Genomic DNA, 56,003 nt, shown 5'->3' on the forward strand with positions numbered 1-56,003 from the left:
CGGGGAGAAGTACTCCGCCGTGGTTGGGTGAATGGCCGCCGTCGCCGACAACGAGGCGAAAGTCGTAGCCCTCGCGCGCGAGTGAGGCCGCGGTGTCCAGGCTCTCGGCGAACCAATTCCACTCAGGCTCGTTCCAGTGCAGATCGCGGTGACCGGCGTGGAGGAACAGACGTGTCTGCCTGCGCGGTTCGGTAGCAAAAAGGGCCGGGTACGGGTTGCCACCGGGCATCTGCGCGAAGCTCGGATTGAAGGCGATCGCTCGACCCAGGCCCTCGGGTCGACTCCACGCCGCGGTGACGGCAGCGTTCCCGCCACTACTGCCACCGCAGATACCGCGCATCATCGGATCGTCCGAGACAACGTAGCGCTCTCGCACGATGGGGAGCACCTCGTCGAGGAGGAAGCTGGCGTAGGCGTCGTTGAACGCGTCGTACTCGGCGTTGCGGTGCTTCGTTGGCGTTCCGTTGACATCGAGCACGCCTGGGTCCACAAAGACGCCGATCATCTGTGGCAAGTCACGGTTGGCAGCGAGGTTGTCGAGGACGATCCCACCGCGGACGTCGCCGTCGGGATCGAGGTACCACCAGCCGTCGTTGAAGAACATGACCGCGCACGGCTCGTCGGCCCGATGCCCTGCTGGGCGGTGCACCCACACACTTCGCGTGGTGCCCGGGAAACGCTGGCTCTCTTCGAGCTCGAACTGTTCGGTCGAGCCTGGCTCAACGCCGACGCGTGTCACAGAGTCAGGTCCGTACTCGTACGAGACGTTGTCCTGAGACAGAGGAAGAGCAGCGAATGGTTGCGGCGTCGACACGTTCGGATGCTACCGGGATCGCTTCGTCCCGCAGAGCGATCGCCCGGGCACCTATGGTGGCGGCATGCGCCGACGCTACGACCCATCCGTGGACCGATGGGCACCATTGTCTGTGGCGGGCGTGCGAGAGGTCATCGCTGGTAGCCCAGCGTGGCTCTCCGGTGGGTTCGGGCTCGATGCCCTCCTCGGGTACACCTCACGCGCGCATGGCGACATCGACGTGAGCATCGTCGATGAGGACTTCCCCGCCCTCGCCGCGGCACTGCCCGGTTGGATGCAGCTCTTCGCCGCGCAGTCAGGGCAGCTCGCGCCGATCGACGAAGCCGTCGACACGGAACCGCTGGACAACATCTGGTGTCTCGACGGACGATCAGGACTCTGGTGCTTGCAGATCAACCGAGAGGCCGGCGACAGCGACAGGTGGCTCTACCGCCGAGTTCCGGCGGTCCAGCGCCCGTGGTCCGCGGCCGTCCTCGACGTCGAGGGATTACGGGTCGTCGCGCCCGAGGTGCAACTGCTCTGGAAATCCGCCGACCCGTCCGCGAAAGACGAATCGGACCGAGCAGCAGTGACACCGTTGCTCGACGACGAGGCACGTCAGTGGCTCCACGAGGCGATCACACGGGCGCACCCTGGATCAGCATGGGCCAACGCGTTCCGTTGACGTCTCGATCGCCGATCGTCGATCCGAAAGAATCCGCAAAGTCTGATCTGTCGGCTGGCTGACCTCCATATGGCGGGGAGAACAGGCGGGAGGAGTCCGTGCGCTCGATGCTTCAACCGAGGTCGAAGTCGACGATCGCTGCGACGTGGGCGGTCGCGGTGACCATGCGAGCTCGCCATTCCCGAGGATCCTCGTCGCGACGGTCGATGGCGCCGAAGTCATCTCGAGCCAGGAACCGGATTCCGTCGCCTTCGACGTAGCCGACGCTCGCCCCGCGTGCACGGACCAGCATCGGCCAGGTCACATCGTTCGTGATCGACGTGTCGCGACTCTGATCGACGATCAACTGTGCGGTGTCCCGGGTCATCAAGCGCATGGCGATCATCAAGTCCCACCGATTCGCGAGGCCGTTTGCAAGCCCGTACACGTGGTTCACGATCTCCTCAGTTCGGCGAAGCCGATCCGAGGCAGCCTCCATCGCCACAGCGGAGCGTCCAACGACGAGGAAGTCGACGTCGCGTCGAGCGAGCGTGCGCTCCGCTTCCCCTCGAGCACCGCTCACCCATCGCAGGATGTGGTCCGGGTCCGAGTGGAACAGCTATCCGCAGTCGCTTTGCAACCCGCGGTCCAGCGCGTTCTTCCTCGCCGTTCCGATCCCGATCGTGCCCGCAGCGTGTTCGTCGAGGAGCAACGGCACAGCCAGCGCACGCAGTGCCGCGATCGTCGCCGGATGAGTTTCAGCGGTGGCGTTCACTGCCACAGCACCGAACACCTCCGCGAGGGCGGGTCCGGCGGCCCCGACACCCGCAGCGAATCCTCCGAGCGGGTCGTGACAGGTCGCAACCAGGCACACCGACTCCGGAGCCGCGTGATCACCGAACGTCCCGGCGGCCCGAGTTGCAACCACGTCGTCTTCGAAGCCAGGCATCACCCGACCATACGACGTTGCTCCAGGACACCCGACGAAGCGAGTGCTCGAAGGTTTGCCAGACTGCGCCATCCGTCCGGTGGCCGATCGCTCACCGGTCGGGCTGGAACCGCACCTGATCGTGCCGTTCGGCGGCATACCTGTGGGCGGGGTAGCGCAGGCTGTCGAAGAACATGTTCGTGTGCGCGACGATCTGCTCGCCGGTGATGAGGACGCGGTCGTGCTCGGCGTCCGTCGTCGTGTGCGCGTCGGACACCAGCGTGACGTCGAACCCACGCGCGGCCGCTGCTTGCGTGGTCGTTCGGATGCAGTAGTCGCTTTGGGCGCCGGCAACGACGAGGTGTTGAACACCCAAGGAGTGCAAGACGTCGGCGAGGTCGGTGTCTGCGAAGGAGTCGCGGTACTGCTTCCGGACGAGCGGCTCGTTCACCCTTCTTTCGAGCGGTGCCGCAAGTGCCCACTCGTTGGTGCCCTCTGCGAAGCTGCCGTGGTCCTGCACCCACACCACAGGCACGCCTGTCGATCGCGCGCGCTCAATGAGATGCGCGGTGCGATGGAGCACGCCGTCGGCGTCGAAGCAACCCTGGACGACGCCACGCTGAAGGTCGATGACGAGAAGCGCAGCTGTAGCGGGCATACCCAATCCTCTCAACCAACGCGTCGGGCGGCCGATCGGCTGACGAGACGCGACCACGACACGGAACGGTGCATGGTGATGACACCCACCGAAGCTGCTCAGAACGTCCCGCTCTGGAGCGTCGGCTATATCCCGAATCACTTGAAGAGGTTCAGGTGAACGGAAATTCAGGTGTTGCCAGGTGATTGCAAGGAATGGTTTTTGATCACCGACAGCGTCCTTCGCGGCAGCTCGGGGGAGAGGGGCTTCCTCCGCGCCTTCGGGAGGAAACATGCTGAACAAGAACAGATCCAAGCTTCGCCTGCTGGCAAGCGCCGGCGCACTCATCGCGGTCACCGCGGGGATCGTCGTGCCGGTCTCATCGGCGACCGCGGCGACCGCTGGCAGCGTCATCCTGAATTCGTGGGAGGACTACAAGGGCCGCAACGTCTTTGTCCGCGAGGGTGCGTACAGCGCTTCGACAGCGAAGGGCTTCGGGATGAAGAAGATCCGCACGAAGCACAACATCAAGCTGATCAACTCGCTGAAGTTCGCCACGAACAACCCCAACGGCGGAACGGCGAAGGGGCAGAAGCGGCAGTACGACGCTTGGGCAAACAAGATCGAGTGTGTCAACGGCAAGAACTGTAAGTACACCGACAGCCGTCCGTTCCACGTCGTTATGGACTACCGCAAGGTCGGCGTGTACTACGGCGTCGACCTGCACCAGACCACTCTCGGGATCGCCACGGCGTACTGCACGAACGAGGACAAGGCGCACGATTGCCCGAGCTGGGTGGACACAGCCTTCCAGACTCCGACGGACCGGATCGGCAGCAAGCGTGCCGCCGTGCAGTCCGACGCCGACGTAAGCGAGGATTCCGTCACGCTCAGCTACGAGCCGCTCGGCCCGGTCACTGAGCCGTCGACCGGTGAGTCCGGACTCGACGCCGACGACTGAGCGTGCTTGCATCATGACCATGGACTACGCGACCGCAGACGACCGGCGCGCATATACGGAAACGTTCATCGCCCAGCTTCAGCACCTTTTCCAGACCGACACGGACTGGAACACGGGCATGGAGTGGGTCGGCGCCCGCGCCCTCACTGATGATGTTGCCGTCGTGCTCTACCGGGATCGGCCGAACGGCCCGGTCCTTGGCCGCCGCTACGACCTAGCGCAAGAACGCGCACTGTTCACCGACAACAGCGCGAAATCGTTGGCAGCTGAGGCATGGACGGGGGACTTCGTAGACCCGTCGGGCCCCGGCGAACCCCGTGCTGTGGATTGGGCTGACGGTCTCTGCGACACCCCGGGCGACGTGCGTTGGGTCGGAGTGGCTTGATAGCCCTGGCTTGCTTGCAGGCGTGGACGCAACGCGAAGCTGCGTTCACGCCTGCTCTGCTTTGAGCGACGGCTGTTGCGATGCGCGAGCTTCGCCAGCTGTACTCCGAGCTGGCTCGCTGTGCCGTCCGGGTTGCAGGAAGAGATGCTCGCACGTCGCCCGTCCCGGTAGACGATCGATTATCGAGACGCCTCATCCGGCTCGGGCGGCAGGCAACCGCTACCGAACCCGTCTCGTCCGGCATGCTCTTGCAATGGACTTTTCGTGGTGGACGTGGTGGGTGCTCGTGGTCGTCATGCTGGTCGGGCTTGGGACGATCGGGCGTGCTGCTGTCATCGCCGTCCGCAGGGATGGGATCGGCCGGGCTAGAGCAGAGCGCGGGACCAGTGCTCGGTGGTTCTGGTCAGGGATCGGAGTGCTTGTCGTCGCTGGTGCGCTATTGGTTGTGTGGGTCATCGCGCTCGACAGCTGACCATGGCCGGTCGACTCTGCCTCGATGAAGGATCGTTCACCGGCGCAGGAACGACGCTCTGCTCGGGCTAGCCGTCGCTCATCGCGCCGTGCTCGCCACTCGCCACCCATGCTTCCGCGAGCTGCGACGAAGATGAGCACGACGACGACAATCAGAGCCACCGGCACGAGGAACTGCACAAACATCGCTACCCCCAACATCCGATCGCCCCCTCTCAGCATCGTGGAGCTGAGCCACCTTCGATGGCAAGACCACGGCCCGATCGCCGTCGAACTACCGACGCGCGAACACATCGGGATCTGATTCTCAATCGTCGTCGCGCTCGGCGCGAAGCGCGCGCCGGCCGGCGATTCGCTGGACAAGCTTCCTCAAGAACACAAGCTCGAGCGCCACCATGATTGCCAGGCCGAAGAGTGCGAATGCGATGCGTGCTGCGTCGAATCCTCCACTCAGCACGATGATGGGGAGACCGATCATCAATGCGGCACCCACCGTGACGTTCCACCACGACTCGATGAGTCCTGCAGGCATACGTTTCGTCAGTTCCGGGCGATCTGACGGGTCGGTGCGATCCCACCACGACGTCATGCTTCGACGCTACCCGGCGCCCGTCCACGGCACCAGAACTTGACTCCATCCTGCCGGGCATCGACCGTTTCGATACCCGATCGGTCAGCGGACGCCTTCTCCGCCGGAGCTCAACCATCGAGCATGAAGGCCCAGCCGATCGTAAGAAGGCCCGCGACGAACAGAGTCGCGACTCCTGCCCAGAACCAGGGAGCTCCTGGTCGACTGGTCAATCGACCTCGTCCGAACCCATACTCGCGGATCGTCAGCACAGTCGCACGTAGGAGCAGTCCCGCTCCAATCAGCCCGACGAGCACAAAGGCAGACCAGATCCACCAGGATAACGTCATGAGTCGAGCATGCCCCACTCCTAACTGATACCCGTCTGACCGATGACGGATCCCCTTCCGAACGCCCGCCGCCGCCGCAGGTGACCACTCGTGCCGTCGAAAGCGGTGCCAGGTACCGGCTCCCGTTCGTGTCGCGGAGGTCGGCGTCAGACAGTCTCAGCCGTCCTCGCGTTGAACGCCAGGGACGTGCGCGATTGCCTCACGCACTCGCTGCCACCGACGTCGTTCGATCCAGCTGACGACCGCGATGAAGACGCTGACGCCCAGGAAGCCGAGCAAGAGAACCCCCGAGGTGAGGTTCGCGCCAACGAGGGCGACTCCGAACCCGATGAGCGTTGGCCAAAGGTTCCTCGCTGATGCTTGCTGCCGACGCGTCAGGAGGTCGACGAGCTCCATCGAGTGCGGAGTGGGCGGTGTCTTCCCGCGCATCTGCAAGCGGACGGCACGCCGTTGATCACGCTCGAGGAGTGAGGCGGGGGTTCGCTCGCCGCTGCCGAGGAAGGGCTCCAAACCTTCGTGCCGGCGGGCCCAGAACCACCCGAGCAGAGCGATGGTGACCCCCGCGCCGCTGACAATTGCCTTCCAAGGCGATGGCTCGAGTATCGACAGGGTCGTACCGAGCGCGAAGAAGATGAGGGCTAGTCCGGTCAGGACGGCCTGCACTGATGGACCGACGACTATCGGCCCTCGGTTTACAAGCACCCTGGCTTGCTGCGCGGCAGCGACCCAACTCGCATCGACCTGCTCCTCACGGAATAGAGGTTCTCTCGGATCGCTCACGCGTCGAGCGTACGGCCCAGTGCGCGCATCGAACCGATCTCAACAAGTAGAGGCGGTCCCGCGCCGATGATGAATCGACTACCGCGCGGCGGCGGAGAGGGACACAGTCCGTCCGCGTCAGTCCGTTGGGAAAGGGCGCCGTGCAAGCCACGCAGTGAACCCGACGAGGAGTAGCGCATCGAGCGCCAGGAGGAAGAAGCCCCACCCGGCTCCGAACCCGGCTGCAAGCGATCCGACGCCGACAAGGACGAGCGCGATAGCTCCCAGCGCGAGGAACACGGGGAGGATCCCGCTCAGACGGGGTTGGGCGTTCAGCGTGAGCTGAACCTCGCGAACCCATCGTTCATCCCGGCCACGACGGTGGCGAAGAGCCGTCCCGATAGCCGGATCGGTGGACGCTGTCAGGATCGAGCGGGTTCGGGACATCTCTCAGGAGAAGCACCGATCCGATCGCTCGAAGGAGTCAGCACCATGCAGACCCACGTCCGTCCCCTCGTCGCCGCTGCGGCGGCCACCGCACTCGTCGCCGTCCTCACCGGCTGTGCCGCAGCATCGCAAGCCGGCCCGGCGACCTCCACGCCTGACCGCGTCGGAGCCAGCACGTCGACGAGCCCGACGCCGACCGAGACGACTGCGCCCTCCCCGACCGCGACTGCACCGTCCCCGTCCCCGTCCCCGACCGCGTCCGCGACGCCCACGGTCTCGGCGCTCGCCCAGCACATCTACGACGAGTGCAACAAGGGCGCCGACGACGCCGGGGTCGTCCTGGAGTTCACCGCGGAGCCGTCTGGGTACAGCAGCGACGGCAAGTACCTGCTCGTGTACCCGATCAAGCAGTTCACGGACGGCCACACCGACCCGTGGGCGATCTACAACTGCACCCTCACCGACGCCACGGTCGGCTCGACGTTCGTCGGCGGCGGCGTGAGCGACACGCATTGAGCGACCAGAGGCGGTGGACGTGACCGCAGCGGGAGGCGCGGTGCGCGTCGGACGCACGCCGCGCATCCCGGCCGGGTCGTGTACGCAGGGCGGTACCTCGTCGACGCGGTGCACCGCGCCGACCCCGCTCAGGAAGGCGCCCGCACCATGACCTCACCCTTCGACCTCACCGGCCGGACCGCCCTCGTCACCGGCGGCAACCAGGGACTCGGCCGGGCGTTCGCGTTCGGCCTCGCCGAGGCCGGCGCCCGCGTCGCGATCGTCGGGCGCTCCGCGGAGCGCAACGCCCGGGTCGCCGCCGAGGCCGCGGATGCCGGCCACGACTTCGTCACCATCACGGCGGACATCACCGACGGCGAGCAGGTGGCGCGCATGACCGAGGAGGCGATGGCGGCCCTCGGCCGCCTCGACGTGCTCGTCAACAACGCCGGCACGTGCCACCACCGGGACGCCTTCGACGTCCCCGACAGCGAGTGGGACGACGTGTTCGACCTCAACGTCCGCGCACTGTGGAAGACGTCGACGGCGGTCGGCGCGCACATGCGTGACGCCGGCTCGGGCTCGATCGTGAACATCGGCAGCATGTCTGGTCTCATCGTGAACCGGCCGCAGTGGCAGCCGGCGTACAACGCGTCGAAGGCCGCCGTGCACCACCTGACGAAGTCGCTCGCGGTCGAGTGGGCGAAGTACGGGATCCGCGTGAACGCCGTCGCCCCCGGGTACGTGAAGACCGAGATGGCGCCGGTGGACTCCCCGGAGTTCCGGCGGTACTGGATCGAGGACGCACCGCAGCAGCGCTTCGCCCTGCCCGAGGAGATCGCGCCGAGCGTCGTGTTCCTGGCGAGCGACGCGGCGTCGTTCATCACCGGATCCGTGCTCGTGGCGGACGGCGGCTACAGCGCCGTCTGAGCCGGTTCGGCCACCGGCGTGCCCGCGCGGGTACTCGCGCGGGTACTCGCGCGGGCCATGCCGACGGCGACGAGCACGGCGGCGACGACCGTCAGGACGACGCCCGCGACAGTGATCCCGTCCTCGAACGCGGCCAGCCAGTCCGCCGTCCACGACGTCGTCGCGATGCTGCCCGGCACGAGCAGCGCCAGGACCGTCCCGGTTACCGCGATGCCCACCGCGGTTGCGAGCTCGCTCGAGGTGTCGACGAGCGCCGCACCGACCGACGTCCGGTTCGACGGCAGCCCCTGGAGCACGTTGTTGCCGGCGACGACCCCGACGACCCGCATGCCCGCGGCGACCAGGACGAGTGACCCGGCGACCCAGCCGTACCCGGCACGCCCGCCGACGGTGAAGAGCGCGAGACCTGCGACGACGGCACCGGCGCTCAGCCAGGCCGCGCGGCCGAGGCCCACCCGCTGCACGAACGGGCCGACGAATCGCCCGGACGCCAGGAGCACCACCACCTGCGGCAGGGTCCCGATCGCGGCCAGCGCCGGCGACCACCCCCAGGCGAACTGCAGCTGCAGTGTCACCAAGTAGGACAGGCCGGAGACGGCCAGTCCGGAGGCCGCCTTGTACGCCAGACCGCTCGCGACGAGCGGACGGGCGAGCAGGCGCAGGTCGAGCAGCGGCTGCGCCGCGGTGCGCTCCCGCTGCACGAAGGCCGCCACCGCCGCGACCGTCACGACGACCCCGGTCCACCCCGGCCAGGAGGCGCTGCCCGCCTCGGCGAAGAGGGTGGGCGTCCCGAGTGCACCGACCAGGGCCGTGGTCCCGAACAGCGCGCCGGTCACGTCGATCCGGTCGGGGTGCAGGTCCTCCGGTCGGTCAGCGGGCACGCCGGCTCGGATGCCGATGAACGCGAGCGCCGCGATCGGGACGTTCACCAGGAGCAGGGCCTGCCACGGCGCCACCGCGAGGGCGAAGCCGCCGGCCGTCGGACCGACCGCGAGCCCGACCAGGCCCGCGGTGGAGATGACGGTCAGCGCCCGGACCCGCAGGGCGTCGGTGTCGAAGAGCCGGAAGGCCAGGGCCATCGACCCGGGTGTCGTCATGGCCGCCGCGAGCCCCATGAGCGCGCGGACCGCGATGAGTTCGCCGGTCGTGGTGACGAGGGTGGTCGCCAGCGCGGAGAACGCGAGCAGCACCAGGCCGACGAGCATCACCCGGCGTCGGCCGAACCGGTCGGCGACCGCACCGAACAGGAGCATGAGGGCGCCGAAGACGACCGAGTAGGCGCCGGTGACCCACTGCAGGCCGGTCGTCGACGCGTGGAGCTCACGGCCGATGGTGGGCAGCGCGACGTTCAGCACCGAATTGTCGAGCATCTCGAACAGGAAGACGGCGGACAGGCCGGCGAGGGCGATCCCGGCGTCACGGAGCCGGGCGGGGGAACGGGTGGACACGTGCACTCCTTCGATGAAGAAGTGGCGACTCGTCCGAGACCGCGTGTGGGTGCCTGGCCGCCGGAGCGACGAGGCGTTTTGCCCTCTGGCAGGAGCGTACGTCCAGTGGGGCGTCTGCTGCAAGCGGGCCGTCCGCTGCAAGTGGGCCGGAACGCGCGTCGGTGTCGTGCGAGCCGCTGCCCACGCGAGCAGGCTGTCAGGAGTGCGCTGCGCCCTCGGCGTGGGCCCGCCCTCGAAGGAGATCCGATGAGCACCACCACCCCTCGCCTGCCCGGCGGCACCTGGACCCTCGGCGACCGGCCGGTCGCACGCTTCGGCTACGGCGCGATGCAGCTCACCGGTCCCCGGGTCGTCGGGCCGCCGAAGGACCACGACGAGGCCGTCTCCGTGCTCCGGGACGCCGTCGCGGGCGGCATCACGCACATCGACACCGCCGAGACGTACGGCCCCCGCATCGTCAACGAGCTGCTGCACGAGGCGCTGCACCCGTACGCCGACGACCTCGTCATCGCGACGAAGGTCGGTGCGCGGCGGGACGCCCGAGGCGGGTGGCCGACAGCTCGGGAACCCGACCAACTGCGTGCGCAGGTCGACGACAACCTCGAGACGCTCGGCGTCGACGTGCTGGACCTCGTCAACCTGCGGCTGGGCGACGCGAACGGTCCGGTCGCGGGGCCGATCGCCCCGGCGTTCGAGACGCTGGTCGACCTGCAGCGACAGGGGGTCATCCGGCACCTCGGCGTGAGCAACGCCACGACGGAACAGGTGGCGGAAGCGCAGGGCATCGCGCCGATCGTGTCGGTGCAGAACATGTACAACCTGGCCAACCGGCAGGACGACCCGCTCATCGACCGACTCGCCGACGAAGGGGTCGCCTACGTGCCGTTCTTCCCGCTCGGTGGCTTCTCTCCGTTGCAGTCCGAGGTGCTCTCGACCGTGGCGACACGGCTCGGGTCGACGCCGATGTCCGTCGCCCTGGCGTGGCTGCTGCGCCGTTCCCCGAACATCCTGCTGATCCCGGGCACGTCGTCGCGGGCACACCTGCGCGAGAACGTCGAGGGGGCCGCCGTCGTGCTGAGCGACGACGACCTGCTCGACCTGGAGGGCATCGGCGGCTGAGCCCGGCCCCGGACGCTCCCGTGTCCGTTACGGTGCTCGTGGGGCGGCACCGGCGCTGCTCGAGAGGCAGGACCGATGACGGACCACGCGGCCACCGCGGCGCAGGAGTTCCTCCGCACGCACGACGAACGGCTCCGTTCCCTGGTCGACCAGGTGGTACCGGCGGACGAGTACCCGTCGGCGTCCGAGGCCGGCGCGCTCGACTTCCTGGCCGGGATCCTGGTCGACCGGCCGGACTGGCTGAACCGTCTCCGTGGCGTCGTCGACGCGTCCGCGGACGTTGCAGGAGACGAACAGGATCCGGACTGGACCTGGTTCGCCGAACTCGTGGCCGCGGGCTACTACGCCGACGCGGGGAACGGCGGGAACGCGGGGGAGCGGTCCTGGGAGATGGTGGGGTGGCAGCCCGGTCCGCCGGACGGCTGGAGCGTGCCGGTACCGGTCCCGACCGCAGCGCCCTCGGTCGTGCACCCGTCGCAGCTGGCCGACCGGTACGACGCGGTCGTCGTCGGGTCGGGCGCCGGCGGGGGTGTCGCGGCGTGCGGGCTCGCCGAGTCCGGTCGGCGCGTGCTCGTGGTCGAGGCCGGTGGGTGGCCCGGCACCGCGGAACTCAGCCGTGACCACATCCGGAACCCGCGGTCGAGCTGGGGCGTGGCGCCGCGGTCGGGGCCGTCCGACGTCGGCAACCCGCGGACGGTGGCGGACGGTCACGAGCTCCTGGTGCTCCGGCCCTCGTCGCCGGGGTGGCACAACAACGCCGTCACGGCCGGCGGCGGCACACGGGTCTACGGCGCACAGGCCTGGCGGTTCGGGCCGCGGGACTTCGCGATGGCGTCGACGTACGGCGTGCCGGACGGCAGCGCCCTGGCCGACTGGCCGTTCGGGTACGACGAGCTCGAGCCCTGGTACGAGCGCGCCGAGTGGGAGATCGGGGTCAGCGGCGGTGACGTCGACGGTCCGTGGTCCGGGGAACGCTCGCGCGCGCGACCGATGCCACCGCTGCCGTCTGGGGCGGCGCGGGACCGGCTCGCCGGCGCCGCGGGCGCCCTGGGCATCTCGACGGTGCACGTCCCGCTCCTGATCAACTCGACGCCGTACCTGGGTCGCCGCGCGTGCGAACAGTGCGGCATGTGCGTCGGCTTCGCGTGCCCGGTCGACGCCAAGAACGGCAGCCAGAACACCATGCTGACCCGCGCGTTCGCCACCGGGAACGCGTCGATCGTGGTCGAGTCACGGGTCGCTCGGCTGCGCACGGACGGCGCCGGCCGCGTGGTCGGCGTCACGATCGTCGGCACCGTGGACGGCGACGACTGGCGGGCCGAGGTCGACGCCGCCGAGGTCGTCGTCGCGGCCGGGGCGGTGGAGTCGGCACGGCTCCTGCTGAACAGTCGGAGCGACCAGGAGCCCGACGGCATCGGCAACGGCGCGGACCAGGTCGGTCGGCACCTGCAGGGCCACGTCTACGGCGGTGCGATGGGGGTCTTCGACGACGTGGTGGACGACGGTCTCGGACCGGGGCCGTCGATCGCCACGACCGACTACCGGCACGGCGTGCCCGGGCAGATCGGTGGCGGGATCCTGGCGAACGAGTTCATCGCGACGCCGTCGAACACGTACCAGTACCTCGTCGGCACGGGGCTCGCGCCGCGCTCCGGGCTCGACGGCAAGCACGCGATGCGGGACCTGGCGCGGCGCAGCATGCGGATCATGGGGCCGATCCAGGAGGTCACCACGGCCGACGCACGCGTCCGGGTGGATCCGGCGGTGACGGACCGGTACGGCATCCCGGTGGCGTCGTTCAGCGGTGGGGTCCACCCGGAGGACGTCCGTGCTCGCGACCACACCAGCGCCCGGAGCGGCGACTGGTTGCGCGCGGCCGGCGCCACGCGCGTGGCGGAGCTGCACGGTCCGGTCCGGGGCACGAGCGGTGGCCAGCACCAGGCCGGCACGCTCCGGATGGGGACGGACCCCGCGACGTCGGTCGTCGACCCGTTCGGCCGGGTGTGGGGACACGACAACCTGCGCGTGACCGACGGCTCGGTGCACGTCACGAACGGCGGGGTGAACCCGGTGCTCACCATCCTGGCGACCGCGATGCGGAGCGTCGACGCGATGGTCGCGCAGCACGGTTGACCACGTCACCGGTCCGCCACCGATACGGTGGCGTCCGTGACCGACGACCCTGAAGCCGCCATCGCCCAGCACGTCCACGACGCGTGGGACGGTTCCCTGCGGCTCGTGCACATCACGATCTCGGACGAGGACGGCGACGCCTACCCCGGCCAGGACGTCGACCGGTGGGTGATCGACGTCCGGGTGCCCATCACCGACGACGAGGCCGAAGCGGTGTCGGTCGCCGAGGTCGCCGCGTACACGAGCCGATCGCCGGAGTCGGTCGAGGCGCTGGTGCTCGGGTACCAGGTGTCCGACGTCGACGGTGACTTCGCCGCGGCGATCGTCGTGCCGGACGCGACCGGCGAGACCTTCCTGTCGCTGCAGACGCACGCCGCCGAGATGCTCGGGAAGCCGGACCTGCTGGCGCTGGACCGGCTCACCGTGCGCCCGGCGTACCGCGGGCTGCCCGGGCTCGTCCCCGCCGTGGTCGACGCCGTGCGTCGTGGCCCCGCCGGTCGTTCGGCGTCGTGGGTACTCGCGGACCCCTCGGTCTGGAACGTGCCGTTCGAGGACCAGGACCGTGCCGCCGGCGAGTTCGTCCAGTGGGCGGACACCCCCGTGTTCGCGTCGATGAACGCGGACCACGAGGACCTCGAGCGGTTGGCCGCCGTGCCCCCGACCGGCGGCATCGTCATGGGGTCCCGCTCGGACGAGGTGCACCTCGGCGACGCGCTCGACGAGGCGTTGGCGCGTCCGGCGATCGCGGTGGCGTTCGCCCTGCCGCCGAAGCTCCCGGCGAGCATCTGGGCCGCGGCCCCCGAGGACGTCCACGGCGTGCACCCCGACGAGGCCACCGGGTCCATCACCGTCGAGACGCACGACGAGCAGCTCGAGGTCGTCGGATCGCCGGGCACGGCACCGCAGCTGGTCGGGACCTCGGCCTCGGCCGACGCCGCGACGCAGGACTGGCTCCGGGCGGTGCACCAGCGCTGGTGGCAGTACGAGCCCGGACTGCACGACCGGATCCACGAGGTCGTCGACGAGTACCTGACGTCGGGGGAGATCGAGTCCGTCACCGACGAACGCGCCCCGCACCTGCACGCGCCGGACCTGCCCGTGTTCCGCACCGAGTGGCCCGGGATCGGCGAGGTGCACCTGGAGCCCCTCGGCGAGGACACCGAACCCGTCGTGTACGACGCCGTGCTCGAGGTCGGCGATGCCCACGACCACATCGGGGTCGTCGTCGTGCACGAGTCCGGGCACGTCCGCGCGTCCCTCCACGACGAGTGGAACCCCGGGCTGGTCGACGTGGGCGGTGTGCTCACGCACCTGGTCAGCCTCGGTGCGGGGGAGTTCTTCGCGGACGCGCTGCACGACGAGCTGTCGGCCGGCGCCGAGCACGCGATCCTGACGGGCGACGTCCGGGGCCACTGACCCGGACGGGCACCCGGCCCGCCGCCGAGCACGGTCCAGACCGGGCGGGAGCAGGCCTGCGCTCAGCCGAGCCGAGCCGTCAGGCTGCGCAGGTGCGCCCGGGTCAGGGCTGCAGCCGCGGCCGCGTCCCCGGCGTCGATCGCGTCGACGATGTCGTCGTGCACGTCGCGGTCGGCCTCGCTGCCGTACACCCCGTCGATGCGCAGCAGTTCGATCATCGCCTGGCGGCTGCGTGGGGTGAACCCGTCGAAGAGCTCGGTGAGCAGCGGGTTGTGGGCGGCGACGACGATCGCGCGGTGCAGCGCCGTGTCCGCGTCGACGTGCTGCTCGATCGAGGCGCGTCGTTCCTGCCGGTGCTCGACCGCGCGCCGCATCGTGCGGAGTTCGGCCGGGGTCCGGCGATCCGCGGCGAGGGACGACGCCTCGACCTCTATGGCGATGCGGGCCTCGACCACGGCGGCGATGTCGGCGCGGCGGACCACGTCGTCGAGGCCGTCCTGCACGTCGAGCGCGGTGACGAAGACCCCGGCGCCCTGCCGCGAGGCCAGCACGCCCCGACCGGCGAGGTGCCGGATCGCCTCGCGCACCGTCGAGCGACCGACGCCGAGCTGTGGTGCCAGCGTCGTCTCGCCGGGGAGCTTGTCGCCGAGCACCCACTCACCGTCGCGGATGCGGGCGAGCAGGGCGGCGGCGGCCTGTTCGGCGAGGGGTTCGCGGCGGACCGGTGTCATGTGCCCATCCTGCCGCATCGCGTGCAACACCTCTACTTGTCTGAGGAGCGGTGCTACGGTCGTCGCGACAGCTGCAGAGGAGCCTCATGACCACCACCACCCCCGACGTCGCGACCCCGTCGTGGAACCGACAGCGTTCGTCCCCGATGCCGTCGTACCGGTACCAGGACGTCTCCGACCGCGTCGCCGTCCCGCTCACCGACCGCACCTGGCCGACGCGGTCGCTCACCGCGGCGCCGCTGTGGGTCCCCGTCGACCTGCGCGACGGCAACCAGGCGCTCGCGGAGCCGATGGACCCCGAACGCAAACGGCGGTTCTTCGAGCTCATGGTGCGGATGGGCTACAAGGAGATCGAGGTCGGCTACCCGTCGGCGTCGGAGACGGACCACGCGTTCGTCCGGCTGCTCGCCGACACGGACCTGGCGCCGGACGACGTCACGATCGTCGTGTTCACCCCCGCCCGGCGTGACCTGATCGAACGGACGGTCGAGTCGATCCGCGGGATCACCAACGACGTCGTCATCCACATGTACACCGCGACCGCCCCGACGTGGCGCGACGTCGTGCTCGGGAAGGACCGGGACGAGCTGCGCGAGATGATCCTCGCCGGGGGCCGCGACGTCCTCGAGCTCGCGGGGCACCTGCCGAACGTCCGGTTCGAGTTCTCCCCGGAGGTCTTCAACCTGACCGAGCCGGAGTTCGTCCTCGAGGTCTGCGACGCGATGACCGAGCTCTGGGACGCCACACCGGAGCGTCCGGTGGTCATCAACCTGCCGGCGACCGTCGAGATCGCGACGCCGAACGTCTACGCCGACCAGATCGAGTGGATGCACCGCAACCTGGCCCGGCGCGACGGCGTGATCCTGTCGGTGCACCCCCACAACGACCGGGGGACCGGCATCGCGTGCGCCGAACTCGCCGTGCTCGCGGGGGCGCAACGCGTCGAGGGCTGCATCTTCGGCAACGGCGAACGGACCGGCAACGTCGACATCGCCACGCTCGCCCTCAACCTGCACGCGCAGGGCATCGACCCGATGATCGACTTCTCCGACATCGACGACGTCCGGCGGACGGTCGAGCACGCCACCCGCATCGAGCTGCACCCGCGGCACCCCTACGTCGGCGACCTGGTGCACACCGCGTTCAGCGGCACCCACCAGGACGCCATCCGCAAGGGCTTCGCCGAGCACCGAGCACGCGCGGCCGCCGAGGGGCGTCCGGAGTCGGAGACCGCGTGGCGCGTCCCGTACCTGCCGATCGACCCGGCCGACCTCGGCAGGGACTACGACGCGGTCATCCGGGTGAACTCGCAGTCCGGCAAGGGCGGTGTCGCACACCTGCTCGAGACGGCGTCCGGCATCGAGCTCCCGCGACGGCTGCAGATCGACTTCGCTCGTCGTGTCCAGCAGCACGTCGACGGTTCGGGCACCGAGGTCGACGGACCCGAACTCCTCGCGCTGTTCGAGCGGAGCTACGAGCGGGCGGCCGGAGCCCCGGCGGACGTCGAGCTGGTGGCGATCGAGACGACGCACGGCGACGGCGCGCACACCGAACTCACCCTGCGGATCGACGGGGTCGAGCACCGCGGAGCCTTCGTCGACGTCGGTCCGGTCGAGGCGGTCGTCGAACTGCTCGCCGAGTGGGGTACGGCAGTCGACATCGTCTCGCTGCACCAGACGTCGCGGACGACGGGCAGCGCCAGCGCGGCACTGACCCTGCTCGAGTACCGCGACGAGACCGGAGTGCACTGGGCCGCCGGACGTCACCGCTCGGTGCTCACCGCGAGCGTGGAGGCCGTCCTGCAGGCGGCACGGGCGATCCGCTCGGCTCAGACCGGGCGGTAGATCGCGATCGGGGGTGCCTGGTCGTCACCGTCGTCGTGCGCGTCGCCGGTGGCGAGCCAGGTCCGCCCCTCGTGCTCGATCGTGGTCGGCAGGTCGCCGTGCACAAGGATGCGGATGGCGGGGGCGTCGCCGTCGATCAGGTCGACGCCGTGGGCCTCGGTCCCGCCCGGGTTGTCGTGCACGTAGCTCATGCTCCGATCGAACTCCTCGGTGCCTGATGACCGTGCCTGATGACCGCGCCTGACGACCGCGTCGGGCCGCGTCGGGCCGCGCCTCGCGACGCCGGACACGCCCGGATCTGCCGCAGAACACGTCCGTGGGCCCGGGATCGGGTACAGTCGACTCCGCACGGCCCACACGGCGTGCGAATGCGGATGTGGCGCAGTGGTAGCGCATCACCTTGCCAAGGTGAGGGTCGCGAGTTCGAATCTCGTCATCCGCTCGGACGGAACAGGACCCCCGGGGTTGCTCACAGAGCAGCACCGGGGGTTCTGTCGTTCCCGGGCGCCGTGAGCGGGCGCATCCGGGGGCGCAGGCTTCGGGTACCCGCGCCCGCCGGACGCAGAGGCCGCACTGCCCCGAGTGGAGACGCCGGGTGGGTGGCCCAGCGATGTCCCGAAGAGTCATCCGGAGCATCGTCTCGGTCGGATTGGACCCCAGTTCGGGGCATGCGGAAAACCGCAAGAACTCCGCACGAGATGCGGTCGGTGATTGCGCTAGCCGCGATCCTCGGGTAATGGGATCAGCGTGGCACGGGTACCGGGGAGGCTGATCCAGCGCGCGGAGCCGGCCTCGACCACCGTGACGAGCACGGTGTCGCACGTCCGGCACCGGGCGACGGAGCCCATCGCCGAGCAGTACACGGCGGTGCGTGCGACCGATCCGCGGGACCCACACCCCGCACAACACAGCACCGTCACGGTCGGCTCCGGTCCGAGCACCTCGGACAGGACCCCCGCGAGCGCGTTGCCGTCGACGACGGTCATCAGCTGCCCCCGAACCGTTCGGCACGGACGTCGGTGGTGTCGTGTCCGAGGTCGGCGAGCCAGCGGAGCACCTGCTCGACGAAGGGCGTCGAGCCGCACACGTAGACGAGCGCCCCGGCGTCGGGTGGGAAGACCGCGGCGGCGAGCGCATCGCGGGTCAGCCGTCCCGCGGGCACGGCGGACCCGGGTGGAGCGGTCCGGCTGTACACGGTGGTCACCTCGAGCGGAGCGTCGGAAGCGACGGCCCGGTCGAGTTCGGCGCGGAAGAAGACGTCGTCGGGGGTCCGGACGGCGACGAGCAACCGGAACGGTGCGGGGTCCCCGGCCTCGGCGTGCGCGGTGACCATGGCGACGAGCGGCACGATCCCCGAGCCGCCGGCGATCAGCTGCACCGGACGGGCGGACGCGCCGGGGCGCCACACGAACCAGCCGCCGAGCGGCCCGTGCACCTCGAGCGCGTCGCCGACCTCGACCGCGTCGACCAGGAACGGGGACACCTCGCCACCCTCGACGCGGTCGACGGCGAGCACGACGTCGGGCCGGTCACCCGCCGAGGCGATCGAGTACGAGCGGGATGCCTGGTAGCCGTCCTCGGCCGTGAGCCGCAGGTCCAGGTGCTGGCCCGGGTCGTTCCCCGGCCACGTCGGGACGTCCAGGACGACCCGACGGGCGTTCGGGGTCTCGCGCTCCACCGAGGCGACCGTCGCGGGGTGCCAGGCCGGCCGCCTGCGGGGCGCGGGCCGACCGGCGGGCGCGATCCGGGCCTCCAGGTCGGTGGACGGTGACGTCCTCGACGCCGAGCGCGTGCACCTCGTCCCACGTCCAGGTGTGCAGACCGTTCTCGGCGCGGATCGAGAAGACCCACGACGCCGGATCGACGTCGGGCGTGGCACCGGCCGACAGGACGGGCCAGTCGCGCACCAGGGTCTGGCCGGGCGGGATGCGGGTGTCGTCGCGGTCGGCTCGACGGCCACCGAACCCCCTGGTGAACGTCGCCATGATCCTCCTCGGACGGGATGGTCCGATCATGCTCCGTGCCGGCGGCGCCCGTGTAACGAGTTCGTAAACACTCCGGAGGACGAGGAGCAGGAGTTGGGGGATCGCCTGGTTCCCTCTATCGTTCACCGGAACGATTACAGGAGGGGCCACCCCGAATGCAGCCCATCGTCCCCGAACCCCGGAACGCCCGCGGCCCGAGCCGTCGAGCGCTCCTCACCGGCGCCGCCGGCCTGGCCGGCCTCGGCCTGCTCACCCTGACGGGGTGCAGCTCCGGCGCGAACGCCGGCACGCCCACCATCCCCGAAGCGGCAGCCACCGGCGTCGCCCGACGCGGCGGTCGCCTGCGCATCGCGCGCCCGGCCGCCTCGGCCGCCGAGACCCTCGACTCCGCCAGCTCCCTGTCGGCGTACGAGTACCTCGGCGCGCTCTACAACCGGCTCGTCAAGCTCGACGAGCAGGGCACCACCGTGCCCGACCTCGCCGAGGAGTGGTCCGCGAACGCCGACGGCACCGAGTGGACGTTCTCGCTCCGCCGTGGCGTCACCTTCCACGACGGCAGCCGCTTCACCGCGGACGACGCCATCGCGAGCATCCGGCACATCCTCGACGAGAAGACCGGCAGCCCGCAGGCCGGGGTCCTCGGCGAGGTGATGGACGCCGACTCCATGCGTGCGACCGACCCGTACACGCTGCGGTTCTCGCTGACCAAGCCGAACGCCGAGTTCCCGTCGCTGCTCACCGCGTACCAGTGCTACATCGTGCCGGCGGCCGCGATCGCCGACATCGGCCGCACCGGGATCGGGACGGGTCCGTTCCGGCTCTCCGCGTTCACCCCCGCCGGTGCCGGCAGTGTCGAGGCGTTCGACGACCACTTCGCCGGGCGTCCCGCGCTGGACGGCATCGACTTCTACTCGATCCAGGACACCACCGCCCGGGTGAACGCGCTCCTCGCCGGCCAGATCGACCTGATCTCGCAGACGAACCTGGACTTCGCGACCGCTCGGGTGGTGTCCGCGTCCGACCGCGCCACCGTCGCCCGGTCCAAGAACGCCCAGTGGTACACGATCCCGATGCTCGCCACGAGCGACGAGTTCAGCGACCCGCGGGTCCGCCAGGCGATGAAGCTCGCCTACGACCCGCAGCAGATCGTCGACACCGCCCTGCAGGGCACCGGCTCGCCCGGGTGGGACAACCCCGTCCCGCCACAGCTCGCCGCGTTCGTCGACGACCACCGCGAGTACGACCCGGACAAGGCGAAGGCACTGCTCAAGCAGGCCGGTCACGAGGGGTTCCGGACCTCGATCTACACGTCGAGCTACGAGTCGGTCTTCACGCCGATGGCGGTCGCCTACCGCGACGCCGTCGCCGACGCGGGCATCCGCCTGACGGTCCGCAACGCGAGCGCGGACTCGTACTACACGCAGATCTGGATGCAGAAGCCGCTCATGGTGAGCTACTGGTTCACCGGCCGGCCGATCGACCAGCTCCTCAACCAGATCTTCCGCACGGGCTCGTCCTACAACGAGAGCGCGTGGTCGAACGAGACCTTCGACGGGCTGCTCGACGATGCCCGCGCCGAGATGGACGACGCCAAGCGGCTGACGCTCTACCAGGACGCCCAGCGGCTCGTGGTCGAGGACGGGGCCGACATGACCCCGATGTTCGGCGACCGGCTCGTGGGGCTGTCCCGCGACGTCGTGAACTACTCGGAGTACGGCTTCGAGTTCGACTACCTCCGGATCGGACTGCGCCGATGACGACCAAGAACACCCCGTCGGACGTCCTCGTCCCCGTCCTCCGCCGGGTCGGCATCGCCGTGCTCACGGTCGTGCTCGCCTCGCTCTTCGTGTTCCTGGCGGTGCAGGCACTGCCCGGCGACGTCGCGCAGCAGCTCCTCGGCCAGAACGCCACCCCCGACGCCGTGAAGCAGCTGCGCGAGACCCTCGGCCTCGACCAGAACGTGTGGCTCCGCTACCTGCAGTGGCTCGGTGGCGCGGTGCACGGCGACTTCGGCACCTCGCTCGTCAGCGGCGAGGCCGTCGCGCCGACGCTGTTCACCGCTTTCCGGAACAGCATGCTCATCGCCGTGCCCGCCATGCTCGTCGGCGTCACGGTCTCCCTGACGCTCGGCGTCCTCGCCGGGGTCCGTCGGGGTCGCCCGTCCGACAAGGTGATCTCGATCGTCAGCCTCGTCGTGATGAGCGTGCCCGAGTTCATGGTCGCGACCGTGCTCGTGCTGCTCTTCGCGATCGGCCTGCCGGTCTTCCCCGCCGTCGTGCTGCGGGGGAGCGACGCCACGGTCGGCGAACTCCTGCCGACGATCTGGCTGCCGATCATCGTGCTCACCCTGGCGATGGCCGCCTACATCGTGCGCACCGCCCGCTCCTCGACCATCGACGTGATGGCGTCCGAGTTCGTCACCACGGCGGAGCTCAAGGGCCTGACGATGCGTCGCGTGGTCTGGAAGCACGCGGTGCCGAGCGCGCTGCTGCCGACGCTCAACGTCGTCGCGCTCAACGTCGCCTGGCTGCTCGGCGGTGTCGTCGTCGTCGAGAACGTCTTCAACTACCCGGGCATGGGCAAGCTCATGCTCGAGTCGGTCTTCAACCGCGACCTGCCGACGATCGAGGCGATCGCGCTCCTGAGCGCCGTCATCTACGTCGTCTGCAACCTCGCCGCCGACCTCGTGGCGCTCGCCCTCGACCCGAAGCTGCGGACCCGCCAGCGGCGACCGCGCACGCGCACCCGCACGACGCGCAGCACCAGGAAGGCCGCCGCATGACCGCCACCGCCACCCGCCGCCCCGGACGCGTCGTCCTCGCCGGGGCCCTCGCGCCCCTGCGCGGCTCGACGGCGCTGAGCATCGGCCTCGGCCTCATCGCCCTGCACGTCGTGCTCGCCCTGCTCGCACCGGTCATCGCCGGGTACGACCCGGTGGCCACGAACGCCGGCGACGTCCTCGCCGGCCCGACCTGGACGCACTGGCTCGGCACCGACCAGTACGGCCGTGACGTGCTGTCGCGGACGCTCAACGGCGGCCGGTACGCCCTGCTCGTGACCTTCCTGGCCACGACGATCGCCGTCGCGGTCGGCACGGTGCTCGGTTGCATCACGGCGTACGCGGACAACTGGTTCGACGAGGCCGTCATGCGCGTCGTCGACGCCCTGCTCAGCGTGCCGTCGATCCTCGCCCTGCTCGTCGTCGTCACGGTCTTCGACGCCGGGCTCTGGGTGATCGTCCTCGCCGTCACCGTCGTCTACGCGCCCGCCGTGACCCGCGTCGTCCGTGGTGCCGCCCGCACCGTCATCACGCAGGACTACGTGACGGCCGCCCGGGCCCGGGGTGAACGTGCGCTGTCGATCGTGTTCCGCGAGATCCTGCCGAACGTCCTCGACGTGGTGCTCGTCGAGTACGCCATGCGGGCCTCGTGGATCGTGCTGCTCGTCGCGTCGCTGTCCTTCCTCGGCTTCGGCGCCAACCCGCCGACGCCGGACTGGGGGCTGATGGTGCAGGAGAACCGCACCGCGCTGACCGTGGTGCCGCTCGGCACGCTCGCACCGATCGTCGCCCTGGCGACCCTGGTGATCGGGCTCAACCTCGCCGCCGACGGCCTGAGCAAGTCGCTCGGCGTCGACCGCGCCACGAAGGGAGTGAGCGCATGACGCACACCGACACCGCACCGGCCGCACCGGCGACCGCGACGGACCCCATCGTCCGCGTCGACGACCTCGCGATCTCCTACGCGGCCGGCAAGCGCCTGGTCCCCGTGGTGCGCGGCGTCTCCTTCGCGATCCCCGCCGGGCGCACCCTCGGCCTCGTCGGGGAGTCCGGCAGCGGCAAGTCCACCGTCGCCCGGACCCTGCTCGCGCACCTCCGGGCGGGCTCGACGATCGTCGGCGGCTCGGTCCGCGTCGGCGGCGACGACGTCTTCGCGCTGTCACCGTCCGGCCGCCGCGAGCTCCGCGGCGGCGTCGCCTCCGTCGTCGCGCAGAACGCCGGCCAGGCGCTCACCCCGTCGATGCGCGTCGGCGAGCAGATCCGCGAGGCCCTGCGCGCCCACCGCGAACCCGACGGCCCCGAGCGCGTCGCCGAGCTGGTCCGGTTGGTCCGGCTGCCAGACCCCGACGCGATCGTCCGCCGCTACCCGCACCAGCTCTCCGGTGGGCAGCAGCAGCGCATCGCCATCGCGATGGCCGTCGCCGCCCGCCCGCGCGTCCTGGTGCTCGACGAGCCCACGACGGCGCTCGACGTCGTCACCCAGGCCGCCGTCCTCGACCTGATCGCTGACCTCGGCCGGCAGCTCGGCATGGCCGTCCTGCTCGTCAGCCACGACCTCGGGGTCGTCTCGGCGATGGCGGACGAGATCGCCGTCATGCGCGACGGCGAGATCGTCGAGCACGCCGCCACGGCGGCGCTCTTCGCCGCCCCGCAGCACGAGTACACGCGTGCCCTGCTGGCCGCGGTGCCGGACGGGCGACGGCCGGGAGGGACGGATCGCGTGCCCGAGACGGCGACCGTCTCGTCGACGGTCGCCTCCACGGCCGGCCGAACCGTTCCCCCCGAACCGCTCGTCCGTCCCGTGGTGACCGCCGAGGACCTGGTGATCCGCTACGGACGCGGCCTGCCGGCCGCCGTCGACGGCGTGTCCTTCACGATCGCGCCGCGCGAGACGCTCGCGGTCGTGGGGGAGTCCGGAAGTGGCAAGTCGACGCTCGCGACCGCCCTCGCCGGCCTGGTTCCGGCCGAGTCGGGCACGTTCTCGTTCGACGACGGGACGGTGAGCGGCGACCTGCGCGAGCCGATCGCCGGACGGTCCCCGGACCTTCGTCGTGCGGTGCAGCTCGTGTTCCAGAACGCCGACACGTCGCTCAACCCGCGGCGCACCGTGGGCGCGGCGATCGGGCGACCGCTCAAGCTGTTCACGGGCACGTCCTCGCGGCAGCGCGTCGGCGAGCTGCTCACCCAGGTCGGCCTCGGCCCGGAGTTCGCCGAGCGGCTGCCGGCGCAGCTCTCCGGTGGGCAGCGGCAGCGCGTCGGCATCGCCCGGGCCCTCGCCGCCGAGCCGCGCCTGGTCATCGCCGACGAGATCACCACCGCGCTCGACGTGCAGGTGCAGGCGGGGATCCTCGCGCTCCTCGCCGACCTGCAGCGCTCGCGCGGGCTCAGTTGCCTGTTCATCAGCCACGACCTGGCCGTCGTCCGGGGCGTGGCCGACCGGGTCGCCGTGATGACCGGCGGCCGGATCGTCGAGATCGGACCGACCGAGCGGGTCTTCACCGGCCCGAACCACCCGTACACGTCGACGCTGCTGGCCGCGACGCTCGAGCCGGGCAGCACCGAGCTGCCCGACGTCGGCGACGGTGTGCCGCGCTGGCGGCACACCGAGGGCTGGACCGACCACGGCGACGGACACCTGACCCGGAACTGGGAGGACGCATGAGCCGCGATCGCTCGGTGTACGCCGACGCTTCGACCTTCACCGCCATCGGCGCGCCGGACTCGCTGCCGGACGGCGTGACCGTCCGCGACGAGTGGATCCCGATGCCCGACGGCGTCCGGCTGCACACCCGGATCTGGTCGCCGGCGTCGCCCGACGGTCCGGTGCCGGTGCTGCTCGAGTACCTGCCGTACCGGCTCGACGACTGGACCGCGCCCCGCGACTCGGAACGGCACCCCTGGTACGCCCAGCACGGGTACGCCTCGGTCCGGGTCGACATCCGGGGCAGCGGCTCGTCGGACGGGTTCTTCGACGACGAGTACAGCGAGCAGGAGCTCCGCGACGGAGAGGTCGTGATCGCCTGGCTCGCCGAGCAGGAGTGGTCGACGGGCGCCGTCGGCATGTTCGGCATCTCGTGGGGTGGGTTCAACGCCCTGCAACTGGCAGCGCGTGCGCCCGCCGCGCTCAAGGCCATCGTCACGGTGTGTTCGACCGACGACCGGTACGACAACGACGTGCACTACGTCGGCGGAGCGGTGCTCGGCATCGACATGGCGGCGTGGGGCGCGACGATGTTCGCGTTCAACTCGCGGCCGCCCCGGCCCGAGGTCGTCGGCACGGACTGGGTCGACCGGTGGCGCGAGCGGCTGGAGTCGAACCGCCCGATGACGCCGGTGTGGCTCGCGCACCAGGAACGCGACGACTACTGGCGGCACGGCAGCGCCGCCGAGGACTACGGCAACATCGGTGCAGCGGTCCTCGCCGTCGGCGGCTGGGCGGACCCGTACCGCGACGCCGTGCTCCGACTGGTGTCGAACGTGCAGTCCCCGGTCAAGGGCATCGTCGGACCGTGGTCGCACCAGTACCCGGACCGCGGTCTCGCACCCGGACCGTCGATCGGGTTCCTGCAGGAGACGCTGCGCTGGTGGGACCGCTGGCTCCGCGGGATCGACACCGGCGTCGAGGCGGACCCCGCGCTCCGCGCCTGGATCAACGAGGGCGAAGCACCGGCGACGTACTACGCGTCGCGACGGGGTCGGTGGGTCGGCGCCGAGGCGTGGCCGTCGGCGGCGACGCACCGGCGCGCGCTGCCGCTCGCGACGCTGCGCGGCGGCGAGGACGGGCCGGTCGTCGTCCGGTCGCCGCAGCACACCGGCGCCGACGCCGGACGGTTCTTCCCGTTCGGCAACGCGACCGACCTGCCACCGGACCAGCGTGCCGAGGACGGCCGCTCCGTCTGCTTCGACCTGCCCGTCGGCCGGGCGTTCGACCTGCTCGGCAACGCGCTCGTCACCCTGTCGGTCACGAGCGACCAGCCGCGCGCCACCCTGACGGTGCGGTTGTGCGACGTCGCGCCGGACGGCTCGTCGACCCTCGTGACGCGCGGGGTGCTCAACGCGGCGAAGCGGGACGGCATGGACCGGAACGACCCGCTGGTCCCCGGTGAGCCGGCGTCGCTGCCGGTGCGGCTCGTCGCGACCGGTCACCGGTTTGCCGCCGGGCACCGCCTGCGGATCGCGGTGTCGTCTTCCTACTGGCCCTGGGTCTGGCCGCACGGCACCGAGGCCACCGTCACGATCGACCCGACGGCGTCCGAGGTGTGCCTGCCGGTCTGGACGCGCGACACCGACGACGACGTGCGCTTCGACGAGTCCGAGCGGTCGACGCCGCTCGCGATCGAGCGCGTGGCACCGACCGAGCAGCTGCCCCAGCGCACCGTCACGCACGACGTCGAGACGGGGGAGTGGACCCTCGACGTCGACCCCGGGTACGGCGGCGGACGGGTCTACCCCGACGGGCTCGTGTTCAGCGAGGACGCCCGCGAGACGTACCGCATCCGGTCGGACGATCCGAACTCGGCCGTGGCGTCGTCGCATTGGGCGATCGGCCTGGAGAAGCCGGACTGGTCGGCACGGCTCGAGACGTCCTCCGAGGTCACCGCCGACGCCGAGGCCTTCCACGTCGTGAACACCGTGCGGGCCTGGGCCCGCGACGGCGGCCCCGACGCCCCCGAGGTGCTGGTCACCGAGCAGACCTTCGCCGACGACGTCCCGAGGACCTCGGCGTGACCGGGGCAGCGGGGGCTGCACCGGGCGCCGCAGCGGACGCCGCAGCGGGTGCGGCGCCGCGCGTCCGGCAGCGTCCCGCGGTCCGGCGCGCGATGATCGTCGCGGCCGCCCGTGCCGTCATCGTCCGGAACGGCGTCGGGGCGACGGGCCTGCGGGACATCGCCGCCGAGGCCGGAGTGTCCGTCGGCACCGTGACGTACCACTTCGGCAGCGTGGCGGAGATCCTCAACGAGGTCGTCGTGCTCGAGACGGAGCGCTTCTACGGGGCGATCGTCATCGCCGTCGACGCCGAGTCCGACCCCGTCGAGGCGCTGCGGATGCTCGTCGCGCCCCTGTTCGACGACACCGAACAGGTCCGGCAGCACTGGCGGATCTGGTCCGACTACTGGACCGCGGTCGCCCGCCGGCCCGAGGTGGCCGCCGAGTACGCCGAGCGGATCCGCGTCTGGGAGGCCTGTCTGGTCCGGGTGATCCGCCGCGGTGCCGACGCCGGCACGTTCCCGGGCGGCGCCGGACCGATCGAGCCGGACACCGTGGCGCTGAAGCTCGCGGCCTACAGCGACGGTGTCGCGACGCAGATCGCCCAGGGCGTCCCCGGGCTCACGCACACCGTCGCGCTGTCGTGGATGTGGACGTTCCTGGCGCACGAACTCGGTGTGCCGGCTGTGGAGATCGCCGGAACCGGCCAGCAGCCCTTGTGATGAGGTAAGGCTTGCCTTACCGTTGCAGCATGGCACGGACCCGGCGACAGCCCAGCGAACGCATCCTCATCGCCGGCGGCGTCGAGGACCTGCCGGAGATCCGCCGTCAGCTCGAAGACCTGCCGGAGAACGCGTACGGACAGGTCTTCGTCGAGGTCGCCCTCGACGAGCAGATCCGCATCCTGCCCGCGCCGCCCCGCGTGACCGTGACGTGGCTGGTCCGCAGCGCCCGCACCTCGGCGGTGTCGCCGCTCGTCTTCGCCGACCACGGCGAGGCCCTCGCGCACGCCCTGACCGGCTGGGCGGCCGAGTGGTGCGTCGCCGACTGCGAGCCGCGCACGAGCGTCTGGATCGGGTGCACCGACAGCCCCTGGGTCGAGCGGGCGCGTTCCGCCGTCCAGATCGAGCTGAGCGACGCCGGCTTCGACACGCTCGTCGGCTGACCGCTGCCGGCTGGCGGCTGCTCGCCGCCGGTAAGGGCAGCCTCCGCTTCCTTGCGGCATACAAGAGAAGCGGGCATGGTTGTGTCCATCGGCAGCACCGAACTGGTCAGGACTGGCCCAGCGATCCGGTGTAACCACGACGCAGGAGGTTCAGACATGACCACGACCACCACCAGCACCAGCACCACGACCACCACGTCCCCGTTCTCGACGACGCCGGAGCTCGCCGCCGGAGTGGCACAGTTCCTCGCCCCCGTCGTGATCGACCTCGAGGCACTCGTCGTCAACGGCAAGCAGGCGCACTGGCACGTCCGCGGCCGCAACTTCGTCGGTGTGCACGAGCTCCTCGACGACATCGTCGAGCACGCCCAGGCCTACGCCGACACCGCCGCGGAGCGCATCGTCGCCCTCGGCCTGCCGGTCGACTCGCGCATCGCGACCGTCGCCGCCAACACGACGCTGCCGCCGCTGTCGCAGGGCTTCCAGAACTCCGACGTCACCATCACCGAGGTCATCGCCCAGATCGACGCGGCCCTGCTGCAGGTCCGTCGCGCCGTCGAGGGTCTCGACGAGGTCGACCTCAACAGCCAGGACGTCGTCATCGAGATCGAGCGCGGTCTCACGAAGGACCGCTGGTTCCTGCAGGCGCACCTCGCCGCCTGAGTCGCGACCAACCCCTGACGGGAGGCCCGGTGCCAGCTGGCACCGGGCCTCCCGTCTGTCTGTCGTCGGGTCTGCCCACCGCGACCCGCTTCGACCCGGTGCGACACTCTCGATGTCGTTCGACAACGACCCTGTCGCCGCTCCGCGGGTGCAACCGTTGCGGGCGCGCAGTTGCGACGAACTCGATGTCGTACGACATCGGCGACGTCGCTGGTTGCGCGCGCAAGTACCCGCGCGTTACCTGTACCCGTGCCGGCCCTGCGACACCGACGAGATCGCGCGACACGCCGCTGGCGCGACGCCGAGGTTCCACGGACCGACGTTTCGGCGCGCGAGATGTGCAGATTTCGGAACCTCGGGGGACGTGAGCGGCGCGGCGGACGGGGGCGGCACGGCGGACGGGGGCCCGGCGGACGGCGGCGGCGCGTCAGGCGGACGGGCGGACCAGGCCGGCCTCGTACGCCAGCACCACGGCGTGCACCCGGTCGCGCAACTGCAACTTCGCCAGCACCCGGCCCACGTGGGTCTTGACGGTCTGCTCCGCGATGAACAGGTCGCCCGCGATCTCGCCGTTCGACCGCCCGCGCGCCATGAGCAGGAACACGTCGCGCTCCCGATCGGTCAGGACGTCGAGCACCTCGGTGCGCGGAGCGGCGGTGACCGGTCCGGCGACGAACGCCTCGACCAGGTGCCGGGTCACGCGCGGCGCGAGCAGTGCCTCGCCCGCGGCCACTGTACGCACCGCCGCGACGAGCTCGTCGGCGCTCGCGTCCTTGAGCAGGAAGCCGCTCGCCCCGGCCCGCAGGGCGTCGAACACGTAGTCGTCGATGTCGAACGTCGTCAGCATGACCACGCGGACGGGTCGGTCCGTCGGCGCCGCGGTGATCCGTCGGGTCGCCTCGATCCCGTCGAGTTCCGGCATCCGGACGTCCATCAGGATCACGTCCGGCTGCAGCCGGATCGCCGCGACCACCGCCTCGGCACCGTTCGCAGCCTCGCCCACGACCTCGACGTCGTCCTGGGCCTGGAGGATCGCCCGCAGTCCCATGCGGAACATCTGCTGGTCGTCCACCACCATCACCCGCGTCATCGGCTTCCCCCGTCGGCCGCCGGTACGCGGACGGGCAGGGTCACCACGACCGTGAAGCCGCCGTCCGCCACGGGGCCGTGGTCGATCGTGCCGTCGAGCGCGGTCACCCGCTCGCGCATCCCGGCCAGGCCGAAGCCACCGTCGTCGGGTGGTGCGGCCGGCACGGTGCCAGCGGGTGGAGCGGTGTTGGCGACCTCGACCCGGAGACGCGTGTCGAGCCTCCTGACCGTCACGACGGTGGACGCGCCGGGCGCGTGCCGGGCGACGTTGCCGAGCGCCTCCTGCACGACCCGGTAGACGGTGAGCTGTGCGAGCCGGTCGACGTCGTCGGCGACGTCGACGTCGAGCTCCACCGGGATGCCGGCGGCGCGCGTGGCCTGCACGAGCGCGGGCAGGTCGGCGAGGTCCGGCTGCGGCGCGCGCTCGGCGGCGGTGTCCCCGCGCAGGGTACCGAGCAGCTGGCGCATCTCGCGCAGCGCGGTGCGGGAGGTCTCGGCGATCGCGGCGAACTCGGCGCGGGCCTCCTGCGGCAGGTCGGCCACCCGGTACGGGGCCGACTCCGCCTGCATGTGCACGACGGACATGCTGTGCGCGACGACGTCGTGCAGCTCGCGGGCGATGCGGGAGCGTTCCTCGACCGTTCGGCGCCGGGCCTGCTCGAGCTCGGCGTCGCGGCGGGCGGCGACGAGCTCCTGGCGGATGCTGCGGCGCTGCCCGATGACGACGGCGGCCGCGGCGACCAGGAGCGTGTCGCCGGCGGACACGACGAAGCTCGTCGCCCACACGGCGGGCTGGTCCCAGCGGCCCGGCGTCACGGCGACGAGCAGCAGGGGGAGCACGGCGGCGACGGCCCACACGATCGCGGTCAGCCGCCAGGTCGAGCGGACCCCGAGCACGACGAGCAGGACGCTCAGGCCGATGATGCCGGTGACCGGGATCGGCCACGGGCTCGTCTCGACCGGGGCGGTGAGCAGGCCGAGCGCGACGAGTCCGACGAGGTGGGCGGCGGCGGCGGTGCGGGGGACGAACGGGGCGATGCCGATGCTGACCGCGAGCACCGCCGACACGAGCAGGGAGAGCGGGACCGCGACGGCGTAGTAGACCGAGGTCACCGGGGCGGCGACGCTGAACAGGGACACCACGGCGACCACGAGAGCGATCCGGGTCGCCAGCGGCAGCCAGGTCGGTCGCGGGCGGAGCAGGGCGGTGGTCACGGTCGGACGATCTCTCCGGTGGGGACGATTCGGGGTGTGGCGGACGGGGCGTGCGTGACGGGTGTGGTGCTCGCGGTGGGCAGGTCGGTCGCGGGCTCGTCGGTCTTGGGGACGTCGGTCGTGGGGACGATCGCGGCGGCCGCTCGGGCGGCACGGGCATCGCGCCTGCGGCTGATGCTACCGATCACCCGGTCGACCGCGATGCCGAGGCCGCCCGCGACCACCATCGACACCAGGGCGGCGACGAGCGGCTCGTGCAGCACCTGCGACGCGGCCAGGGCGATCCCGACCGAGGTCGCGGACCACGCCGTCCCGGCGATCGCGCTGATGGCGAGGAAGCGACGGTAGGGCAGCCGGGTCGCGCCGGCGGTCATGTTCACCGCGACCCGGCCGACGGGGATGTACCGGCCGACCAGGATCAGGCTCGCGGACCGGCGCTGCATCTGCCGTTCGGCGAACGCGAAGGCCGCGGCGATCCGCGGTCGCCGGGACTGCGCCAGGCGGGCGAGTCCGATCCGGCGACCGATCCAGTACGCCACCGAGTCACCCGCGATCGCACCCAGCGCGGCGGCCACCAGGACCCCGGCCAGGACGGGCTGTCCGGACGTCGCGGCGATGGCGGCGACGGCGACCAGGGCCGACTCGCTCGGGACCGGCGGGAAGAAGCCGTCGACGAAGCACAGGGCGACGAGCACGACGTAGACGAGCGGACTCGCGGCCAACTCGACGACGAACGGGGTGATCTGGTCGAACACGGCGACGCTCCCTCCGCCGACGGACCTCGTCGACGGGTTCGACGCTACGGAGCGCCGGGAGCGCTGCCATCCCGCCGGGGTCTCGACGACCCCCTACTGCGGTATGACCTTTCCGTGCGTGGTCCCCTCGGGGTCGGTCGCGGCTGCGGTCGCGGTGGTCGCTGCGGCTGGCACCGCGGACCCGGCCGACGCGGCCGCGGCCTCGCGGATGCGCCGGACCACGGCCGTCGTGGAGTGCTCGGGGACGTAGTCGACCATGACCACCTCACCGCCGTACCCGCGCACGACCGCCGTCTCGCGGAGCATCTCGGGCGAGTAGTCGCCGCCCTTGACGTAGACCTCGGGGCGCAGCCGTTCGATGAGCGGGATCGGGGTGTCGGTCGCGAACACCGTCACCAGGTCGACGCAGGCCAGGGCGGCGATCACCCCGGCGCGGTCCTCGGCCGGGTTGATCGGGCGTTCCGGGCCCTTCAGCCGCCGCACCGAGTCGTCGTCGTTCAACGCGACGACGAGCAGGTCGCCGAGGTCCCGGGCCTGGCGCAGGTACGTCGTGTGCCCACGGTGCACGACGTCGAAGCAGCCGTTCGTGAACACCACGCGCCGACCGGCCTGACGGGCCCGTTCGACGGCGGCCGCGAGTTCGTCGTGGTCGACGACGGTGGCTGCCGGTGCCGTCACAGAGTCGAGCAGGGCGGCGGCGCTGCACACCGACGTGCCGGCCTCGCGGACGACGACGTCGGCGGCGGCCTGTGCCACGGACACGGCGTCGCGGACGGACGCGTCGACCGCGAGCGCCACCGTCGCGGCGGCGCAGAACGTGTCCCCGGCGCCGGACGCCTGCTGCTCGGAGGCTGGCACCGCACGGGTGCGGAAACCCTCGTCCGTGCTGCGCTCGAGCAGCACGGTGCCGTCGCGGTCGAGCGTGACGACGGCCGCGCGGGCATCGGTCCGGGCGAGGACGTCGGCCCGTGCGCCCAGGACGGCGGCCACCCGGTCGGCGCCGGTCCCGAGGTCGCGTCCGAGCAGTGCTGCTGCCTCGCCGGCGTTCGGTGTGACGAGGTCGGGTCGCAACGACGCCCAGCGGGGCAGGTCGTGCGCGTCGACGACGATGGACCCGGGGCGGTCGCGGTCGAGCACCGGGACGACGTCCTCGGCTCGGACGCCGAGTCCGTAGTCGCAGACGACCGCGGCGTCGGCGCAGCGGACGGCTCGGGCGACGGCACGTGCCAGCCGTTCGTAGTGGTCAGCGGTCGGCGTACCGGCCAGGTCGTCGACCCGGACCACGACCCGGTCGCCACCGACCACGCGGGACTTCGTGGTGGTGCGTGCTCCGGCGATCCCGACCAGGAACGCGGTGTCGACGCCCGCGGTCTCGAGCCGTTCGCGCAGGACGTCACCGGCCTCGTCGTCGCCGATGAGCCCGACGAGCCGGACCCTGGCACCGAGCGCGCGGGCGTTCACCGCGGTGTTCGCCGCCCCGCCGGGCACCGCGATGGTCTCGGTGACCCGGACGACGGGTGCCGGTGCCTCGCGCGAGACCCGCTCGGCCTCGCCCACGGTCCACCGGTCGAGGATGCAGTCGCCGATCACGACGACGAGCGGTTCGCGGTCGTCGATCGTGGCGACCAGGTCGCGGACGAGCCGGACGTCGACGCTCACCGTGTGCCGCCGGCGGTACGTGCGGGGGCGGGCTCGAGGTGCACGACCGTGGTGGTGGTCATCTCGTCGAGCAGGTGCGGGCCGTACCCAAAACCCGCTCCGGAGGCACGGCGTGGCTGGGCACTGCCGCCCGGTGCGCCTCCGAACACCGCGTTGACCTTGACGGTGCCGACCGGCAGCTCCGCGGCGGCGCGCAGGGCGTGACCGGTGTCGTTCGTCAGGACGGTGGCGGCCAGGCCGTACCGGTCGGCGGCGGCGAGCCGGAGGCCCTCGTCGAAGTCGTCGACGACGCGGACCGGCGCGATCGGGCCGAAGGTCTCCTCGGTCATCACGAGCATGTCGTCGGTGCAGCCGGTGAGCACGGTCGCCGGGTAGAAGGATCCGACGCCGTCCGGGGTGACCCCACCGGCCCGCGCCGAGGCACCGCGCTGCAGGGCGTCGTCGACGTGGGACTGCACGGTGCTGCGCAGCCGGTCGTCGACCAACGGGCCGTAGGTCGTCGCGGGTGCGGCGGTGCGGCGCTCCGCCTCGGCCACGAGGGCGGCGACGAAGGGCTCGGCGACGTGGCGGTGCACGTAGACGCGTTCGACGCTGGTGCAGATCTGCCCGGTGTTCGCGAACGCACCGAGGGCCACCTGGGCGGCGGCCCACGCCGGGTCGACGTCGGCGTCGACGACGACCGCGTCGTTCCCGCCGTTCTCACGGACCACGTGGGCTCGGGTCGCGACGGCGACCTCGGACAGCCGGTCACCGGTCGCGGTGGAGCCGACGTGGGCGTAGACGTCGATGCCGTCCTGGGCGAGCAACAACTCGCCGGTGGACCCGTCCCCGTCGACTCCGACGAGCACGCCGTCGGGCAGGACCTCGGCGAGCAGGGCGTTCAGGCGCGCGATGGTCGCGGGGGACCGCTCGCTGCCCTTGTGCACCACGGTGTTGCCGGTGACGATCGCGGCACCGAGGATGCCGCAGGCCACGGCGACCGGGTCGTTCCACGGCGTCAGGGCGAGCACGACGCCGCGGGGGTGCGGGACGGCCCAGTCGGCGGCCCCGAACTGCCCGCGCAGCGCCTCGCCGCGGTGCACCGGTCCGAGCTCGGCGTACTGCACGAGCGTTCCGACGCCGGCCTCGACCCCACCGAGTGCGTCACCCGGCACCTTGCCGGTCTCGCGGGTGTTCAGGTCGGCGAGCTCCTGGGCGTGCGCGCGCACGTGCTCGGCCGCCGCGTGTAGAAGCGCCCCGCGCTCGGCCGGGGCGGTGCGCGCCCAGGCGCTGGCAGCTGCCCGGGCACGGGCGACGGCATCACGGACCTCGGCTTCGGAGGCACGGGGCACGGTCGACGCGACCGTCCCGTCGACGGGGTCGGTCACCACCAGGTCCGTGGCGGCGTCGGCAGCAGCGGGTGCGATCGTCATGGTGTCCTTCCGGAGGGCGGGCGGGGGTCAGACGGTGCTCGGACACCGCTGTGTGCCGACTCGACTCCGCGCTTCGTGTCCATCGGTGGCCGTCCGCCGCCCGGTGCTGGACGTCCCACCGGGATCCGACCGGTAGACGAGAGGCGTGCAGCAGATCGGTGTGGGCGGAGAGCGGTTCGACGGCGTGACCGAGATCGCGGTGCTCCGCGGCGGGGGGCTCGGCGACCTGATGTTCGCCGTGCCCGCCCTCGAAGCCCTCGCCGCGGCCTACCCGGACGCGCGCATCACCCTCCTCGGCACGCCCGCCGCGGCAGCGGTCCTGGGCGGCCGGACCGACGCCGTGCACGCCTTCGAGGAGCTCCCGGTCGCACCGGGTGTCCGCGACGTCGGCGCCGACGCTCCTGATGCCGAGGACTTCTTCGCGCGGCTGTCCGGCCGGTTCGACCTCGCGGTGCAGCTGCACGGTGGGGGTCGCAACTCGAACCCGTTCCTGCTCCGCCTCGGCGCCCGGCACACCGTCGGCACCGCGACCGAGGACGCCGAGGTCCTCGAGCGCTGGGTGCGCTACGTGTACTACCAGCACGAGGTCCTGCGTGCCCTCGAGGTCGTGTCGCTCGCGGGGGCCGCCCCCGTCACGCTCGACCCACGGGTGCGCGTGTCCGACGACGAGCGGGCAGCGGTCCGCGAGCGGCTCGGCGTCGCCGGGGACGGCACCCGGCTCCTGGCGATCCACCCCGGAGCGACCGACCCGCGCCGGCGCTGGAGCCCCTCGCGCTTCGCCGAGGTCGCCCGTGTCCGGCTCGCCGCCGGGGACGACGTGGTGCTCGTCGGCGACGCGTCCGACGTGCCGGCGTCGACCGCCATCGTCGACGCGCTGCCCGCCGACCTCGCCGGACGCGTGCACGACCTGACCGGTGCCGTGCCGCTCCGCGAGCTCCCCGCCGTGCTCGCCGCCGCCGACGTCATGGTCGGCGACGACTCCGGCCCGCGGCACCTGGCGGTCGCTGTCGGGACGCCCACCGTCGGCGTGTTCTGGTTCGGCAACGTCGTCAACGCCGGGCCGTTCGACCGCGGGCGCCACCGCGTGCACCTGTCCTACGTCACGCGCTGCCCGGTCTGCGGGGTCGACGTCACGCAGGTGGGGTGGACGGCCGAGCGCTGCGCGCACGACCCGTCCTACGTCGACGAGGTCGACCCGCAGCAGGTCCTCGACGACGTCGCCGACCTGCTCCGTACCGTCTGACCGCGGCGCTCTGGTCCCGCCCGGTTCCGGAAAGCGACAGTCTCCCGCGAACGTTCCGCGCGGAACTGTCGCGTTCGCGGCAGGGACGGACCGGCGCCGCGGAGATCTGTCGCTTCGGCGGGGTGGTCCGGTCCACCGCCGGACGGGAGGCACGGTGCCAAGCCGGCACCGCGCCTCCCGTCCGCCCCGTGGCGACGACCAACGCGCGGTGCGAGGTTGACCACTCCGTGCGGGTTTCCGTCCCAGCACGGAGTGATCAACCTCGCACCAGGCAGCGAGCGTCTACGGCCAGCTCGGCTCCGTCGCGGGCATGATCGACAGCTCCCGGATCTCGCAGCCGGCCGGCTGCGACAACGCGAAGAGGATCGCGTTCGCGACGTACTCGGGCTCGATGAGCTGCGCGTCCGGACCCGGCTTGTACTGCTCGGTGCGGTCGGCGAAGAAGTTCGTGCGCATGCCGGCCGGGATCACGTTGGTGACACCGATGCGGCCGGCGGTCTCGGCGGCCAGGGCTTGCGAGAAGCCGCGGACGCCGAACTTCGAGGCCGAGTAGGCGGTGCCGTCGCCGACGCCGCGCAGGGCGAGCGAGGACGAGATCGTGACCACACGCCCGTGCGCCGCCTCGAGGGCGGGCAGTGCGGCGCGGACAACCGAGGCGGTGCCGATGAGGTTGACCGCGACGATCTTCTCCCAGTTGCCGGAGGAGATCGCGTCGATCGGTGCCGGGGTGTCGATCCCCGCGGCGGTCACGACCGCGTCGAGCCCGTCGTGACGCTCGGCCGCCTGGCGGACCGCCTGCTCGACCGCGTCGGTGTCCGACACGTCGACGGCCACGGCGTCGATGCCCTCGGACACCGCGTCGACGCGCAGGTCGAGGACGATCGGGGTGCCGCCGGCCTCGACGACCGCGGCGACGACCGCTGCGCCGAGTCCGGAGGCGCCGCCGGTGACGAGGACGCGACCGATGGGGGTGGTGGGGACGGGCATGGACTTCCTTCCGTAGGGGCGTGGGTCCGTCGGGTTCAGCCGACGTGTTCGAGGGCTGCGGCCAGGCGGGTCGTCGAGCGGCCGGGGTGGAACGGGACGGTGACGACGTGTCCGCCCCACTCGGCGAGGGTCGCGGCCTCGGGCAGCTCGCTCGCGGTGTAGTCGCCGCCCTTCGCCCAGACGTCCGGGCGGAACCGGCGGAGCGCCTCGTCGGGGGTGTGCTCGTCGAACACCACGACGGCGTCGACGCAGTCCAGGGCGAGCAGCAGTTCGACGCGGTCGTCCTGGGTCATGATCGGCCGGTCTGGACCCTTGAGCGCGCGGACCGAGGTGTCCGAGTTGAGGCACACGACCAGGCAGTCGCCGAGTGCCCGCGCGGCCGACAGGGTGCGTGCGTGCCCGGCGTGCAGCAGGTCGAAGCAGCCGCCGGTCGCGACGACGGTGCCGCCGGCGCTCCGGACCTCGTGCACGGTGCGCAGCGCGTCGCGGTCGGCGCCCGGCACCCGCAGCGGCGCGGGGCCGGCGTCGGCGAAGAGCGCGGTGACGCCGCCGGCGGCCAGGTACTCGGAGGCCGCGACCACGCCGGCGGCGACGGCTTCGGGGACGTCCGCTCCACCGGCCAGCGCCACGGCGACACCGGCCGCCAACCGGTCGCCGGCGCCGCACGGGTCGCCGGCGGTGACGGAGGGTGCCGGCACGAAGCGGCTGTCCGAACGGTCGTCGGCGAGGAGTGCCCCGCGGTCGCCGAGCGTCACCGCGACGGCGCCGACGCCCCACTGCTCGACGAGGGCCGCCGCGGCCACGGTCGCGAAGGGCACGGTCGCGACGGGCACGCCGTGGCCGTCGACGTCGGTGAACCGGCGGGCCTCGGCGGCGTTCGGGGTGGCCACGGTGATGCCGGGAACGGGTGCGGCGCCCTTCGGGTGCGGGTCCCAGACCACGGGGGTGTGCTCGGCGACGCGTGCGAGGGCCTCCCGCAGCGCCGGGGAGGCGGCGACCCCGCGGCCGTAGTCGGCGACGACGATCGCGTCGGCGTCGTCGAGGGCGGCCGTCATGGCGTCGGTGGCCTCGGGCACGGGCGGGGTCGCACAGCCCTCGTCGATGCGGACGAGCGCGTGGTCGACGACGCGCACGCGGGTCTTCACCGGCGTCGGGGCACCGGAGGGACCGGCGACCACGGTGACGTCGGGGAGCAGGTCGCGGAGCTCCTGCGCGCGGCCGTCGTCGCCCAGGACGGTGACCAGGGTGACGTCGTGTCCGTCACGCACCAGCATCGTGGCGACGAGACCGGCACCCCCGGCGCGGCGGTCGTCGGTCGTGACGTCGACGACGGGCACGGGTGCGTCCGGGCTGAGCCGATCGCTGGTGCCGGCCACGTCGACGTCGAGCAAGGTGTCGCCGACGACGACGATCCGCAGGCGACGACCCGCAGCGCGGTGCGGCCAGGCCGGTCGCTGCGCGGCCGGCTGCTGGGGCGTCATCGCCGGACCCCGCGGCGCAGTGCGGGCTCCATCGCCCGGCACAGGGCGTGCACGAGCACGAGCTGTGCCTCCTGCACGTTGGCGGACGGCCCCGCGATGCAGATCGCGTCGTCCACGGCCTCGGCCAGGGGGTTCGGCCGGGGCCCGGTCATGGCGATCGTCCGGGCACCGACGGCGCGGGCGGCCTCGGCGGCGCGGAGCAGGTTCGGGCTCCTGCCGCTCGTCGACAGCAGCACGACGACGTCACCCGCCCGGGCGTGGGCCGACACCTGTCGGGCGAAGACCTGGTCGAAGCCGTAGTCGTTGCCGATCGCCGTGACGGCCGAGGTCTCCGCGTGCAGCGAGATCGCGGAGTAGGCGGGGCGGTCGCCGTCGAACCGTCCGGTGAGCTCCGAGGTCAGGTGCTGCGCCTCGGCGGCCGACCCGCCGTTCCCCGCCGCGAGCAGGCGGCGGCCCGCGACGAGTCGGGCCGCGATGTCGTCGGCCCAGGCGGCGATGTGGTCGTGGTGGTCGACGAGCGAGGCGATCACGGGGACCGAGGCGGCGACGTGGTCGAGCACGATGCGAGCACTCGCGGTGGTGTGCTCGTCGATTCCGGGCTGCTGGTCGATGGTCATCGGGCGGTCCTCTCCGTCGGCTGTGCGGCACGCGGGACCCGTCCGGCGTGGGTGGTGGTGCGCTGCGGTGCGCCCGCCGTGGTGGTGCGCTGCGGTGCGCCCGCCGTGGTGGTCGGTGCGGCCACGGCGGCGGCACCGGCCAGCAGCCGCTCGTAGACGCGTTCGCTGTCCGCGGCCACCTTCTGCCACGTGTACCGCGACTCCGCGCGTGCACGGCCGGCCCGTCCGAGGGATCCGCGGCGGTCCGGGTCGTCGAGCAGGGCGCCGACGGCAGCGGCGACCTCGGCCTCGTCGCGCGGCGGGACGTGCAGGCCCGTGCCGTCCTCGACGACGGTGTCGATGAGCCCACCGACACTCGACGCGACGACGGGTCGACCGCAGGCCATCGCCTCGAGCGGGACGATGCCGAACGGCTCGTACCAGGGTGCGCAGACCACGACGTCGGCGCTCCGGTACACGGCGGGCATCTCGTGCTGTCCCAGCTGTCCGCGGAAGGTCACGTGGTCACGGACCCCGAGCGACCGGGCGAGGGCGTCGAGCCGCTGGTACTCGGGGTCGTCCACCAGGTCGGCCCCGGCGACGCCGGCACCGCCGACGACCACGAGTTCGACGTCGCGCCCCTCGGCGACCAGGGCGGCGAGTGCGGCGATGGTCGTGCCGACGCCCTTGCGCCGGACCAGCCGCGACACGGTGAGCACCCGCTGCGGACGGCCGCGCTCCTCGACGGGCCCGTCGGGGCGGAACAGCGCGACGTCGACACCGCACGGCACGACGGAGATGCGCTGCAGGGGGACGCCGAGGGCCTTCAGCTCGAAGGCCTCGTCGGAGCACGTCGCGACGACCTGGTCGGCGCTCCGTCCGACGGCCGGTTCGAGCCACTCGCGCTCGGCGGGACTCGTGTCGGCCGAGCCCTGGTGTCGACGCTTCACGACGCCGAGCGCGTGGAAGGTCTGCGCGACGGCGATGCGGGTGCCGCCGGTCCGGGCCTGCACCTGCGCGACGGCGTCGAGTGCCGCGTGCCCGGACATCCAGAAGTGGGCGTGCACGACGTCGGGTCGGTCCACGAACCACTCCGCGGCGAGCACCGACGCGAACGTCCCCATGAAGGGGAACAGCTCGTCCTTCGGCACGTGCCGCGCCGGACCGGCGTCGACGTGCACGACGTCGACCCCGGGTCGCAGCGGCACCCGGACCGGCGCGGATGCGTCGTCACGCCGGGTGTAGACGGTCACCTGGTGCCCGCGGTCCGCGAGCGCTCCGGACAGTTCGGCCACGTGGACGTTCTGTCCACCGGCGTCGACGCTGCCGAGCACGGCGAGCGGGCTCGCGTGCTCGGACACCATCGCGATCTTCATCGGAGGCTCCGCTCGAACGTGGCCGAAGTCGGGGCCGAAGTCGGGGCCGAGACCGCCCGGTCGCGCCGGGCGCCGCGGGTCAGGGCGTCGTCGAGCAGGTCGTCCCAGTCGGCGGTGAAGCGGCCGAGCGCGTGCCGTGCGAGCACGGCCTCCCGCGCCACGGCACCCCGTCGGCGCGCCTCGTCGGGGTCCTCGATGAGGATCCGGGAGGCCCGCACCAGCTCCTCGACGTCCGTCGCGATCGCGCCGGCCTCGCCCGGCACCGTGCGGGCCGCGTCCGTCGTCGCGAGCACCAGGACCGGCATCGCCAGGTGCATCGCCTCGAGGAGGGACAGGCCCAGCGAGGTCCACCGGTTCGGGTGGACGTACGCGCGGCGCTCGGCGAGGGCCGTGTGCATCGGGTCCGAGGGCACGTCACCGCGGGCGACCACGGCGTCGCCGAAGCCGAGCTCCGGCAGCCGTTCGGTGCCCATGCCCCAGACGTCGACGGGTGCCACGGCCGCGAAGCGGGGGAGCAGGTCGGTGCCGACGACGCGGTCCCGGCGGACGGGCTCGTTGATGACGACGCCGAGGCGGTCGAGCGAGCCGGTGTAGCGCGGGCCGGGGTCGACGACGCCGTGTTCGACGACCGTGGTGCGCGTGGTGCCGCAGTCCCACATGAGTGCGTTCCAGTGCGTGACGTGCGCGATGGTCAGGTCGTCGCGGTCGCGGAACGGGTGCGTGCTGTTCGGCACGTCGACGCGGGGCGCGTTGTGCTCGACGAAGACGATCGGCACGTCGCGACCGGCGAGTAGGCGCTTCGCCGCGTCGAGTTCCTCGGTGCGTTGCAGGACGACCACGTCGACCTCGGCGTCGGCGGTGTCGGTGGGGTCGATCTCGATCGCCGACGCCGGCCAGGCGCGCCCACCACGTCCGAGGCCCCAGGCGTCGCGCGCCGGCGTGGTGGGGATCAGGTACTCGTGCGGGCCGCGGACGAACGCGTCCATCCAGCCGCCGTGCACGTGCCAGACGAGGATGCGCATGCGGGGCCTTTCGGTCGGTCGGGCACGAGGAGAAGGGGGAGCAGTGGCGGACGCTACGCAGCACCTTCTGGCGCGCTCCGCAGACTTCTCGGTTCCATCCGCGAAGCGCGGTCGAGCAGCCGTTCGTGGGCTGCGAGCACGTCCTCGATGCGCACCGTGGACAGGCACGGGTGCCCCGCGACGGGGCACTCCCGGGCCCGGCTGAGCCGGCACGGCGCGGCCTGGTCCCCGAGCAGTTCGACCAGCGGTGCGTACGGCGCCCACCGGACGGCGGGGACGACGGGCGAGAAGAGGCTGACGATCGGTGCGCCGACCGCCGCGGCGAGGTGCGCCGGCCCGGTGTTGCCGACGACGACGACCTCGGCACCGGCCAGGACCGCGGCGAGCTCGGCGGGCGTGGTCCGACCGCCGAGGTCGATGCCGGTGGCGCCGGCGACGGCCGCGGTCAGGTCGCGTTCCCCGGGGGAGCCGGTGACGACGACGGGCACGCCACGCTCGGCGTACGCGGCGACGAGCTCCCGGTGGTGCGATGCCGGCCACGACCGGGCGGGGACGCTGGCGCCGGGGTGCACGACCACGTACCGTCCCAGCCCGGCCACGGACCGGGGTGCGACGGCGTCGTGACGCACCACGAGCCTCCCGTCGTCCCCCGGCGGCAGCCGGAACCCGGCCGCGTCGGCGATCCGGAGCGCGCGCTCGGGCTCGGGGACGTCCTCGGGCAGATCCTCGCCGGGTCGCAGGCGGACGTCGAGGAGCGACCCAGGGTGGTCGACCGAGGCCCCGGAGACGCGGGGGACACCGGCGAGGCGGAGGAGCAGCGCCAGGGGCAGCGGCGACTGGTGGAACGAGGTGAGGACGACCGCTTCGTCGGGTCGCTCCTCGGCGACGAGCGCGCGGAACTCGGCGAGCACGGCGTCGTCGATCGGCCGCGCGGTCTCGGTGACCCAGGGCGCTGCCCACACCCGGACGCGGTCCACACCGGGCAGCAGGTCGGCGGCCGGGGCGCCCTGCGGTCCGCACAGCATCGTGACGTGCGAGGCACCGGCGGCGACGGCGCGCACGGCGGGGCCGGCGACCAGGACGTCACCGAACGAGTCGAGGCGCGCCACCAGGACGCGGGGACGGCTCACGTGCGGTCCGTCCTGACGGTCGACGGTCCGGCCGCGGCGATCACCAGGTCGACGGCCTCGGCGAGGGTCGCCGCGACGGTCTCGGCGTCGTCGACCTCCTCGGGCCGCGTGCGCGGCGTCGGCACGAGCACGCCCTGCGCCCCTGCGGCCCGCGCCGCCTGCACGTCGGCGCCGATGTCGCCGACCACGACGAGCGCCTCCGGCGGGACCCCGAGTCGCTCGGCGGCGTCGAGGACCATGCCCGGCCGCGGCTTCCGGCAGGCGCAGTCGTCGTCGGCGTCGTGCGGGCAGACGCACCAGACGTCGAACGGCCCGACGAGCGCGTCCACGCGGGCGTTCGTCGCGTCGACCTGCTCGCGCGTCGCCAGGCCCTTCGCGACCACGGACTGGTTCGTGACCACACCGAGCAGCAGCCCGGCTGCACGAGCCCGCTCCACGGCACGACGGGCACCGGGGACGGGCACCACCAGGCGCGGGTCGGCGTTGTACGGGACGTCCACGACGAGGGTGTCGTCGCGGTCGAAGAGCAGGCCGCGGATCGCGCGGTCCGGTGCGAGGGGCATGGCACCGGAGTACCGGTCGGCGGCCGCGTGCCGGCTCAGGACAGCCGGGGAACGCGCCCGCTGCCGACGCCACCAGCGGACACCGCCTACCGTCGCGCCCGTGACCGCACTCGAGACCCTGCCCGCCGCCGACGGACGCCCGGAACTCGTCGTCCTCCGCGCCATCAAGCTCGGCGACCTCCTGGTCGCCGTCCCCGCGCTCCGCGCCCTGCGACGGGCCTTCCCCGACCACCGCATGACCCTCGCGACGACGGCGTGGCTGGCACCCGTGGTCGAGCTCGTCCCCGCCGTGGACATCCACCTGGCGCAGCACGGCCTCGACCACCCGATCAACGTCCCCGCCGGCACGGTCGACGTCGCGGTGAACCTGCACGGCGCGGGCCCCGAGTCGTCCGACCTGATCGCCGCCCTGCGGCCCCGTCGGGTCATCGGGCACGCCGACCCGACCCACGGCTACGACGGTCCGGAGTGGTCGTCCGACGTGCACGAACGCGACCGCTGGGCGGACCTGCTCACCTGGCACGGCGTCCCCGCCGACGCCGACGACGTGGCCGTCGACCGCCCGGCGGCACCGCCCGTGGTCGCCGACGCCGCGGTCGTCCACGTCGGTGCCTTCCACGGGGCGCGGCACTGGCCCACGGACCGCTTCGCCGACGTGGTGCGCGGACTGCGGGAGCGCGGTGCCGACGTGGTCCTGACGGGAGGCGCGGACGACGTCGTCCGTGCACGTGCCGTCGCGGACGCGGCCGGCCTGGCGCCGGGGGCGGTCCTGGCCGGCTCCCTGGAGCTGCAGGAGTTCGCGGGCGTCATCGCCGCGGCGCGGCTCGTCGTCACCGTCGACACCGGTGCGGCGCACCTCGCGACCGCGTATGGCGTGCCGTCGGTGGTGCTCTTCGGCCCGGCGCCGCCGGAGGCCTGGGGACCGCCCGCATCGGGTCCGCACATCGTCCTCACCGATGCCTCGGTCCGGCGCGGCGACGTCTTCGCCGAGGACCCCGACCCGGCGATCCTGGCGGTCGGCGCGGCCGACGTGCTCGCCGCGGTGGACCGGCTCGACGTGCTCGGGGTGACCGCACAGGCGACCGACCGGTAGCGTCGACCGAGAGCCACCCGGACCCACCGGGCACTCGGAAGGAGTCCTTCGTGTTCGAAGCCGCCAACATCCGTGACTGGATCGGCCTGCCGGTCGTCGACGAGGCCGAGGACAAGGTCGGGACGCTCGAGAGCATCTACTACGACACCGCCACGTCCGAGCCGGCGTTCGGTGCGCTCACGACCGGGATGGTCGGCTTCCAGAAGCTCGTGTTCGTCCCCCTCGTCGGGGCGACCGTCGCACCGAAGCACCTGCGCGTGACCTTCCCGAAGAAGCTCGTGAAGGACGCACCCTCCATCGCGACCGACGGTGAACTCGACGCCGCGACCGAGCCCGAGCTGTTCCAGCACTACGGCCTGGAGTACCGCACGGGCAGCGGCGGCGAGCGTCGCCTCGGACGCCGCTGAGGCCGGGACTGCTCCGGATCGCCCGCCGACCACTGCGCACTGCCCTGGCGGTGGTCGGCGCCGTCTGTCTCGTGGCGGCGGGCCTCGGCGGGTCCGTCGGCGCGCCGCCGGCCTCCGCGGCGCCGATGTGGCCGGTGCCCGAGCCGTACCCCGTGACCGCCGAGCCCACCGAGACCCTCGACGCGGTCCCGCCGGGCAGTGAGTACGTGGCGCTCGGCGACTCCTACTCGGCCGGGTACGGCCTGGGGGACCGCACCGGGCTGCCCACGAACGCCTGCGTGCAGTCGGCGCGCGACTACCCGCACCGGCTCGCGGCGCAGTTCGGGCTCGCCCTGACCGACGTCACGTGCGCCGGCGCCACGAGCGACGAGGTCACCACGGGCCACCAGTTCAAGGGCGTCCCGCCGCAGATCGAGTCGTTGTCCGACCGCACCCGACTGGTGACCCTGACGATCGGCGGCAACGACGCGGACCTGTTCGGCACGGCGGCCTCGTGCCTGGCGATCTCCGCGAACGGCCCGGTGTTCTCGGGTCGCGACGCCCCGTCGTGCGAGAGCACCCTGGTGCAGGACGGCGTCGACCAGCTCGCCGTGAAGATCCAGTCGCGCGTGGCCCTCGGCATCGCCGACACCCTGGGCGCCGTGCAGCGGGCCGCCCCGAACGCCGTCGTCGTGTTCCTCGGGTACCCGGCGATCTTCCCGGACGCCGAGGACACCCCCGCGAAGGGCTGCTTCCGGTCGGCACTCGACCTCGGCACCCTGGCGGGCTCGTTCCCGTCGGACACCTACCCCTTCACGGACACCGACGTCGAGTACCTGCACGGTGTCCAGGACGAGCTCAACGAGGTCTCCCGGTCCGCTGCCGCCGCCGCCGGGGTGCGGTTCGTCGACGTCTTCGCGAGCACGCAGGACCACTCGCCGTGCGCCGCGTCGGAGCGCTACGTGGCCGGTGTGACCCTCACTGGTTCCGGTGACCTGCGGAAGATCGACCTGAAGGCGGGCGCCCTGCACCCGAACGAGCGCGGCGTCACGTACCTGACCGCGCGGATGGCCGCCGCGATCCGCGCCCTCGCCGGCTGATCCCACCGGCGGTCTCGGTCGCCGTGGCCGCTCGGCTGTCCGGGTGCGCCGCCGGCGGGACCACGCAGACCGGGGCTGCGGTCTCGCGGACGACGTCGTGGAGCAGCGAGCCCGAGAGTGCGTGCACGTGGCCGCGGCCGAGCACCACCAACGACGCCCGGCGGGTGTGCGAGGCGATCGCGTGACCCGGGTGGCCCTCGACCAGCAGCGGACGGAGGCGGAGCGACGGGTACCGTGCGGCCAGCACGGACGTCACCCGCTGCAGCAGTTCGGCGTTGCTCGTACGCCACCGGAGCGGGTCCTCGGCGAAGTCGGTCAGCCCGGTCCGGGTGAGCACGGGCATCTCCCAGGCGCGCAGCAGTGTCAGCCGTCGGTTCCGCCGGACGGCCTCGTCGACGGCGATGGACACCGCGCGTTCGTCGATCGGGTCCTCCACCGCGAGCACCACGTCGCCGTCGATCGGGTGCGGACCCTCCGGCACGACCACGGTCGGGACGGCAGCACGCTCGGCGACCCGCGCCGGGTCACCGCCGGCCGTCGATCCGCGCCGGTGGCGGAAGCTCCCGATCACGAGCAGGTCGCCGCCGTCCGACTCCTCGACCAGGGCTGCGGCGAACGGACCCGCGTGCCGGTGCACCTCGACCGCCACACCGGGCAGAGCGGTCCGCGCGGCCTCGGCCAGCTGGTCGGCGACCGGCGTCCGACCCTCCAGCGCGTGGTCGGCGCCGATGATCCGCAGCCGCTCGACACCGGCACCGGCGCGGGCCACGATCCACCGCAGGGCCTCGTCGTGGGGCATCGCCGCATCGGCGGCCAACGTCACCGTCGTCCATCGCTCGTCCATCCCGATCGGCCTCCTCCGTCGCAGGCTTCGGGGGCGTCACCTGGCGCTCCGTGCGCCACACGGTACTCCGGTCGGGGGTGGTGGAACCGGCCGTGCGCGGCGGTGGAACCGGCCGTGCGCAGCGGTGACCGCGGGCGGCGGACGTGGGCCGGGCCTCCCGTCCGACGCCGCGTAGTCTCGCAGGCGTGGTGGTGAGCGCCGGACTGTTGCTGCACCGGACCGGTCCGGCCGGGCCGGAGGTCTTCGTCGCGCACATGGGCGGGCCGTTCTGGCGGAGCCGGCCACGTGCCTGGTCGATCCCGAAGGGACTCGTCGAACCCGGCGAGGACCCGCTCGAGACTGCCATGCGCGAGTTCGGTGAGGAGATCGGGGTCCCCGCACCCGTTGCCGCCGACGACGTCACGGACCTGGGCGAGTTCCGGCAGGCCTCGGGCAAGCGCGTCCGGGTGTTCGCCGCCCCGGCCCCGGCGTTCGAGGTCGCCGTCGTGCGGAGCAACACCGTCCGGCTCGAGCTGCCACGCGGTTCAGGACGGTTCGTCGACGTGCCGGAGGTCGACGACGCCCGGTGGGTGCCGGTCGCCGAGGCGCGGGAGCTGCTCGTCGCGGGCCAGGTCGCCGCGGTGGACGCGCTGCTCGTGCTGCTCGATGGACCCGATCCGGCCGGGTGAGCGCATCGCCCGTTGCGGGTGAGTCACGATCGGGTGACGGTGCGGACAGGGTCACGGGGGCGTGGATAACCTGACCGGGTGTCGGGTGGGCCGGCGCGACCACCAGGGGAGTACACATGCGGCGCTGGCGCACGGTCACAGCAGGGTTCACCGCCCTCGCGCTCGGAGCAGGACTCGCGATCGGCGGCGCGACGAGCGCCTCGGCGGAGCCCGCGGGCAACTGGGGCACGTTCACCCTGAGCGGGGCGTCGAAGGCGTACACGGGCACGATGACGTTGCCCGGGTTCCCCGCCACGACGTTCACCTCGAACTCGCGGCAGTCGACCGTGATCAGCGGGGCGTCGACGTGGCAGTCCGCGGGGACGCCGGTCGGTGGGGTCTACGGCACGAGTCGTGCGCAGACGTACATGAACCAGCGGCCCCAGGCTGATCGTCCCAACGGGGACTCGGCCTCGACCACCACCTACACGTTCGACGGCGCGACGCCCGGCGCGCAGAGCTGGTCGTTCGTCCTCGGGGACATCGACGCCGACCAGGCGACGATCTCGGCCACGGTGGCCGGCGGTGGTGCCGCGACCGCCGAGCAGCTCGGGTACCGGGGCTCCTACAACTCGTGCTCGGCATCCAGCCCTGCCGGATGGTCCTGCTCGCCGGATCCGGACGGCACGACCGGTCAGGACCAGCCGACCTGGGACGCCGCCACGCGCACGCTGACCGGTAACGCCGCCGCGTCGGACACCGCGGGCGCCTCGGCCTGGTTCACGCCGACCGTGTCGCTGACGAGCCTGACGATCACCTACCAGCAGCGCAGCGGGTTCCCGGTCTACCAGACCTGGTTCGCCAACCGCACCGCGGCCATCAGCGGCACCGCGACCCTCGACGGCACCCCGATCCCGGGAGCCACCGTCACCGTGACCGCACCCCGCGGCACCGTCTACACGACGACCACCGACGCCGACGGCAACTACGTGTTCCCGCAGTTGCCGGTGATCGCGAACTACCGCGTCGAGATCACCCCGCCCGCTGGTGCTGACGGTGACGCCACGGTGACGGGTGTCTCGCTCGCCGTCGCCGGCACACCAGGCGGCGTCGACGAGACAGCCGACCTCGCGTTCACGTCGCCGGACGACACGACGTCCGTCATCGGGACGGTGACCGACGCGGAGGACCACCCCGTGGCGAACGTGCCCGTCGTCATCGACGTCCCCGGGGGCGACCCGATCGAGACCACGACGAACAGCGACGGCGTGTACACCGCGTCGGACCTGCCCGCGGACACCGCCGTGGAGGTCTCGGTGGCCGGTGAACCGCCCGTGACGATCACCACCGGTGACGCCGGTGCAGCACCGGTCGAGCCGGAGCCGATCGTCGCCCCGCCCGCCGTGATCGCGACGATCACCGGCATCGTCTCCCTCGACGGGACGCCCGTGCCCGCCGGCGTGGTCGTCGAGCTCCTCGACGAGTCCGGCGCCGTCGTCGGATCGGACACCACCGATGCCGACGGTCGCTACACGTTCGCCACGTCCGCCGGTACCTACACGGTCCGCACGGTGGTCCCCGCTGCGGGTGCGACCGGCAACACCGCCAACACGGACGTCACCGCCACCGCCGGCACGAGCGTCCCGTCGGACCTGCCGTTCGAGTCGGCCGCCGCGCCCGAGGTCATCACGACCGACCAGCCCGGCACCGTGGTCGACACGAACGGCGACCCGGTCGCCGGCGTGGACGTCGTCGCGACGCCGACCGACCCGGAGGCCGGCCCGCCGGTGACCGTGGCCACCGACTCCGACGGCGCGTTCGACCTGGTCGACCTGCAGCCGACGACCGAGTACACGATCACGGTCGACGTCGACGGTGCCACTCCGGTGACCGTCGTCACGCCCGAGGACGGTGCAGCGACCCCGCTCGCCTTCGTGGTCGAGGCCGCGGTGACCCCGGTTCCGTCGCCATCGCCCAGTGCACCGACGCCGAGCAACTCGCCGACCGCGGTGCCGACCGTGCCGGCTGCCGGAGGCTCGGGCAACGCGCCGGCCGCTGGTTCGGGTGACGTCGGTGACGGCGGGCCGCTGGCCTACACCGGTGCGGACCTGAAGCCCGGGCTCATCGCGGCCGGGGTGCTCGTGCTGCTCGGTGCGGCGCTGCTGACCTTCCGCGCGGTGCGCAACCGTCGCCGGAGCCACCTGCAGGACTGATCGGTCACGACGAGGGGCGGGCCCGGCGCGATGCCGGCCCGCCCTTCGTCGTCGTTGCACGACCCGAGGCCCCGCCGTCGCCCGCGACACGCCGACGCCCCACCCCCGAGGTTCCGAAATCTGCCCATCTCGGCGTCCCGAACGGCAGTTCGTGGAACCTCAGCGCAACACGAACGGCAGTTCGTGGAACCTCGACGCCGCGCGCACGACATGTCGACGGGGCCCCTCGCCACACGCCGCCACACGCCGACTCACTCCGCCGCGACGAAGCCACGCCCGGGCCTCGACGCCGAGGTTCCACGACATGCCGCCGCTGCGCCGCTAAGGTTCCACGGATCGCCGCCAGGACCGCCGAGATGCCGAGATTTCGGAACCTCGGCGCAGCGCGAGGACGACCCCCGCCCGCGCGCCGCGCTACTGCGTGCGGTGCGTGCGGTGCGAGCCCGTGACCGTCGCGACCGAGCCCGTCAAGGTCTGGATCGCCCGACCGACGACGGGCACCGACGTGGTGACCACCGCGAGCGAGGACGTGATCGCCTCGATCGACGACGTCGACAGGTGCTCCTGCCCGACCGTGTGCACCGGGAAGCCCCGGCGCGCCAGCACGACGACCCCGAGCGACCCGAGCAGCACGGCACCACCGGCGAACGGCAGGTACTGCAGTCCCACGATCCCCAGCGCCTGCCCACCGATGGCAGCGCCGCCGGCGATGCCGATGTTCGACGCACCGTTGATGAGCGCACCGGCGATGTCGGGGGAGACGCCTCCGGAGCGGATCGCGGCCGCCATGAAGAGCGTGCCCGTCGTGCCGTTCGCGGCCATCCACACGCCGGCGACGACCATCGTGCCGACCAGGGAGCCGTGCACGAACGGCATCGCGGCGAACGCGACGGCCATCACGGCGACGGCGGCGATGAGGGTCTGGCGGGGTGCCCGGTCGACGAACATGCCCGCGAGCCACAGGCCGATCACCCCGGTGCCGCCCAGGACGAGCAGTGCACCGCTCACCATCGAGGCGTCGAGTCCGGCGTCGATCGCGTAGGGCCCGACGTAGGTGTAGACGACGTAGTGCCCGGCGAACAGGAGCAGGTCGGCGATCACGACGGACAGCAGCCCGGTGCGCGCCCAGGCCTTCGGGGACCCGATGTGCGGCGACGAGGCACCGCTGACGGCGGGCAGGAACAGCAGCGCCACGGCGGCGAGCACGGCGGCGGCGACACCGATCGAGAACACGGCGGGGCGCCAGCCGATGTGCTGCGCGACCCAGGTGGCGACGGGCACGCCGAGCACGAACCCGAGCGAGCTGCCCGAGTACACGAACGCGATGGCGCGACCGGCCAGGCGCGGCGGCACGATCCGGGTGGCGTACGCCGAGGCGACCGAGAAGAACAGCGCGTGCGCGATGCCACCGACGACCCGGCCGGCGCAGACGACGGCGAACGACGGTGCGAACGCGATCATGAGGTTCGACACCGTGTAGCCGACGAGCGTCGACACGAGCACGGCCTTGCGGGGGAGCTTCGCGGTGAAGGCGGTGAGCGGGAGCGCCAGGAGTGCCACGGCGCCCGCGTACACGGTCACGACGATGCCCATGGTGGCCTCGGACACACCGAGGTCGGCGCTCATCGTGCCGAGCAGCCCGACGGGCATGAGCTCGGTGGTGATGGCGAAGAACGTCGCCAGCCCGAGGACGGCGATGCCGACGATGGACTGGGTGGTGACGGTGATCGGCCGCGTGTTCGTCGACACGGCCGAGGTGGTGGTGTTGGTGGACACGCTGCTGACCTCCTCCGGGGCACGGGCGAGCGCACGACGGTGCCGTTCGGGGGAACGACGATGACCGGGAGGTCTGCGGGGCGCGCTCGCTGTGGATGTGGGTGATGTGGGTACGACTCCACGGCGAGTGCGCTCATCCAGTGTTGCACGATGGACCGCAGCCCGCGAGGGGGTCAGAGGAGATTCTCGGAGCGCTCCAACAATCCGCGCCCTCAGTTCTCGTTCGTCACCCGACCCTGCACGCCGCCGCCTCGCAGCGCGATCGTCAACGTCCCGCTCATCGACTGCGCGGACATCGAGACCGAACCGTGCAGCGCTGCCTCGCGCGGGAAGCACGCCGTCGACGACTCGATCCGGTTCGCCGTCGCCACCAGGCAGATCGTCGACCGGTCCGTGCCGACCCCGGCCCACACGGCCCACGGCGTGTCGAACGAGCCGCCGTCCAGCGCCCGGTTCGTGAACACGAGCCGCGTGGAGTGCAGGCTCACGGGTGCCTCCACCGGCCCCGGCAGCTGGTCGGCGTAGGTCTGCGGCACGTCGAGCAGCTGCTCGAGCGTGACCGTGCCCGCCGTCGGCGTGACGCTCGGTGCCGCTGCGACGTCCCCGCGCACGGGCCCGACGACGGTGCCGGCGGCGAACGCCACCCCGACCGCCGCTGCCGCGCCGAGCGCGATCCAGACGCGTGGCCGCTCCGTCCAGAGCAGCGTGCGCCACCGGGACCGTCGCGTCGGTCCGACCGGGAGGCCCGGCTCACCCCCGCCGTCGTCACCCGCGTCGTCGGGACGGTCGGGTTCTCGGGCTTCGGTCGCCGCCCACGGTCCGGCATCCGTTCGCGGGGTCGGGTCCGTTCGCAGCGATGGATCCGGCTCGGCAGCAACCGTCGCGCGCTGCGGGGCCGGGCGCTCCGGCGAGGGCACGGACGGTGGAGCCGACCGTTCTGGCGACGAGCCGGGCAGTGGAGCCGACCGCTCGGGGGACGCGACCTGCCCGCTGGCCGGGGCCGTGCCTCCCGGCCGCCCGTCGGGCCCCGTGTCGGAGGCGACTCCCGCGACCGCTCGCCGTCCACCCGGCCGCCGCCCGCTCGCCAGGTCCTGCAGCGCGATCCGGGCGCGCGCCGCGTCGGCGGGGCTCGATGCCGCTCCCCAGGCGACGGCCTCAAGCCGTGCCCGTTCCGCTGCCACGTCGTCGTGGGCCATGCGCACTCCCGATCTGCCGGTCGCGTGGACTCCCTTCATCGTGGCACTGCCGGGGCGGCGGCGCGCACCCAGAACGAGGGGAGTAGGCGTGACGCATGAGCACCGAACCCGAACCGCGGCACGACGCCGACCCGGAGACCCTCGAGCCGCTGAGCCACGACACCCAGTCCGGCGAGGCCGACTACGTGGCGACGAGCCCCGGCGGAACCGGCACGGAACGCCACGTGCCGACCGCCGACGAGGAACAGGGTCGCGGCACCGAGTACGACCCGGTGGACCAGGGGCCGCAGCAGGAGGGCCAGGGCGGCTGACGCCGGGCCGACGCCACGCGCCCGCGCTACCGGATCACCCGGCGCAGCACGGCCCGCTCGCCCGCCGTCCACGCGGCGCTCGTCACGACGTACAGCGCGGCGGCGAGTGGCGCGAGCGCGGCGAACACGACCGTGATGAACGGCGCGAACCGTCCGATCGCGGCGGTCGCTGCCGCACCGGGCACCTGGGCGCCCGGCTCGGGCGTCGGCACCGGGTTCCAGCGCAGGTTCGCGCGACGGCCGAGCTCGACGACGGCGGCGAGCACGGCCAGCAGCAGGACGACGACCCAGGCGTGCACCCAGAGCGGCGACGTCAGCGTGACGACGAGCGAGTGCCCGAGCGGGACCCCGACCAGGGTCGCCTCGAGCAGGGCGTTGGCCGTGCCGCCGATCGACGCGTGCGTGAACAGGGCGTAGACGAGGGACAGCACCGGGGCCTGCGCGAGGACGGGCAGGCAGCCGGCCAGGGGTGAGACCTTCTCGTTCGTGTAGAGCTGCTGGACGGCACGCTGCAGCTGTTCGGCGTTCTTCCCGTGGCGCTTCCGCAGGGCGGCGAGCTGCGGCGCGAGCCGACGTCGGTCGCGCTCCGCTCGGACCTGCAGGACGGACAGCGGCACGAGCACGGCCCGGACGGCCAGGGTCAGGAGCACGACGGCGATCGCCGCGGCGAACGAGCCCGTGGTGGGGGAGAGCGCCGCGGTCAGGGCGGCGACGAGGTCCGCGCCGCCGTGCAGCAGCGGGCCGACGAGGGGCAGGGTGGACAGGTCCATGACGGTTCCGATCGGTGGTGGTTCGCAGGAGGGGTCGCGAGGGGCCCGGCCACCGGTCGGTGGTCAGGCCGGGCCGACGACTCCCGGAGCACGCGATCGGACGTGCCCGTCGGCATCGGGGTGGCTCCACGCGATGCGGGTGACGAGGTCCGGTACCGCAGCGGGCTCGACGCCCGTCGGCCGCAGCCCGAGCACCGTCGCCAGCACCGTGGCCAGGACCTGCGCAACGACGACCGCCACGGCGACGGCCGTCAGGCCGAGCGCGGCCACCGCCAGCAGCGGCAGGACGCCGGCCGCGGGGTCGCCGACCGCGGGCGCACCGAGCACCAGCGCAGCGGCGGCGCGGAGGATCAGCAGGGCGACGGTCATGGTCGGTTCAGCGTAACGCCCGCGTGCCGCCACGGACAGGACGGCAGCACGGGAGAGGATCGCCGCATGACCGCAGGTTCGCCGAGCACCCCAGCGACCGTCGCGCTCGACCGAGCCGGGGTGTCGTACACGCCGCACGTGTACGACCACCACGAGAGCGCCACGAACTTCGGCGAGGAAGCCGCCGCCGCACTCGGCCTCCGCGAGGAGCAGGTCTTCAAGACCCTGGTCGTCTCGGTCGACGGCGCGCTGGCGGTGGCGATCGTGCCGGTGGCGAACCGGCTCGACCTCAAGGCCATCGCGGCAGCGGTCGGTGGCAAGAAGGCGACGCTGGCCGATCCGGCCCTCGCCGAGAAGCGCACCGGGTACGTCGTCGGCGGCATCAGCCCGGTCGGCCAGAAGTCCCGGATCCGGACCGTGCTCGACGAGTCGGCCCTGGCGTACGACAGCATCTTCGTCTCCGGTGGGCGCCGCGGGTTCGACATCGAGGTGGCTCCGGCCGACCTCGCGCGGGTCACCGAGGCGATCTCGGCAGCCATCGCGCGGACCTGAGTCGGGTCGCCGCAAGTTTCTCCCACGACCGGGAATGACCCCGGCACTCCTGCGTTGCATTGAGTCGAAGGCACTCAAGTTCCCCAGGAGGTCCCTTTGCCAGAGACGTTCGGCCCGACCGGCGGCAGTGACTCGTTCGACGAGTTCCTCGCCCGCCTCCTCGCGGCGCAGAACACCGGTGACCCGCAGCGCCCCCGTGCGTTCGGCCGACCGGTGGACATCACGCGGCTCCTCAGCCGCCGTACCCACGAGCTGCTCCAGCACACCGCCGAGTACGCGGTGTCGCAGGGGCAGCACGAGCTCGACGCGCTGCACCTGCTGCACGTGCTCGTCCGCACCGAGCCGTTCGACGCCGTCGTCCGTTCCGCCGGGGTCGACCCCGAGCGCCTCGCCGCCGAGATCGAGCAGCGCCTGCCGATGGCCCGCGAGCCGCAGCCCGAGCAGACCGGCCGCCCGGCCCTGACCGGCACGGCGCAGCGCATCCTCGTCGAGGCCACCCAGGCCGCACGGGGCTTCGGCAGCACCTACACCGACCCCGAGCACGTGTTCTTCGCGCTCGTGACCGACCAGGAGACCGTCACCGGGCAGCTGCTCGCCAGCGCCGGTGTCACCCCGCAAGCCATGCAGGACTACGCCCAGCAGGCCGCGGCAGCAGCACGAGAGGGGCGCCCCATGCCAGGAACCGGTGCAACGACCGGAACGGCCGACACCGACAGCGACAGCGACACCCCGACCCTCGACCAGTTCGGCACCGACCTCACCGCGCGGGCCCGTGACGGTCGCATCGACCCCGTCATCGGTCGCGCCGACGAGATCGAGCAGGCGGTCGAGATCCTGCTCCGTCGCACCAAGAACAACCCCGTCCTGATCGGCGAGCCCGGCGTCGGCAAGACCGCCATCGTCGAGGGACTCGCCCAGCGCATCGTCGACGGCGACGTCCCGTCGCTGCTGCAGGGCAAGCGGGTCATCGCCCTCGACCTGCCCGGCATGCTCGCCGGCACCCGGTACCGCGGCGACTTCGAGGAGCGCCTGACGAAGGCCATGGACGAGATCGCGGCGCACGCCGACGAGCTCATCGTCTTCGTCGACGAGCTCCACACCGTTGTCGGCGCCGGTGGTGGCGGTGAGGGCGGCTCGATGGACGCCGGCAACATCCTCAAGCCCCGGCTCGCCCGCGGCGACCTGCACCTGGTCGGCGCGACGACCCTGAACGAGTACCGCCGGATCGAGAAGGACGCCGCCCTCGAGCGTCGCTTCCAGCCGGTCACGGTCGGGGAGCCGAGCGTCGAGGACGCCGTCGCGATCCTGACCGGCCTCGCACCCCGGTACGAGGAGCACCACGGCGTCGTCTACACGCCGGAGTCGCTGCGCGCCGCCGTCGAGCTCTCGCACCGGTACGTCACCGACCGGCACCTGCCGGACAAGGCCATCGACCTCATCGACCAGGCCGGTGCACGGCGCCGGCTCGCCCGCTCGGGTGCCGTCGACGTCGAGGCCCTGCGGGACCAGGTCGCCGAGCTGCTCGCCGAGAAGGACCGCGCGGTCGCCGGGGAACTGTACGAAGAGGCGTCGCGCCTGCGCGACGAGACGGTCGGACTGGAGGCCCGGATCGCCGCCGCCACGTCGGCGGACGCTCCCCGCGCCTCCCGTCCCGAATCCGTGGGCACCTCGATCACGGAACGCGACATCGCCGGTGTGGTGTCGCGTGCCACCGGCATCCCGGCGACGCGCCTGACCCAGGGCGACCGCTCGCGGCTCGCCGTGCTCGAGCAGGAACTGCACGAGCGCGTCGTCGGCCAGGACGACGCCGTCGCGGCGATCGCGAAGGCCGTCCGACGCA

Annotated in this window: 54 protein-coding genes and 1 tRNA gene (2 of these 55 running past the window's edge); 27 read left to right on the plus strand and 28 right to left on the minus strand. The window is 72.4% G+C overall.

Annotation, left to right across the window (positions count from 1 at the left end; genetic code table 11):
* A protein-coding gene (locus ACIPV1_RS02430) for an alpha/beta hydrolase (protein WP_402725712.1) crosses the window boundary here: on the minus strand, positions 1-814 show its 5' portion. Its footprint begins 47 nt before the window's first position; 814 of the gene's 861 nt are visible here — the first part of the coding sequence; it begins with the start codon at positions 812-814; the stop codon falls past the left edge of the window.
* Positions 815-878: 64 nt separating this feature from the next.
* On the opposite strand from ACIPV1_RS02430, the gene ACIPV1_RS02435 reads away from it, so the two are divergent.
* A complete protein-coding gene (locus ACIPV1_RS02435; protein WP_402725713.1) occupies positions 879-1,478 on the plus strand; it encodes a nucleotidyltransferase domain-containing protein in 600 nt (199 codons plus the stop codon).
* A gap of 112 nt (positions 1,479-1,590) precedes the next feature.
* On the opposite strand, the gene ACIPV1_RS02440 is transcribed toward ACIPV1_RS02435, so the two are convergent.
* From ACIPV1_RS02440 to ACIPV1_RS02450, 3 genes are all read right to left on the minus strand, one after another.
* Entirely contained in the window at positions 1,591-2,040 is a 450-nt protein-coding gene (locus ACIPV1_RS02440) for a hypothetical protein (RefSeq protein WP_402725714.1), read from the minus strand.
* Between the two features lie 36 nt (positions 2,041-2,076).
* Positions 2,077-2,406, minus strand: coding sequence for a hypothetical protein (locus tag ACIPV1_RS02445; protein ID WP_402725715.1), 330 nt, complete (start codon positions 2,404-2,406; stop codon positions 2,077-2,079).
* Between the two features lie 91 nt (positions 2,407-2,497).
* Entirely contained in the window at positions 2,498-3,043 is a 546-nt protein-coding gene (locus tag ACIPV1_RS02450; RefSeq protein WP_132100930.1) for a cysteine hydrolase family protein, read from the minus strand.
* Between the two features lie 271 nt (positions 3,044-3,314).
* On the opposite strand from ACIPV1_RS02450, the gene ACIPV1_RS02455 reads away from it, so the two are divergent.
* Positions 3,315-3,983, plus strand: a complete 669-nt coding sequence (locus ACIPV1_RS02455; RefSeq protein WP_402725716.1) for a hypothetical protein — start codon at positions 3,315-3,317, stop codon at positions 3,981-3,983.
* Between the two features lie 19 nt (positions 3,984-4,002).
* Positions 4,003-4,368: a hypothetical protein gene (locus ACIPV1_RS02460; protein ID WP_133937813.1), complete on the plus strand. Its 366-nt coding sequence runs from the start codon at positions 4,003-4,005 to the stop codon at positions 4,366-4,368.
* Positions 4,369-5,146: 778 nt separating this feature from the next.
* On the opposite strand, the gene ACIPV1_RS02465 is transcribed toward ACIPV1_RS02460, so the two are convergent.
* Positions 5,147-5,428: a hypothetical protein gene (locus tag ACIPV1_RS02465; protein WP_402725717.1), complete on the minus strand. Its 282-nt coding sequence runs from the start codon at positions 5,426-5,428 to the stop codon at positions 5,147-5,149.
* Between the two features lie 485 nt (positions 5,429-5,913).
* On the minus strand, positions 5,914-6,537 hold the full coding sequence (locus ACIPV1_RS02470; RefSeq protein ID WP_402725718.1) for a hypothetical protein: 624 nt from the start codon (positions 6,535-6,537) through the stop codon (positions 5,914-5,916).
* A 471-nt stretch (positions 6,538-7,008) separates the two neighbouring features.
* On the opposite strand from ACIPV1_RS02470, the gene ACIPV1_RS02475 reads away from it, so the two are divergent.
* Positions 7,009-7,479 (plus strand): hypothetical protein, encoded by a 471-nt coding sequence (locus tag ACIPV1_RS02475; protein WP_402725719.1) that lies wholly within the window; start codon positions 7,009-7,011, stop codon positions 7,477-7,479.
* 147 nt (positions 7,480-7,626) lie between these two features.
* A complete protein-coding gene (locus tag ACIPV1_RS02480) occupies positions 7,627-8,388 on the plus strand; it encodes an SDR family NAD(P)-dependent oxidoreductase (RefSeq protein ID WP_402725720.1) in 762 nt (253 codons plus the stop codon).
* On the opposite strand, the gene ACIPV1_RS02485 is transcribed toward ACIPV1_RS02480, so the two are convergent.
* Positions 8,373-9,836 carry an MFS transporter gene (locus ACIPV1_RS02485; RefSeq protein ID WP_402725721.1) on the minus strand — a complete coding sequence of 488 codons (1,464 nt, stop codon included), beginning with the start codon at positions 9,834-9,836 and terminating at the stop codon, positions 8,373-8,375. The genes ACIPV1_RS02480 and ACIPV1_RS02485 overlap by 16 nt on opposite strands.
* A 246-nt stretch (positions 9,837-10,082) precedes the next feature.
* Between ACIPV1_RS02485 and ACIPV1_RS02490 the strand changes: the two genes are divergently transcribed.
* The 3 genes from ACIPV1_RS02490 (at position 10,083) to ACIPV1_RS02500 (ending at position 14,504) form a co-directional block, all read left to right on the plus strand.
* The gene (locus ACIPV1_RS02490) at positions 10,083-10,955 is read left to right on the plus strand and encodes an oxidoreductase (protein ID WP_402725722.1); all 873 of its coding nucleotides are present in this window, start codon (positions 10,083-10,085) and stop codon (positions 10,953-10,955) included.
* 75 nt (positions 10,956-11,030) lie between these two features.
* On the plus strand, positions 11,031-13,088 hold the full coding sequence (locus ACIPV1_RS02495) for a GMC oxidoreductase (protein ID WP_402725723.1): 2,058 nt from the start codon (positions 11,031-11,033) through the stop codon (positions 13,086-13,088).
* Between the two features lie 36 nt (positions 13,089-13,124).
* On the plus strand, positions 13,125-14,504 hold the full coding sequence (locus ACIPV1_RS02500; protein WP_194673043.1) for a hypothetical protein: 1,380 nt from the start codon (positions 13,125-13,127) through the stop codon (positions 14,502-14,504).
* A gap of 62 nt (positions 14,505-14,566) precedes the next feature.
* Here ACIPV1_RS02500 and ACIPV1_RS02505 read toward each other — a convergent pair whose 3' ends face one another.
* On the minus strand, positions 14,567-15,235 hold the full coding sequence (locus ACIPV1_RS02505; RefSeq protein ID WP_402725724.1) for a FadR/GntR family transcriptional regulator: 669 nt from the start codon (positions 15,233-15,235) through the stop codon (positions 14,567-14,569).
* A gap of 86 nt (positions 15,236-15,321) precedes the next feature.
* Between ACIPV1_RS02505 and ACIPV1_RS02510 the strand changes: the two genes are divergently transcribed.
* A complete protein-coding gene (locus ACIPV1_RS02510) occupies positions 15,322-17,079 on the plus strand; it encodes a 2-isopropylmalate synthase (RefSeq protein ID WP_402725725.1) in 1,758 nt (585 codons plus the stop codon).
* On the opposite strand, the gene ACIPV1_RS02515 is transcribed toward ACIPV1_RS02510, so the two are convergent.
* Positions 17,064-17,270, minus strand: coding sequence for a hypothetical protein (locus ACIPV1_RS02515; protein WP_123938055.1), 207 nt, complete (start codon positions 17,268-17,270; stop codon positions 17,064-17,066). The two genes, ACIPV1_RS02510 and ACIPV1_RS02515, sit on opposite strands and share 16 nt — an antisense overlap.
* Positions 17,271-17,449: 179 nt before the next feature.
* Here ACIPV1_RS02515 and ACIPV1_RS02520 point away from each other — a divergent pair.
* Positions 17,450-17,521: transfer RNA gene (locus tag ACIPV1_RS02520), tRNA-Gly, on the plus strand.
* Positions 17,522-17,795: 274 nt separating this feature from the next.
* On the opposite strand, the gene ACIPV1_RS02525 is transcribed toward ACIPV1_RS02520, so the two are convergent.
* Both ACIPV1_RS02525 and ACIPV1_RS02530 read right to left on the minus strand, forming a co-directional pair.
* Positions 17,796-18,065, minus strand: coding sequence for a DUF6510 family protein (locus ACIPV1_RS02525; RefSeq protein ID WP_133936630.1), 270 nt, complete (start codon positions 18,063-18,065; stop codon positions 17,796-17,798).
* Positions 18,065-18,757 carry a ferredoxin reductase gene (locus ACIPV1_RS02530; RefSeq protein ID WP_402725726.1) on the minus strand — a complete coding sequence of 231 codons (693 nt, stop codon included), beginning with the start codon at positions 18,755-18,757 and terminating at the stop codon, positions 18,065-18,067. Before ACIPV1_RS02530 ends, ACIPV1_RS02525 begins: the two co-directional genes overlap by 1 nt.
* Positions 18,758-19,219: 462 nt before the next feature.
* Here ACIPV1_RS02530 and ACIPV1_RS02535 point away from each other — a divergent pair, with 462 nt between their 5' ends.
* From ACIPV1_RS02535 to ACIPV1_RS02570, 8 genes are all read left to right on the plus strand, one after another.
* Positions 19,220-20,821: an ABC transporter substrate-binding protein gene (locus ACIPV1_RS02535; protein ID WP_131880039.1), complete on the plus strand. Its 1,602-nt coding sequence runs from the start codon at positions 19,220-19,222 to the stop codon at positions 20,819-20,821.
* Positions 20,818-21,846: an ABC transporter permease gene (locus ACIPV1_RS02540; protein ID WP_131880041.1), complete on the plus strand. Its 1,029-nt coding sequence runs from the start codon at positions 20,818-20,820 to the stop codon at positions 21,844-21,846. The genes ACIPV1_RS02535 and ACIPV1_RS02540 overlap by 4 nt, the downstream gene beginning before the upstream one ends.
* Complete coding sequence (locus tag ACIPV1_RS02545; RefSeq protein ID WP_111084076.1) at positions 21,843-22,727, plus strand: ABC transporter permease; 885 nt, start codon at positions 21,843-21,845, stop codon at positions 22,725-22,727. Before ACIPV1_RS02540 ends, ACIPV1_RS02545 begins: the two co-directional genes overlap by 4 nt.
* Positions 22,724-24,505 (plus strand): ABC transporter ATP-binding protein, encoded by a 1,782-nt coding sequence (locus ACIPV1_RS02550; protein WP_132100379.1) that lies wholly within the window; start codon positions 22,724-22,726, stop codon positions 24,503-24,505. Before ACIPV1_RS02545 ends, ACIPV1_RS02550 begins: the two co-directional genes overlap by 4 nt.
* A complete protein-coding gene (locus ACIPV1_RS02555) occupies positions 24,502-26,571 on the plus strand; it encodes a CocE/NonD family hydrolase (RefSeq protein WP_402725727.1) in 2,070 nt (689 codons plus the stop codon). The genes ACIPV1_RS02550 and ACIPV1_RS02555 overlap by 4 nt, the downstream gene beginning before the upstream one ends.
* Positions 26,568-27,272, plus strand: coding sequence for a TetR/AcrR family transcriptional regulator (locus ACIPV1_RS02560; RefSeq protein WP_402725728.1), 705 nt, complete (start codon positions 26,568-26,570; stop codon positions 27,270-27,272). Before ACIPV1_RS02555 ends, ACIPV1_RS02560 begins: the two co-directional genes overlap by 4 nt.
* Before the next feature lie 29 nt (positions 27,273-27,301).
* A complete protein-coding gene (locus tag ACIPV1_RS02565) occupies positions 27,302-27,715 on the plus strand; it encodes an SIP domain-containing protein (protein ID WP_123292793.1) in 414 nt (137 codons plus the stop codon).
* 156 nt (positions 27,716-27,871) lie between these two features.
* The gene (locus tag ACIPV1_RS02570) at positions 27,872-28,378 is read left to right on the plus strand and encodes a Dps family protein (RefSeq protein WP_402725729.1); all 507 of its coding nucleotides are present in this window, start codon (positions 27,872-27,874) and stop codon (positions 28,376-28,378) included.
* A 427-nt stretch (positions 28,379-28,805) separates the two neighbouring features.
* Here the strand turns inward: ACIPV1_RS02570 and ACIPV1_RS02575 are convergent, their stop codons facing one another.
* From ACIPV1_RS02575 to ACIPV1_RS02595, 5 genes are all read right to left on the minus strand, one after another.
* Positions 28,806-29,468, minus strand: a complete 663-nt coding sequence (locus ACIPV1_RS02575) for a response regulator transcription factor (RefSeq protein ID WP_123292794.1) — start codon at positions 29,466-29,468, stop codon at positions 28,806-28,808.
* Positions 29,465-30,682, minus strand: coding sequence for a sensor histidine kinase (locus tag ACIPV1_RS02580; protein ID WP_402725730.1), 1,218 nt, complete (start codon positions 30,680-30,682; stop codon positions 29,465-29,467). The genes ACIPV1_RS02575 and ACIPV1_RS02580 overlap by 4 nt, the downstream gene beginning before the upstream one ends.
* Entirely contained in the window at positions 30,679-31,437 is a 759-nt protein-coding gene (locus ACIPV1_RS02585) for a DedA family protein (RefSeq protein ID WP_402725731.1), read from the minus strand. Before ACIPV1_RS02585 ends, ACIPV1_RS02580 begins: the two co-directional genes overlap by 4 nt.
* A gap of 93 nt (positions 31,438-31,530) precedes the next feature.
* The gene (gene rfaE2, locus ACIPV1_RS02590; protein WP_402725732.1) at positions 31,531-33,096 is read right to left on the minus strand and encodes a D-glycero-beta-D-manno-heptose 1-phosphate adenylyltransferase; all 1,566 of its coding nucleotides are present in this window, start codon (positions 33,094-33,096) and stop codon (positions 31,531-31,533) included.
* A complete protein-coding gene (locus ACIPV1_RS02595; protein WP_402725733.1) occupies positions 33,093-34,508 on the minus strand; it encodes an aldehyde dehydrogenase family protein in 1,416 nt (471 codons plus the stop codon). The genes rfaE2 and ACIPV1_RS02595 overlap by 4 nt, the downstream gene beginning before the upstream one ends.
* A gap of 145 nt (positions 34,509-34,653) precedes the next feature.
* Here ACIPV1_RS02595 and ACIPV1_RS02600 point away from each other — a divergent pair, with 145 nt between their 5' ends.
* A complete protein-coding gene (locus ACIPV1_RS02600; RefSeq protein ID WP_402725734.1) occupies positions 34,654-35,751 on the plus strand; it encodes a glycosyltransferase family 9 protein in 1,098 nt (365 codons plus the stop codon).
* A gap of 282 nt (positions 35,752-36,033) precedes the next feature.
* Here ACIPV1_RS02600 and ACIPV1_RS02605 read toward each other — a convergent pair whose 3' ends face one another.
* The 7 genes from ACIPV1_RS02605 to ACIPV1_RS02635 are packed head-to-tail and all read right to left on the minus strand — an operon-like array spanning position 36,034 to position 42,906.
* The gene (locus tag ACIPV1_RS02605; RefSeq protein ID WP_111084066.1) at positions 36,034-36,738 is read right to left on the minus strand and encodes an SDR family oxidoreductase; all 705 of its coding nucleotides are present in this window, start codon (positions 36,736-36,738) and stop codon (positions 36,034-36,036) included.
* A gap of 35 nt (positions 36,739-36,773) precedes the next feature.
* On the minus strand, positions 36,774-38,156 hold the full coding sequence (locus ACIPV1_RS02610) for a PfkB family carbohydrate kinase (RefSeq protein ID WP_402725872.1): 1,383 nt from the start codon (positions 38,154-38,156) through the stop codon (positions 36,774-36,776).
* Positions 38,157-38,215: 59 nt separating this feature from the next.
* The gene (locus ACIPV1_RS02615) at positions 38,216-38,836 is read right to left on the minus strand and encodes an SIS domain-containing protein (protein WP_123339609.1); all 621 of its coding nucleotides are present in this window, start codon (positions 38,834-38,836) and stop codon (positions 38,216-38,218) included.
* Positions 38,833-40,191, minus strand: coding sequence for a glycosyltransferase (locus ACIPV1_RS02620; protein ID WP_402725735.1), 1,359 nt, complete (start codon positions 40,189-40,191; stop codon positions 38,833-38,835). The genes ACIPV1_RS02615 and ACIPV1_RS02620 overlap by 4 nt, the downstream gene beginning before the upstream one ends.
* Positions 40,188-41,213 (minus strand): glycosyltransferase, encoded by a 1,026-nt coding sequence (locus ACIPV1_RS02625; protein WP_402725736.1) that lies wholly within the window; start codon positions 41,211-41,213, stop codon positions 40,188-40,190. Before ACIPV1_RS02625 ends, ACIPV1_RS02620 begins: the two co-directional genes overlap by 4 nt.
* Before the next feature lie 53 nt (positions 41,214-41,266).
* Complete coding sequence (locus tag ACIPV1_RS02630; protein WP_402725737.1) at positions 41,267-42,343, minus strand: glycosyltransferase family 9 protein; 1,077 nt, start codon at positions 42,341-42,343, stop codon at positions 41,267-41,269.
* Entirely contained in the window at positions 42,340-42,906 is a 567-nt protein-coding gene (locus ACIPV1_RS02635; protein ID WP_402725738.1) for an HAD-IIIA family hydrolase, read from the minus strand. The genes ACIPV1_RS02630 and ACIPV1_RS02635 overlap by 4 nt, the downstream gene beginning before the upstream one ends.
* A gap of 100 nt (positions 42,907-43,006) precedes the next feature.
* Between ACIPV1_RS02635 and ACIPV1_RS02640 the strand changes: the two genes are divergently transcribed.
* From ACIPV1_RS02640 to ACIPV1_RS02650, 3 genes are all read left to right on the plus strand, one after another.
* Positions 43,007-43,999: a glycosyltransferase family 9 protein gene (locus ACIPV1_RS02640; RefSeq protein WP_402725739.1), complete on the plus strand. Its 993-nt coding sequence runs from the start codon at positions 43,007-43,009 to the stop codon at positions 43,997-43,999.
* A gap of 50 nt (positions 44,000-44,049) precedes the next feature.
* The gene (locus ACIPV1_RS02645; protein WP_111084060.1) at positions 44,050-44,406 is read left to right on the plus strand and encodes a PRC-barrel domain-containing protein; all 357 of its coding nucleotides are present in this window, start codon (positions 44,050-44,052) and stop codon (positions 44,404-44,406) included.
* Between the two features lie 152 nt (positions 44,407-44,558).
* Positions 44,559-45,485, plus strand: coding sequence for an SGNH/GDSL hydrolase family protein (locus tag ACIPV1_RS02650; RefSeq protein WP_402725740.1), 927 nt, complete (start codon positions 44,559-44,561; stop codon positions 45,483-45,485).
* On the opposite strand, the gene ACIPV1_RS02655 is transcribed toward ACIPV1_RS02650, so the two are convergent.
* On the minus strand, positions 45,433-46,329 hold the full coding sequence (locus tag ACIPV1_RS02655) for a universal stress protein (protein WP_402725741.1): 897 nt from the start codon (positions 46,327-46,329) through the stop codon (positions 45,433-45,435). The two genes, ACIPV1_RS02650 and ACIPV1_RS02655, sit on opposite strands and share 53 nt — an antisense overlap.
* Positions 46,330-46,520: 191 nt before the next feature.
* Here ACIPV1_RS02655 and ACIPV1_RS02660 point away from each other — a divergent pair, with 191 nt between their 5' ends.
* Together ACIPV1_RS02660 and ACIPV1_RS02665 are read left to right on the plus strand one after the other, a co-directional pair.
* Positions 46,521-46,997 carry an NUDIX domain-containing protein gene (locus ACIPV1_RS02660; protein WP_402725742.1) on the plus strand — a complete coding sequence of 159 codons (477 nt, stop codon included), beginning with the start codon at positions 46,521-46,523 and terminating at the stop codon, positions 46,995-46,997.
* A 116-nt stretch (positions 46,998-47,113) separates the two neighbouring features.
* Complete coding sequence (locus ACIPV1_RS02665; RefSeq protein WP_402725743.1) at positions 47,114-49,189, plus strand: collagen binding domain-containing protein; 2,076 nt, start codon at positions 47,114-47,116, stop codon at positions 49,187-49,189.
* Between the two features lie 414 nt (positions 49,190-49,603).
* Here ACIPV1_RS02665 and ACIPV1_RS02670 read toward each other — a convergent pair whose 3' ends face one another.
* Both ACIPV1_RS02670 and ACIPV1_RS02675 read right to left on the minus strand, forming a co-directional pair.
* On the minus strand, positions 49,604-50,965 hold the full coding sequence (locus ACIPV1_RS02670; RefSeq protein ID WP_111084056.1) for an MFS transporter: 1,362 nt from the start codon (positions 50,963-50,965) through the stop codon (positions 49,604-49,606).
* A 212-nt stretch (positions 50,966-51,177) separates the two neighbouring features.
* Positions 51,178-51,609: a hypothetical protein gene (locus ACIPV1_RS02675; protein ID WP_173168565.1), complete on the minus strand. Its 432-nt coding sequence runs from the start codon at positions 51,607-51,609 to the stop codon at positions 51,178-51,180.
* A 647-nt stretch (positions 51,610-52,256) separates the two neighbouring features.
* On the opposite strand from ACIPV1_RS02675, the gene ACIPV1_RS02680 reads away from it, so the two are divergent.
* Positions 52,257-52,472: a hypothetical protein gene (locus ACIPV1_RS02680; protein ID WP_111084054.1), complete on the plus strand. Its 216-nt coding sequence runs from the start codon at positions 52,257-52,259 to the stop codon at positions 52,470-52,472.
* Between the two features lie 26 nt (positions 52,473-52,498).
* Here ACIPV1_RS02680 and ACIPV1_RS02685 read toward each other — a convergent pair whose 3' ends face one another.
* Both ACIPV1_RS02685 and ACIPV1_RS02690 read right to left on the minus strand, forming a co-directional pair.
* Positions 52,499-53,242, minus strand: coding sequence for a YidC/Oxa1 family membrane protein insertase (locus tag ACIPV1_RS02685; protein WP_402725744.1), 744 nt, complete (start codon positions 53,240-53,242; stop codon positions 52,499-52,501).
* 63 nt (positions 53,243-53,305) lie between these two features.
* Entirely contained in the window at positions 53,306-53,611 is a 306-nt protein-coding gene (locus ACIPV1_RS02690) for a DUF6412 domain-containing protein (RefSeq protein WP_402725745.1), read from the minus strand.
* Positions 53,612-53,677: 66 nt separating this feature from the next.
* Between ACIPV1_RS02690 and ybaK the strand changes: the two genes are divergently transcribed.
* Both ybaK and ACIPV1_RS02700 read left to right on the plus strand, forming a co-directional pair.
* Positions 53,678-54,163, plus strand: coding sequence for a Cys-tRNA(Pro) deacylase (ybaK, locus tag ACIPV1_RS02695; protein WP_111084051.1), 486 nt, complete (start codon positions 53,678-53,680; stop codon positions 54,161-54,163).
* A gap of 96 nt (positions 54,164-54,259) precedes the next feature.
* Positions 54,260-56,003: the 5' portion of an ATP-dependent Clp protease ATP-binding subunit gene (locus ACIPV1_RS02700; RefSeq protein ID WP_402725746.1), read on the plus strand. Its footprint extends 866 nt past the window's final position; 1,744 of the gene's 2,610 nt are visible here — the first part of the coding sequence; the start codon lies at positions 54,260-54,262; its stop codon lies off the right edge, out of view.

Origin of the sequence: Curtobacterium sp. NPDC089991 (genome assembly GCF_044748425.1) — a bacterium.
Lineage (GTDB): Bacteria > Actinomycetota > Actinomycetes > Actinomycetales > Microbacteriaceae > Curtobacterium.

What these genes read in the sequence shown, in the direction of transcription:
- ACIPV1_RS02435 (WP_402725713.1), top strand. Translation starts at nt 879, where the DNA reads ATGCGCCGACGCTACGACCCATCCGTGGACCGATGGGCACCATTGTCT.
- ACIPV1_RS02445 (WP_402725715.1), bottom strand. Translation starts at nt 2,406, where the DNA reads ATGCCTGGCTTCGAAGACGACGTGGTTGCAACTCGGGCCGCCGGGACG.
- ACIPV1_RS02450 (WP_132100930.1), bottom strand. Translation starts at nt 3,043, where the DNA reads ATGCCCGCTACAGCTGCGCTTCTCGTCATCGACCTTCAGCGTGGCGTC.
- ACIPV1_RS02455 (WP_402725716.1), top strand. Translation starts at nt 3,315, where the DNA reads ATGCTGAACAAGAACAGATCCAAGCTTCGCCTGCTGGCAAGCGCCGGC.
- ACIPV1_RS02460 (WP_133937813.1), top strand. Translation starts at nt 4,003, where the DNA reads ATGGACTACGCGACCGCAGACGACCGGCGCGCATATACGGAAACGTTC.
- ACIPV1_RS02465 (WP_402725717.1), bottom strand. Translation starts at nt 5,428, where the DNA reads ATGACGTCGTGGTGGGATCGCACCGACCCGTCAGATCGCCCGGAACTG.
- ACIPV1_RS02475 (WP_402725719.1), top strand. Translation starts at nt 7,009, where the DNA reads ATGCAGACCCACGTCCGTCCCCTCGTCGCCGCTGCGGCGGCCACCGCA.
- ACIPV1_RS02480 (WP_402725720.1), top strand. Translation starts at nt 7,627, where the DNA reads ATGACCTCACCCTTCGACCTCACCGGCCGGACCGCCCTCGTCACCGGC.
- ACIPV1_RS02490 (WP_402725722.1), top strand. Translation starts at nt 10,083, where the DNA reads ATGAGCACCACCACCCCTCGCCTGCCCGGCGGCACCTGGACCCTCGGC.
- ACIPV1_RS02495 (WP_402725723.1), top strand. Translation starts at nt 11,031, where the DNA reads ATGACGGACCACGCGGCCACCGCGGCGCAGGAGTTCCTCCGCACGCAC.
- ACIPV1_RS02505 (WP_402725724.1), bottom strand. Translation starts at nt 15,235, where the DNA reads ATGACACCGGTCCGCCGCGAACCCCTCGCCGAACAGGCCGCCGCCGCC.
- ACIPV1_RS02510 (WP_402725725.1), top strand. Translation starts at nt 15,322, where the DNA reads ATGACCACCACCACCCCCGACGTCGCGACCCCGTCGTGGAACCGACAG.
- ACIPV1_RS02515 (WP_123938055.1), bottom strand. Translation starts at nt 17,270, where the DNA reads ATGAGCTACGTGCACGACAACCCGGGCGGGACCGAGGCCCACGGCGTC.
- ACIPV1_RS02525 (WP_133936630.1), bottom strand. Translation starts at nt 18,065, where the DNA reads ATGACCGTCGTCGACGGCAACGCGCTCGCGGGGGTCCTGTCCGAGGTG.
- ACIPV1_RS02535 (WP_131880039.1), top strand. Translation starts at nt 19,220, where the DNA reads ATGCAGCCCATCGTCCCCGAACCCCGGAACGCCCGCGGCCCGAGCCGT.
- ACIPV1_RS02540 (WP_131880041.1), top strand. Translation starts at nt 20,818, where the DNA reads ATGACGACCAAGAACACCCCGTCGGACGTCCTCGTCCCCGTCCTCCGC.
- ACIPV1_RS02545 (WP_111084076.1), top strand. Translation starts at nt 21,843, where the DNA reads ATGACCGCCACCGCCACCCGCCGCCCCGGACGCGTCGTCCTCGCCGGG.
- ACIPV1_RS02550 (WP_132100379.1), top strand. Translation starts at nt 22,724, where the DNA reads ATGACGCACACCGACACCGCACCGGCCGCACCGGCGACCGCGACGGAC.
- ACIPV1_RS02555 (WP_402725727.1), top strand. Translation starts at nt 24,502, where the DNA reads ATGAGCCGCGATCGCTCGGTGTACGCCGACGCTTCGACCTTCACCGCC.
- ACIPV1_RS02565 (WP_123292793.1), top strand. Translation starts at nt 27,302, where the DNA reads ATGGCACGGACCCGGCGACAGCCCAGCGAACGCATCCTCATCGCCGGC.
- ACIPV1_RS02570 (WP_402725729.1), top strand. Translation starts at nt 27,872, where the DNA reads ATGACCACGACCACCACCAGCACCAGCACCACGACCACCACGTCCCCG.
- ACIPV1_RS02575 (WP_123292794.1), bottom strand. Translation starts at nt 29,468, where the DNA reads ATGACGCGGGTGATGGTGGTGGACGACCAGCAGATGTTCCGCATGGGA.
- ACIPV1_RS02595 (WP_402725733.1), bottom strand. Translation starts at nt 34,508, where the DNA reads ATGACGATCGCACCCGCTGCTGCCGACGCCGCCACGGACCTGGTGGTG.
- ACIPV1_RS02605 (WP_111084066.1), bottom strand. Translation starts at nt 36,738, where the DNA reads ATGCCCGTCCCCACCACCCCCATCGGTCGCGTCCTCGTCACCGGCGGC.
- ACIPV1_RS02615 (WP_123339609.1), bottom strand. Translation starts at nt 38,836, where the DNA reads ATGACCATCGACCAGCAGCCCGGAATCGACGAGCACACCACCGCGAGT.
- ACIPV1_RS02620 (WP_402725735.1), bottom strand. Translation starts at nt 40,191, where the DNA reads ATGAAGATCGCGATGGTGTCCGAGCACGCGAGCCCGCTCGCCGTGCTC.
- ACIPV1_RS02625 (WP_402725736.1), bottom strand. Translation starts at nt 41,213, where the DNA reads ATGCGCATCCTCGTCTGGCACGTGCACGGCGGCTGGATGGACGCGTTC.
- ACIPV1_RS02635 (WP_402725738.1), bottom strand. Translation starts at nt 42,906, where the DNA reads ATGCCCCTCGCACCGGACCGCGCGATCCGCGGCCTGCTCTTCGACCGC.
- ACIPV1_RS02655 (WP_402725741.1), bottom strand. Translation starts at nt 46,329, where the DNA reads ATGGACGAGCGATGGACGACGGTGACGTTGGCCGCCGATGCGGCGATG.
- ACIPV1_RS02665 (WP_402725743.1), top strand. Translation starts at nt 47,114, where the DNA reads ATGCGGCGCTGGCGCACGGTCACAGCAGGGTTCACCGCCCTCGCGCTC.
- ACIPV1_RS02680 (WP_111084054.1), top strand. Translation starts at nt 52,257, where the DNA reads ATGAGCACCGAACCCGAACCGCGGCACGACGCCGACCCGGAGACCCTC.
- ACIPV1_RS02685 (WP_402725744.1), bottom strand. Translation starts at nt 53,242, where the DNA reads ATGGACCTGTCCACCCTGCCCCTCGTCGGCCCGCTGCTGCACGGCGGC.
- ACIPV1_RS02690 (WP_402725745.1), bottom strand. Translation starts at nt 53,611, where the DNA reads ATGACCGTCGCCCTGCTGATCCTCCGCGCCGCCGCTGCGCTGGTGCTC.
- ybaK (WP_111084051.1), top strand. Translation starts at nt 53,678, where the DNA reads ATGACCGCAGGTTCGCCGAGCACCCCAGCGACCGTCGCGCTCGACCGA.